This window comes from Nocardioides flavus (ex Wang et al. 2016), from assembly GCF_014653115.1.
GTDB lineage: Bacteria > Actinomycetota > Actinomycetes > Propionibacteriales > Nocardioidaceae > Nocardioides > Nocardioides flavus.
On record NZ_BNAD01000001.1, the window covers coordinates 450,745 to 507,051 of the forward strand.

Consider the following 56,307-nt stretch of genomic DNA (forward strand, 5'->3'; position numbering starts at 1 on the left):
TTCAGCGTGACCGCCGCCTACCCGACCCTCGCCCCGGCGGGCGCCGACGTGGCGGGTCTGCGCGCCAACGGCAACGTCTACATCAACGCCGGGGAGAACCTCTCGAACAACGGGATCCTGGCGGTCGTGGCGCTCCAGAACACCGTCGACCAGAACGGCGACACGATCACCAACGGCCGTGCCCCCGGCGCGGACGCCAACCCGGAGTTCTCCGGCGAGATCTCCGCCGCGATGTGCCAGCCCGGCGTCGTCAACTGCGCACCCCCCGGCACCGGCAACGCCAACCACCTGGTGGTCAGCCCGCGCAACAGCGACGGCAGCGTCACCGAGGACGGCACCCGCAAGCGCTTCTACGTCGTGGTGACCGGGGACTCCTCCGACCGTGGCTGAGGCACCGGCCGCCGGCCCCTGCGGTAGACAGGGACCGTGCGCCTGCTCGAGGACCTGACCGCCCGGCTGCGCCACGCGCTGGCCGGGCGGCCGGCCGTGCCCGAGCCAGCGCCGGTCTCGGCGCCACGGGCTCAGCCGCCCATCGGCACCCACGCCCGGCCGGTTCGCGGCTGGGTGCAGCCCGACCGGCGGTCGTGCGGCGCGGCCTGCCTCGTCGTCTCCCGCGCGCTGGGGGACCCGTCGTACGCCGCCTGGCTGGAGACCGGCGAGGTCGCCGGGCGGCCGCGGGACCGCCGTACGCCGGGGCGGCGGTTCGCCGACGAGGTCCTCGCCACCCACGTGCGCACCAACCGGTGGATCGACGCCCTCGGCCGCCCGCAGTGGGCCTGGCCGCGGGGGCTCGGCACGCCGCCGTGGTCGCTGGCCCGCGAGCTCACCGCGACCGGCGGCACCAGCCCGCCGGGCACCGGTCACCGCGTGCTCACCGTGTCGCCGCGACGGCACGGTGAGGCGTACGACGTGGTCACGCGCGCCGTCGCACACGGCCACGCGGTGCCGCTCTACGTCGGGACCCGGCTGCTGCCACGCCACGTCGTGCTCGTGGTCGGCGGGGACGCGGCCGCGCTGGAGGCGTACGACCCGAGCAGTGGGCGGACCGTACGACTGCCACGCGAGGACTTCGTCCGCGGCCACCTGGAGGTCGCGGGGTGGTCCGAGCCCTGGTTCGCGGTGCTGGCGCGCGGCGGGGCGACGCCTGGGGCAGACTGGCGCCCGTGACCACGAAGATCTCCGTCGCCGGGCTCGGCTACGTCGGACTGTCCATGGCCGTGCTCCTCGCGCGGCACAACAGCGTGGTCGGCCTCGACCTGGACGAGGAGCGCATCGAGCGGCTGCGTCGCGGCGAGAGCCCGATCCACGACGACGACATCTCGCGCTTCCTCGCCGAGGAGGACCTCGACCTCACGTTCACCACGGAGGCCGAGGCGGCGCACGCCGGCGCCGACTTCGTGATCATCGCGACCCCGACCAACTACGACCCGGTCACCAACTACTTCGACACCGGCTCGATCGAGGCGGTGATGCGCGACGTCCTGCGCATCAACCCCGACGCGACGATGGTCGTGAAGTCGACGGTGCCGGTGGGCTACATCGACGACGTACGCCGCCGCCTGGGCACCGACGCGGTGATCTTCTCCCCCGAGTTCCTGCGCGAGGGCCGCGCGCTGCACGACAACCTGCACCCCGCGCGGATCGTGGTGGGCGAGGACTCCGAGCGGGCCCGCGCCTTCGCCGGGCTGCTCCTCAAGGGCGCCGACGCCGACGACGTGCCGGTGCTCTTCACCGAGCCGACCGAGGCCGAGGCGATCAAGCTGTTCGCCAACACCTACCTCGCGATGCGGGTGGCCTACTTCAACGAGCTCGACTCCTTCGCCCTCTCGCGCGGCCTCGACAGCCGGCAGATCATCGACGGCGTCGGTCTCGACCCGCGCATCGGCACGCACTACAACAACCCGTCCTTCGGCTACGGCGGCTACTGCCTGCCCAAGGACACCAAGCAGCTGCTCGCCAACTACTCCGACGTCCCGCAGACCCTGATCTCCGCGATCGTCGAGGCCAACACGACGCGCAAGGACTTCATCGCCTTCGACATCCTCGACCGCGCCCCGCGCGTCGTCGGCATCCACCGCCTGATCATGAAGGCCGGCTCCGACAACTTCCGCGAGTCGTCGGTGCAGGGGATCATGAAGCGGCTCAAGGGCAAGGGCGTCGAGGTCGTCGTGTACGAGCCCGAGCTCGGCCTCGACGAGTGGTTCGGCTCGGAGGTCACCAGCGACCTCGCCGCCTTCAAGGAGCGCGCCGACGTCATCGTTGCCAACCGGATGGTCGAGGAGCTCGCCGACGTCCGGGACAAGGTCTACACCCGCGACCTCTTCGGCTCCGACTGACATCCGTCGCGCCCTCGACCACGGGCTGCGGACGCCCTCAGCCCGCGGGGTAGTCCAGTGGCGAGCTGTCGTGGCCGGGCGGTAGTCCAGTGGCGAACTGTCGTCAGGAGGGTCCTCGGACGACCTTTGGCCACTGGACTACCGGCGGCGCGCGCTCGGGCGACACGCCCGGGATGCACGTTGAGTCTCTGGGCGACTCAAGGGCAAGGGTCGGCGGAGACCGACCTCGGGCTCAGCGGCGGCGGCCGAACAACCCGCGCCTGTGCTCGGACTCCGCGGGCGCCTCGGCGGGGCGTACGGCGGGGCGTACGGCGGTGGTGCCGTCGGCGTTGCCGAGGGCCTTGCGCAGCCGCTTCTCCGACTTCGCGGGGTCCATCGGGGGGCGCGCGCCGAGGACGAACCGCTCGACCACGCGCTCGTCGACCGGCACCCAGCCGACCTCGGCGGCGGGATAGGTCTTCACGCCGAAGGACTCCTCGAGCAGCGCCTCGCGGTCCTCGCCCTCCTCGGCGAGCCGTGCCACGCGCGCCAGCGCCGAGGTGCGCTCGAGCCGCGCGGTCGCGCCCGAGTCGTACGTCAGCACGCGGGCGCCGTGGTGGGTGCGCTCGAGGTCGTCGAGCAGCGCCGCCAGCGCCGGGGGCAGCGGGGCCATCGACGCGTCCGGGATCCTCAGCACGAACTCGGCGTCGGAACCGTCCGGCGCCGACTCCACCAGGCGGACGCGCGGCTCGTGGACGTAGGAGCGGTGCACCAGCCGGGTCTCGAGGACCGGGTCCTCGACAGGCTGGACCCGGTCGTCGTGGACGCTCGACCACGGTCCGACCACCGTGACCCGGAGGTCGGGGACGTCGCCGTCAAGCAGCGAGTCGACGAGGTGGATCGTCTCGTCGGCGGGACCGGCCTCCAGGACGACCTCGAGGTAGGGCACCTGGTAGGTGCGCCCGCGCCGGTTGCGCTTGGGCCGCATCGTGGGCACGAGGTCGGCGAGGTAGGGGTCGTTGAAGCGGTTGACCTGCTCGGCGCGACGCAGCACCTGCGACCGGCCGAGGTGCCAGCTGCGGGCCTCCCGGTCGACGACGAAGACGCCGCCCGCCTGGGCGAGCGAATGGCCCAGGTGCATGTCCTCGCCGAGGCGCAGCGTGCGGTCGAAGCCGTCGGAGTCGAGGTAGAGCGCCTTCGTCACCGAGCCGGTCATGCCGATGTGGTAGCGCTGGGCGCGCGGGCCGGCGGTGCGCAGGTCGTCGGTCTTGGCCCAGTAGTCCTCGACCCACTGGTGCCGCTCGTGCTCCTGGTCGGGGAAGAGGTCGCCCGCCTCGCCGGCCGCGACCCGGTCGCGCACGGTCGCGGGATCCAAGTCGAGCAGCCAGGTCGGGTCGACGAACAGCTTCGAGCCGCCCGGCACGGCGTAGTCGACGAGGTGGTGCCAGCGCGCGTGCGCCTCTACCTCCTCGCGGTAGGCCAGCATGTCGGCGTCGTACCAGTGCAGGACGTCGCCGTCGGCCGCGAGCGCGCCGAGGTGGCAGGCGTTGGCGCGGCCCCAGCCCTCCTCGACCCGGATCAGCCGGGTGTTGTCGGGGCGTACGTCCGGCAGCTCCTGCGGCGGCGAGCTCTGGTCGTCGACGACCAGGACCTCGAGCAGGTGCGCGGGGTAGGACTGCGCGGCGAGGCCAGCCAGGACGTAGGGCAGGGTGCGCTGGTAGTTGAACGTCGGGACGACGACGGTCACCGACAAGGTCGGCTCCCACGCGCCGAGGGTCGCGGGAGCCAGCGACCCCCAGTCGTTGTGCCGCACCACCGGCTGCCGCGCCATGTCCTAGCTCCCCCCTGTCGAGTCCTGGTCGGGCCGGTCGACCGGGTCGACCTCCAGCGCCAGGCTGGGCCGGAAGCCCGGCCACTCCACTGCCACGATGTCAGGCCGACGGAACTCCTCGTCGTCGCGCTGCCAGGTGTGTCCGGCGCCGGTGCGCCGCAGCACGTAGCCGAGGCCGTGCGTGCGGTAGATCCGGCCGCCGGCCGCCTCGACGCCTGCGAGCAGCTGGGCGTCGACGAACTTGCGCACCCGGCGGAAGTCGCCGAGCGAGTGCAGCAGGCCGCGGTCGAGCAGGAGCGTGCCACCGGCGACGAAGCGGGCGAAGACCTCGGAGGGGTGCTTGCGACGCACCGTGAGCGCCTCGCGCTCGTCGTTGGCGTGGAGGTAGACGAACTCCGAGGGCATGCCGACCACGTCGGCGCCGGAGAACCGGCGGGCCATCAGCAGGTCGTGCACGGCGTCGGGGGCGTACCAGTCGTCGTCGTCGACCTTGAGCAGCACCTCGCTCGACGCGGCGCGCGCGGCGGCGGTGAGCACGTCGCCGAAGAACGCGGGCTGGTCGAAGGTGAGCACTTGGTGCGGTCGGTCGCCCAGCACCCGGCGTACGACCTCGCGGTCGGGTTCGAAGCCGTGGGCGGCCAGCACCAGCTCGACCTCGGCGCCGCGCTGGCGGGCCACCTGGCGCAGCGCGAACTCGAGCATCTCGGGACGCCGGGTCGCGAGCAGCGCGCTGACCGGCGGCAGGGCCACGTGGCGTACGCCCGCGCGCGAGGCCAGCGCGGAGCGCCAGGCCAGCGTCGAGTGGTGGTCGAAGGCCGCGCGCCGCACGGCGAGGCTGTGCTCCTCGCGCCGCAGCGGGTCGTCGAGGTCGACCTCGGCGTCGAGCGCCTCGGCCAGCGGCGGGGCCACGTCGAGGACGCCCTCGGTGACGAGCGGGACGCCGGAGATCGCCAGCGCGAGCAGGTCGGCGGTGCGGGTGTCGGCCGGCAGGCGTACGCCCTGGAAGGCGCGGGCCGCGGCCACGACGCCCTCGGTGACCGGCCCGCGGGTGATCCGGGCGAGGTCGACGACGGGGTGGTGCCAGTCCTTGCGGAAGCCGACCGGGTTGAACACGCGCTCGTCGACCGGCTCCGGACCCGGGTCGGTGACGACCGTCGGCGCACGGTCGATGACGTGGTGCGGCTCGACGCTCTGCTGGGAGGCGGCTCGTCGGCGGGCCACGACCACGTCCGGCGGCACGTCGCGCTCGACGGCACCGGCGCCCGCCACGTCGGGCAGCAGCACGGCGCGGGCGTCGAGGCCGGGAGCGGCGGGACGCCCGGCGTACGAGACGACGACGCCGCCGTGCGTGGTGTCGCCGGGTCCGGCGGCCTGCCGGGCCATCTCCATCACGACGAGCTGGGCGCGGGCGCCGCTGGCGAAGCGGGCCACGGTGAGCACTCCGCGGCCGCCGGCCTCGCGGGCCGCGAGGTGCACCAGCCGCGGCCACTCGGGCCGGGGCACCAGCACCCACGGGGTGGGCGCGTCGGTGAGCCAGCAGGCCACGGCCTTGCACTGCCCGAGCAGCGGCACGGCGCTCGCCATCCGGCGCAGACGTGCGCGGTCGGCCGCTACCACCAGCACCGAGCCCCAGCCCTTGCGGGGGCCGGTGAGCGCGGACAGCGGGACGATGGTCGGCTCGATCCCGGGCACGTCCTCGATCCCGTGCAGCGCGTCGAGCGCGAGGGCGTCGGAGTCGTCGACCAGGACCAGCGTGGGGCCGGGCAGCCGGACGTCGTGGAGGGGATGCGTCACGGTCGCACGCGCTCCTTCAGGGTGGCGGGCAGGGAGTGCTGCACCAGCGGGCGCGGCTGGCGCCACAGCCAGTCGCGGCTGACGTGGTCGATGATGTGGACGCCCGGGGGCGCGGTCACCTTCACGAGGCCGCCGAGCGCCTCGGGGTCGCCGTTGCGGATCGCCTCGTCGACCTCGAACTCGCGCAGCTTGCGGTAGAGCCGGGTGTTGGTGAAGTCGACGCCGTCGCGGCGCCAGTGGGCGTACTCGTCGGCGTCGAGCCACTTCACCTCGAGCACCAGGCCCTGCTGCAGCACGATCCGCTCGACGCCGGGCGGGAACTCGCGCAGCTCCCAGTCGAAGGCCTTCACGAAGGTGAAGTCGGGTCCCATGGGGTAGACCCACGGCTCGAGGAAGCGCAGCGACAGGTCGAGCCAGCCCGTGGACTCGTCCACCACCGTCAGCGGGTGGCGCGGCATCGCGACGATCGCCCGCGTCGACTGCAGCTGCCACGACAGGTCGCGCAGGATGCCGGTGCCCTCCGGGGTGAGCACCATGTCGCCGTCCCACTTCATCGAGTACGTGGTGCGGACGTGGGAGAAGCACCAGTTGTAGAAGTGGGTGAGCGAGTGGACGCTCGTGGCCGGGGTTGCGAGGTGCTCGCCCCCCGCGCGCGAGACCCGGTGGGGGTAGTCCAGGACCGTGAGGCGATCGGTCGCCCCGCACTCGTCGGCGACGCGCCGTGCCACGTCGGCCGTGCCGTCGTCGGACCCGTTGTCCACCACCAGCACGTGGTCGACCGCCGCGAAGATCGGCGGCAGCACCCACGGCAGGTTGCGCGCCTCGTTGCGCACCCGGAAGACGCACGTCAGCCCCGGCACCAGCGGCTCGCCGGACGTCCACGGCCACGTGACGTCGTACGCCGGGTCTCCCTCGAGCGACGCGATGTCGGGCATCAGGCGGGTCCCTGGGGGCGCTCCCGGCCCATCGCCCTGCGCAGCTTCTGCCGGGCCGCGGGCGGCACCATGGCCCGTACGGCGTGGGGGACGCGGTCGGCTGCGGACCGGGGGGCCTGCTGGCCCGCCTCGCGCCGCGCCTCGGCGGCAGCCGTACGCCGCTGGGCGACGACGGTGGAGTGCGCGAACGCCTCGGCCTCGGCGTACTGCCCGGCATAGGCCGTGCGGAGCTGGTCGCACCACTCCTGGTTCTTCGCGGAGTCGTCGGAGGCGATGGCGTCGAGCGCCTGCCAGGTCTCGTCGGCGAGCTCGCGCAGCCGGTCCGGCACGCCGATGTCGTCCCAGGTCATGGTCACGCGGCGCAGCGACGGGTCGATGAAGCGGTGCACCTCGGCGATGTCGACGGCCATCGCCGTCTTGACCCCGGCCAGGTCGAACGCCTCGCCGAGCGCGAAGACCGGCTGGGTCCAGTCGTCGAGGAGGTCGCCGTAGCGGACGAAGGCGCGCTGCTGGCCGCGGGTGGCGCGCTCGGTGTGGAGCATCATGTTGATCCACGCGGCGGTGCGGGTGACGGCGCCCTGGTCGGAGCCGGCACCCATCCGCCCGTAGTAGGTCTGCTTGGAGCCGACCACCTCGGTGACCGGTCGCAGCATCGTGACGTAGGACGACGTGGCGTCGCAGCGGTCGGCCGCCGCGCGCCACAGGCCGAGGAACCACGACGCCCGCGGGTCCTTGATGACGAGCTCGTCGGCGAGCGAGAACTGCTCCTCCAGGCACGCCGCGACGCGCGCGCGGGTGGCGTGGTCGCCGCTGGTGGTGCCGGTGTCGAGCCAGGCACGCGGGCGGGCGTCGGAGACCTGCACGTTGCTCACGCGCAGGAGCTCGGTGTGGAGGTCGACGACCCAGCGCGGCTCACCGAACCCCTTGGGGTTGGTGGCGTCGGCGACCACCTCGGGCTGCGGGACGTGCAGGCCCAGGGTGCGCAGGGTGCCGGCCATCGTGCTCGTGCCACTGCGACCCGAGCCGACGACGAACACGACACGTCGACTGCTGGGCTCGGTCATGCGAGAGAGCCTATCGGTGGGTCTCGGTCGCTCCGCCGCTGGTGAGCGAGCACCACCGGTTTGGCGAGCACCGCCGCTTGGGCGAGCACCGCCGGTTGAGCCGGGCGAGGAACGAGCCCGAGTCGAAACCAAGGTCATCCACAGATGTGCGGACGGACCTGTCCCGGCGCTCGCGCACCGGTTGTCATGGACGAATGCCGTGGACCTACATCGTCGAATGCGCAGACGGGAGCTTCTACGTCGGAAGCACCTGGGACCTCGAGCGCCGCATCTCCGAGCACAACGAGGGACTGGGGGCGGCGTACACCAAGCGCCGGCGGCCCGTCGTGCTCGTCTGGGCCGCCGACTTCGAGCGTGTGGACGAGGCGTACGCGTACGAGAAGCGCCTGCAAGGCTGGCGGCGAGACAAGCGGATTGCACTCATCGAGGGTTGTGAGGCGGACCTGCCGGCCCTGGCGCGCGGCTACTGGCGAACACCTCCTCGTACGACGCCGTGAGGCGCCTCGGTTTCGACACGCTCGCTGCGCTCGCTGCTCAACCAGCGGGTCCACGCCCGGTGCTCCACCGTCACCTGGCGCTCAGAGGTGCTGGGGCTGGGCCTTGATCATCTCGGCGTACCACTCGAACGAGCGCTTGGGAGTGCGCCGCTGCGTCTCGTAGTCGACGTGGACGAGCCCGAAGCGCTGGGTGTAGCCCTCGGCCCACTCGAAGTTGTCCATCAGCGACCAGCAGTAGTAGCCGCGCACGTCGACGCCACGCTGGATCGCCTCGGAGACGGCGTTGACGTGGGAGCGGAGGTAGTCGATGCGGGGCTGGTCGTCGACGACGCCGTCCTCGTCGGGGCCCATGCCATAGCTGCAGCCCGACTCGGTGATCATGATCGGCGGCAGCGCCGCGCGGAACCGGGCGCGGAACATGACCAGCCACTCGCGCAGGGCGTCGGGCACGATCGGCCAGCCGAAGTCGGTCGTCGGGTAGCCGACCACCTCGCGGAACTCGAAGGGGACGTCGGAGTCCTCGCCGGCCGCGGCGATCTTCATCGGGTTGTAGTAGTTGACGCCGTAGAAGTCGAGCGGCTGGCGGATGGTGGCGAGGTCGCCGTCGGTCATGACCTCCTCGAACAGCGGCATGAGGTCGGCCGGGTAGCGACCGAGCAGCATCGGCTCGAGGAACATGCCGTTCCAGAGGGCGTCGAAGATCTTGCTCATCCCGACGTCGGCGTCGTCCTCGCTGGCCGGCCAGATCGGGGCGTGGTTGTTGGCGCACCCGATCGAGGTGGCACCGGCACGGCGCAGCTCGATCGCCGCCCGCCCGTGGGCCAGGAGGAGGTGGTGCGCGGCGGGCAGGCAGTCGAACAGGAGCGCCTTGCCGGGGGCGTGGGTGCCCATCCCGTAGCCGAGGAGCGAGGCGACGTTGGGCTCGTTGACCGGGATCCAGTGCTCGACCCGGTCGGCGAAGCGCTCGCCGACGATCGCGGCGTACTCGGCGAAGCGGTCGACGGTGTCGCGGTTGAGCCAGCCGCCGTCGTCCTCCAGCGCCTGGGGCAGGTCCCAGTGGTAGAGCGTGACCATCGGCTGCTGGTCGTTGGCCAGCAGCGTGTCGATGAGCCGGTCGTAGAACGCCAGGCCCTTCTCGTTGGCCGGCCCGCGACCGGTCGGCTGGATCCGCGGCCAGGCGATCGAGAAGCGGTAGCCCCCCGTGCCCAGCTGCTTCATCAGCGCGACGTCCTCCTCCACCCGGTGGTAGTGGTCGCACGCGACCGCGCCGGTGCTGCCGTCGGCGACACGTCCGGGCTCGGCGGTGAAGGTGTCCCAGATGCTCGGACCGCGGCCGTCCTCGGCCACCGCGCCCTCGATCTGGTAGCTCGCGGTGCTGGTGCCGAAGCGGAATCCGGGGGGAAGCAGGGGGAAGTCGTGCGGGGGGGCCACACCCGCGAAGATATCGGCATGACAGGGGCCCTGTACGCCGGATCCCAGAGGTCGGCCGCGACGCGCCGGGTGCGGGTCGTTTGAACCGGGCACAACGGTGGAAGGTTCGTTCGTGGGAGACGGCAGCCACACCACAGGGGGACTCGTGCCAGCTCAGGGAACAGCCGTCCGCGTAGGACGGATGGCGGAGATGCGTCCGGACCACTGGTTCACGTCGACGGAGGACTCCGCCGGACGCGACGAGGCCAGCGGCCTCGCCGTGACGGTCGACGTCACCGGATGGCCGGTCGACGTCACGGTCCCGCAGCCGGTGCCGCCACAGCTGCGCTCGCCCGACGGGTTGGTGTCCGCGCTCCGCACCGCGATCGCCTCCGCTGCGCTCGAGCACCGTGCCACGGTCGGGGCCCGCCGGGTGCTCACGCCCGAGCGCCGGGAGCTCGTCGAGGACCTGATGTCGGGGCGCCGGCAGGTCGAGCCGCACCGGATGCCTCCGCTGGTGCCGGTCACCGTCCCCGACCACCCCGTCGACGGTCGGGTCGCCGCGCAGGACCAGCGCGACCTTCGGACCTGGCGTGGCCGTTCCCGCGCCGGCGAGGTCGAGGTCGCGCTGTCGCTGCGCACCGGCCTCGACCGCCTCGAGGTCGACCCCGCCTTCCTCGCCTCCACCGACGCCGCGACCCTGCGCCACGCCCTGCGCGAGGCCTTCGCCGACGCCGACTCGACGTCCACCCAGGAGCTCTCATGACCCAGTCCGGCACCCACGGCCCGCTCTACGGTCCCTTCGCCCCGCCCCAGGACCCGGAGGTCGACGTCCCGGCGGGACACGGTGAGGAGCGCCCCCCGGCGGGGGGCTACAACGTCCAGGCCCAGGACCTCGTCGCGGCGTCGCACGCCTGGGACGACCTGTCGACGGCGCTCGGCAGCGCCGTCCCCCTGGCGTCGGAGGGATGGGGCTACCCCGGGATCTTCGGCATGCACGACACCTTCTACGTCTCGGGTCGCCTGCACCTCGACATCAACAAGGTCCTCGTCAACGCCTGCCTCGACGGCCGGGCGATCACCCGACTGCTCGCCGACGGCCTCGTCGAGACGGCCAACGACTACTCCGGCACCGACTCTTCCCAGGGCGCCCCGTTCCAGCAGCTGACGGCACGGGCGGGTGAGTGACGTGGAGGCGAGCAACGACCCCGAGGTCTTCCTGACCCAGGTCAACGACCAGATCGAGGAGATCCAGGCCAAGATCGACGAGTTCCTCGACGTCTCGGCGACGATCTTCAACGAGGCGATCCGTGCGATCACCGCAGGCATCCCGGGAGCGATCAAGGGGGCCTGGGACGGCTTCTGGCAGCACGGCCCGTTCGGCGCCGGGCCCGGCGCGGTGCAGGGCATGATCGACGGGATGCTCGAGGAGTACCGCAACGGGTGCGAGCAGATCGATGTCAAGTGGCGCGAGACGCAGGAGGCCATCCGTACGACTGTCGGCAGCATCACCGGTGACCCCCTGCAGATGGCCGCGATCGGCTCGGCCTACCGCCAGGCCGCCGAGATGCTGGGCAACCAGGGCAACGAGATCCGCTCCGCCAACGCGTTCGTCGCCGAGTCGTGGACCGGTCGGGCCCACACGGCGTACACCAACACCTCGACCTACCAGCTCGAGGCGCTGAGCGCCGTCATCCTCACCCTCAACGAGGCTGCCGCGCTGATGGACGACCACGAGGTCGCGATGCTGAAGTACTGGTCGCAGCAGCTGACGAACCTGGTGAGCCTGGTGACCGCGATCACGACCGAAATCTCCGAGGTCAGCGACGCCGGCGAGTGGCTGACGGGCGGCGTGGGCGCGATCATCCGCGCGTTCTCCGCCACCATCGAGTCGTCCGCGACGATCGTGAACACCTTCGTGCAGTACTGGACCGACCTCAACGTCGGCCTCGCCGGCGACTGGGACGGCCTGCAGTCGCTGATCCCCGAGAAGGGCCTCGAGAACAACCTGTGGCCCGACTTCACGTCGGTCGACAGGGGTCCGATCAACCAGCCGTGGGAGACGGCGTAGCCCGCTCGGGCACCAGCACCCCGACGCCGGTGAGACGGTCGCCCCCGAGGGTGACCTCGAGGTCGAGCCTCGCCCGCGAAGGCTCGACGGCGGGGAAGACGTGCAGGCCGTTGAACCCGCCGTCGACCGCGCCCTGCTGCAGGGACGTCACGGCTGCGGTCCCGTCGAGGGTGACGGTGGCCGTGGCGCTCCCGCTGGCGCCGCGCGCCGAGCCCTCGGCCCGGACGACCGGCCAGAGGCGGCCCGCGGGGGCCCAGCCACCCTCGTCGGTCCACGGCAGCCAGGCCGCGTCGGCGCGGCAGATGGCTCGCAGGCGCGTCGGAGCGCAGTCGAGGGACGCGGTCGCCGCGGGCACGCCGTCGTAGAGCGGGGCCACCTGGTCGGGGACGTCACGCTCGTCGTCACCCGGCCCCACCGTCTGCGCCACGCCGTCGAACGTCACCTCCGCCGTCAGCTCGTCGGGGTCCGGGAGCGCGACCAGGCCCGACCCGGCGAGGGGGATGTCGTCCGTGGCGAGCGCGACCGTCGCCTCACCGCTGCTCAGCACCACCTCGATGTCGGCATCCGTGCCGAGGGCGGCGAGGGCGGAGACGCCGGGGCTGTCGACGGCGGTCACGTCGAGCTCCCAGGCCACGACGACGAGCTGCGTCCCGTCGGGGGCGTCGAGGTCCCCGGCCTGCTGGCGCGCGCCCTCGACCTCGTCGGCCGCGCGCCACGCGATGCGTACGACGCCGGACGGCACCTGCGCGGTCAGCGCCGGTTCCGGGTCGAGGTCGTCGACCTGCACGGGGCGGTCGAGCCCGACGACCTCGCCCGGGTCGACGGACGTCCCGCCTGCGGGTTCCTCGGGGTCCGAGCACGCTCCCACCGCCAGCACCAACGCGACCGCAGCCGCGATCGATCCACCCCGCACCCCCGAGCTCATGCCGCGATGGTCCCACACCGGTCGGCAGCGGCACCGTCACGCGGTTGCGACCACAATGGGCGCATGACCGCCGACGTCCGCGCCTCCGCGACCCGCGCCACGTCGACCGACGAAGGCCGGGTCACCCTGCACTCGTTCTCGTTCGGGCCGCACTACGACCCCGGCAACCTCGGCTTCGGGCCCCTGGTCTGCCACAACGACGACCTCGTGGACGCCGGCGCCGGCTATGCCGAGCACCCCCACACCGGGCTCGAGATCGTCACCTGGGTGCTCGAGGGGGCGTTGCTGCACCACGACTCGACCGGCTCGAGCCACGTCGTCGAGGCGGGTCGCGCGCAGGTGCTCTCGGCCGGCTCGGGCATCCGGCACAGCGAGGTCGCGGACCCGGCGTCGGGGCGGTGCCGGTTCGTCCAGGCGTGGCTGGCGCCCACCACGCCGGGCGGCCCCCCGACGTACACCAGGGGCGAGGCACCCCCGGTCGGCTCCGGGCTGGTCGAGGTGGCCGGTGGCGACGGCCTGCCGATCGGCACCGCCGGAGCGCGACTGCTCCTCGCCCGGCTCGGCCCCGGCGACGCGGTGACGCTGCCGGACGATGCGGCCCAGCACGTCTTCGCCGCCTCCGGCGCCGTCAGCCTCGGCGACCTCGACCTGCACGCCGGCGACGCCGTACGCCTCACCGACGAGCCCGGCCACGTCGTCACCGCCACCCGGGACACCGAGCTGCTGGTCTGGTCGTTCGCCGGCTGACCCTTCCAGCCGCACACCTCGGTAGTCAGGGACGTTGTGGTATGCCGATCGGCCGGTTTGCCTACCAGAACGTCCCTGACTACCGAGCTCGCGGACGCCCGACCTCAGGGGATGAGCACGCCCGGGTTGAGGATCCCCGCCGGGTCGAGCTCGGCCTTGACCGCCCGCAGCACCCGTACGCCGACCTCGCCGACCTCCTCGGCGAACCACGGCACGTGGTCGGTGCCGACGGCGTGGTGGTGGGTGATGGTCGCGCCGGCAGCGATGATCGCGTCGCTGGCAGCGGCCTTGGCGGCCTGCCACTGTGCGAGCGGGTCGTCGTCCTGGCGGACCGCGACCGTGAAGTAGAGCGAGCAGCCGGTCTCGTAGACGTGCGAGACGTGGCACAGCACGAGCGCGCCCTCGCCGAGCACGCCGGTGAGCGCCGCGCGCACCTCGGCGTACAGCCGCTCGCGGTGGGACCAGAAGGTCGCCGTCTCGAGGGTCTCGACGAGCACGCCGTGGTCAAGGAGCGCGTCGCGCAGGTAGGGCGCGTGGAACCGTCCCTCGGCCCACCGCTCCCCCGGCCCGGCGCCGAGCGGTACGCCCCCGAGGTCGGTCAGCAGCGCGGTGACGGCGTCGCGCCGCGCGGCGACCTGGGCAGACGTGCCCTCGTGGCCGGTGACCATCAGGCAGCCGGGGTCGTCGGCACCGCCGATCGAGGAGGGGTCGGCGAGGTTGATCGCCGTCTCCGACTCGTCGGACAGGCGCAGCACCGTCGGCAGCAGCCCCGACTGGGCAAGGGCGCGCATCGCCTCGGACCCGGCGTCGAACGACGGCCAGCGCCAGCCCTCGTACGCCGTGACCGCCGGCGCCGGGCGCACCCGGACCGTCACCGACGTGATCACGCCGAAGACCCCCTCCGACCCGAGCAGCAGCTGGCGCAGGTCGGGACCGGCGGCGCTCGCGGGCGCGGACCCGAGGTCGAGCGTCCCGGTCGGGGTCGCCGCGGTGAGGCCGACGACCATCGCGTCGAAGCGCCCGTAGCCGGCGCTGGACTGGCCGCTGGACCGCGTCGCGGCGAACCCGCCGATGGAGGCGTGCTCCCAGGACTGCGGGTAGTGGCCGAGCGTGAGGCCGTGGGCGGCGAGCGCGGCCTCGGCCTCCGGTCCGCGCAACCCCGGCTGGAGGGTCGCGGTCATCGAGACGGTGTCGACGGCGAGCAGCCGCTTCATCCGGACGAGGTCGAGGCTCACCAGCCCGGCGAACCCGTCGCGACGCGCGGCCAGGCCGCCGGTGACGCAGGTGCCGCCACCGAACGGCACCACCGCGACCCGGTGATTGCCGGCCCAGGCCAGGACGGCCTCGACCTCCGCGTGCCCGTCGGGCCGCACCACCGCGTCGGGGGCGTCGGACAGGTCCCCGGCCCGCGCGCGGAGGAGGTCGGGGGTGGACTTGCCGCGCGTGCGCAGGGTGCGGGTGGCGTCGTCGACCAGCACGTGCTCCGTGCCCACGAGCGCCCGCAGCTCCTGTAGCAGGGCCTCGTCGAGGTGGCTCGGGGGCGGCGTCGCACCGGCGACCGGGGGCCGGTCGCGCAGGCCGAAGGCGAGGTCGACCAGGCCCAGCGCGGACTCCGGCAGCTCGACGGCCGACGCGTGGTCGCCCCAGCGCTGCGGGTGCATCTCGGCGGTGGGCGTGTCAGGACTCATGCGTTACAGTGTGACACATGTCGTCACTTCGTCACATCGGCCAGGACCGGCCGGACCCGCCGGACCGGCTCGACACCTATCTCGACGCGGCCCGCGCCTGCATCCTCGACGTCGGGTGGCGGCGTACGACGCTCACCGAGGTCGCCCGGCGGGCCGGGGTCTCGCGGATGACGATCTACCGCGCCTGGCCCGACATGGGCTCCCTGCTCGGCGACCTGATGACGCGCGAGTGGGTGGGCATCGCGGCCGCGACCCAGGGAGCGGCCGCCGCGTCGAGCACGGGCACGACCACACCCGACGGCATCGCCACTGCGGCCCTGTCGACGGTGCGCGCGCTGCGCGACAACGAGCTGTTCGTCCGGATCGTCGAGCTCGACCCGGACCTGATGCTGCCCTACCTCCTGCACCGGCGCGGTCGCTCGCAGCAGGCCCTCATCGAGATCCTCGCGGCCGGGATCGCCGCCGGCCAGGAGCGCGGCGCGATCCGGGACGGCGACCCCGTGCTCATGGCCCGGTCCCTGACCCTGGCCGGGCACGGGTTCGTCTTCTCCGCCCTGACGATGACCGACGAGCGCATCGGCCTCGACGAGCTCGACGACGAGTACGCCCGGCTGATCAGGCGGACGCTGGAGCCCCGGTGACCGTCCCGACGACCGCCGAGCAGCGCCGCATCACCCCTGGCCTGGCCGGGGTGCCCGACGAGGTCGACGTGCTGGTGGTCGGCCTCGGCATCACCGGTGCCGGCGTCGCGCTCGACGCCGTGACCCGCGGTCTCTCGGTGCTCGCGGTCGACGCGCACGACCTCGCCTTCGGCACCTCGCGCTGGTCGTCCAAGCTGGTGCACGGCGGGCTGCGCTACCTCGCGCAGGGCCGGCTCGCGATCGCCCACGAGAGCGCGGTCGAGCGCGGCATCCTGATGGACGTCACCGCCCCGCACCTCGTCCACCCGCTGCCGATGCTCACCCCCGTCAACGACGCGATGTCCCGCGCCCGCACCGCCCTCACGTGGGGCGGGCTCCACGCCGGCGACGCGCTGCGCCGCACCGCCCGCACCACCGCGCGTACGCTCCCGCGCCCCCGGCGGCTCAACGCCACCGAGGCCCTCGGCCTCGCCCCCGCCCTGCGCCCCGACACGCTGCGCGGCGGGCTGCTCGCCTGGGACGGCCAGCTCGAGGACGACGCGCGGCTCGTCGTCACCGTCGCCCGCACCGCCGCCTCCCACGGCGCCCACGTGCGCACCCGCGCGCGCGTCGTCGCCGCGACCGGCACCACCGCACAGGTGCGCGACGAGCTCACCGGAGCGACGCGTACGGTCCGCGCCCACGCCGTCGTCAACGCGACCGGGGTCTGGGCGGGGGACCTCGACGAGCAGGTACGGCTGCGCCCGAGCCGCGGGACCCACCTGGTGCTGCGCGGGTCGGTGCTGCCGCACACCCGGGTCGCGGTGATGGTGCCGATCCCGGGATCGGGCGCACGGTTCGCGATGGTGCTGCCGCAGCCCGACGGCACGATCTACGTCGGCCTCACCGACGAGCCCGTCACCGGCCCCGTGCCGGACGTGCCGGTGCCGAGCGAGTCCGAGGTCGACTTCCTGCTCGGCGTGGTGTCGTCCGCGTTCGCGACACCGCCGGTGCGCGCGGACGTCGTCGGGGTGTACGCCGGGCTGCGACCGCTGCTGGAGGTGGCCGGCGCCGGGGACACGACCGCCGACCTCTCGCGCCGCCACGCGATCCTCACCTCGCGCACCGGCGTCACCACCGTGGTCGGCGGCAAGCTGACGACCTACCGCCGGATGGCGCAGGACACCCTCGACTCCCTCGTCGCGGAGGGACGGCTCGAGGCCGGGCCCTGCCTGACCGCGACCCTCCCGCTGCTCGGCGCGGCGTCGCCCGAGGCGCTGCGGCGGGTCGGGGCCCCGGGTCGCCTCGTGCGGCGCTTCGGCACCGACGCTCCCCTGGTGCTCGCCACCGCCCGCGAGGTGACGGGCCTGCCCGACGAGGAGCTGCTCGCACCGGCCTCCGCGGAGGTCCCGGTCACGCTCGCCGAGCTGGTCTTCGCCGTCACCCACGAGGGCGCGCACGACGTCGACGACCTGCTCGACCGGCGTACGCGGGTGGGGCTGGTGGCGGCCGACCGGGACCTCGTCGGGCCGCTCGCACGGCGCGCGCTGGACCTCGTGTCGGCCTCCCGCAGCGCCCGCACGTAGGGGGGTCCGGGACACGCGTGGTCCACCCCACAGCAAAATCCGGCGGCAGTTCCGGTGATCCCCGGACAGGACGCGGGACTGGTGGGAAGGTTCTGCTCGGCGCGCCCCTTGCCGACCCCATGCGGCAAGGGGCGCCCAGTCCATTTCCCCGGATGCCGCCCTCTCATTCGCCGCGTAGTCCAGTGGCGAGATGTCGTGAGGGAAGCTCCCGTACGACCGTTCCCCACTGGACTACCGCCTCCCGACGACAGGTCGTCACTGGACTACCGGGTGCGCGGGCTGCCGACCTACTCGACCGTGACCGACTTGGCCAGGTTGCGCGGCTTGTCGATGTCGTGGCCGAGGTGCTGCGCGGCGTGGTAGGCCAGGATCTGGAGCGGGATCGTCAGCAGGATCGGGTCGAGCTCGGGCTCGTTGCGGGGCACGACGATGCGGCGCGCGCCGATCTCGCCGAGGTCGACCTCGGCGTGGGTGACCACCACGAGGGGCCCCCGGCGCGCGGCGATCTCGTGGAGCGCGCCGACGTTGCGCTCGGCCAGCTCGTCGGCGGGCACCAGCGCCACCGTCGGCACGTCGGGGTCGATCAGCGCGAGCGGGCCGTGCTTGAGCTCGGAGGTCTGGTAGGCCTCGGCGTGGCGGTAGCTGATCTCCTTGAACTTCTGCGCGCCCTCGCGCGCCACCGGGAAGCCGCGGACCCGGCCGATGAAGAACAGGCTGTGCGCCTCGGCCAGCTCCTTCGCGACGTCCACCAGGTCGGCCTCGCCGGCGAGGATCTCCTCGATCTGGCCGGGCAGCCGCTCGAGACCGGCGACGAGCCGCTTGCCGTCGGCGATCGAGAGGTCGCGCACCCGCCCGAGCTGCAGGGCGAGGAGTGCGAAGCCGAGGAACATGTTGGTCAGCGCCTTGGTGCTCGCGACGGCGACCTCGGGACCGGCGTGGAGGTAGATCCCGCCGTCGCACTCGCGCGCGATCGCCGAGCCCACGACGTTGACCAGTCCGACGCAGCGCCCGCCCTTGCGGCGCACCTCCTGCACCGCGAGCAGGGTGTCGATGGTCTCGCCGGACTGGCTGACCGCGACGTAGAGGGTGTCGGGCTCGATCACCGGGTCGCGGTAGCGGAACTCGCTGGCCGCCTCCGCGTCGGCGGGGATGCGGGCGAGCTCCTCGATGAGCGCCGCGCCCATCTGCCCGACGTAGTACGCCGAGCCGCAGCCCAGGATCTTCACCCGGCGTACGGCGCGGAGGTCGCGCGCGTCCATGTCGAGCCCGCCGAGGTGCGCGGTGCCGAACCGCTCGTCGAGCCGCCCGCGCAGCACCGCCTGGGCGGTCGTGGGCTGCTCGAGGATCTCCTTGCGCATGTACGACTCGTGCTCGCCCGCCTCGTACACCGATGCGTCGATGTCGACCACCTCGGCGGTCTTGCCGGTGGAGGCGAGGTCGCTGTGCCGCATCGTGGTGAAGCCGGCGGCGGTCACGGTCGCCATCTCGCCGTCGTCGAGCATCGCGACGGTGGTGGTGTGGCGCACGATCGCGGCGAGGTCGGAGGCGACGTACATCTCCTTGTCGCCGACGCCCACGACGAGCGGGCTGCCGTTGCGGGCCACGACGATGCGGTCGGGGAAGTCGGCGTGCAGCACCGCCAGTCCGTACGTCCCGACGACCGCGCCGAGCGCGTCGCGGACCTTGCCCTCGAGAGTGTCGGCGTCGCTGCGGGCGACGAGGTGGGCGAGCACCTCGGTGTCGGTGTCGCTGGCCAGCTCGACGCCGGCGCCGGTGAGCTCGGCGCGCAGCCCGGCTGCGTTGTCGATGATGCCGTTGTGCACGACCGCCACGCGGCCCGCCTCGTCGGTGTGCGGGTGGGCGTTGACGTCGGTCGCCGGGCCGTGGGTGGCCCACCGGGTGTGGCCGATGCCGGTCGTGCCGGCGAAGCGCCTGGGCAGCGCGCCGGTCAGGTCACGTACGCGACCCGCCTGCTTGGCGACCCGGATCCCGCGACCGCCGAGGACCGCGACCCCCGCCGAGTCGTACCCGCGGTGCTCGAGGCGGGTGAGGCCCTCGAGGACGACCGGCGCGGCCTCCTGGCGTCCGATGTAGCCGACGATTCCACACATGCTGCTGCGTCCTATCCGTAGATGATGCGTCGCAGCTGGCGCTCGGAGAGCTCCGGTGCGGCCACGACGCGGTGGGCGAGCTCCTCGGCGATGCGCGCGAAGATCTCGGGGTTCTTGGCGCCGTACGTCCTGAGGCTCGCGTGGCGCGCGCGGACGTAGTCCTCCACCGGCTGGGCGTGGAAGGCGATCACGTCGTCGATCACCCGCGCGGCCTCGCCCGGCGACAACGAGGTCGTGGCGACGACGTGGGCGACGAGAGCAGGGTCCGGCACGACCTGATCATGCGGCTGCCTCGGGCCGTACGCCAACTTCCTGCCCGAAATCGGGCAGATTTTGATAGTTCGCGCGGCGAGGGCCCCCACCTGGCTCGTCACACGACCCCCAAGTGGGGCATGTCGGGGCTGATCGAGCCGACAAAGGGCATGCCAGTGGAGGAGATCCGATCGAGATGAGCGAAACGATGGTGCGCGAGTGGGGACGTGCTAACCTAGGTGAACAGAAAGTGAACGGGAGGTGTCACATGAGCAAGCAGACGATGACCGCGAAGCCGGTCTGCACCTGGGTGGCCGTCACCGACGCGGCGGGTCGCACCCACATGGAGGCACGCTGGTCGGTCGCCGGCGCGATCGCCGCCCAGGCCGCCTGACCGCATCCAGCTCGACGAGCCACGTCCCGCACGGGGGCGTGGCTCGCGGTCATTTCGGGGCCGTCGGGAAATTTCCTCGACGAGCGGGAATGGACCCGAGGGGTCGTCCGTTAGGTTGGTTGAAAGTTCTACCAACCCACTCGCATCCTCCAGGAGCAACCCCATGACCACCGGTTTCGACGCCCCCACCACCGCCATCGACGACATCACCGGCGACTACACCATCGACGCGAGCCACAGCCGCCTCGGCTTCGTCGCCCGCCACGCCATGGTCACCAAGGTCCGCGGCCAGTTCGGCGCCTTCGAGGGCACCGCCCGCATCGACGAGGCCAACCCCTCCGCCTCCAAGGTCGACCTCACCATCCAGGTCGCCTCGGTCGAGACCGGCAGCAAGGACCGCGACGGCCACCTCACCTCCGGCGACTTCTTCGACGCCGAGACCTACCCGACGATGACCTTCACCTCCACCGACGTGGTGCGCGACGGCTCCGACTGGACCATCACCGGCGACCTCACGATCAAGGACGTCACCAAGCCCGTCACCATCGAGTTCGAGCAGACCGGCTCGGCCCGCGACCCCTTCGGCAACCTCCGCGTCGGCTTCGAGGGCGAGACCACCATCAACCGCAAGGACTGGGGCCTCACCTGGAACGCCGCGCTCGAGACCGGCGGCGTCCTCGTCTCCGAGAAGATCAAGCTCGAGTTCGACGTCTCGGCGATCCAGAACGCCTGACCTGACCGGGCACTCCGTGCCCGTCTCCGTCGCTGACCGGGCACTCCGTGCCCGTCTGGCACGCCGACCGGGCGCTTCCTGCAGCAGGAAGCGCCCGGTCGCTGCATGTCACGGGCAGGAAGCGCCCGGTCGGCCCCTGGGACGGGCACGAAGTGCCCGGTCAGGGGTAGTGGTCAGCGGGGGTTCTTGCCCTGGTAGCCGCCGCCCTTGCGGTGGCCGCCGCCGGGGCGCCCGCGGAAGGGGCCGTTGTCGGGCTTGATCTCGATCAGCTTGCCGGAGATCCGGGTGCTGGCGAGACGGTCGAGCGTGCCGGGCGGGAGGTCCGCGGGGAGCTCGACGACGGAGAAGTCCGGCTTGATCGAGATGTAGCCGAAGTCGCCGCGCGACAGGCCGCCCTCGTTGGCCAGGGCGCCGACGATCTGGCGCGGCTCGACCTTGTGCCGCTTGCCGACCTCGATGCGGTACGCCGCCATCGGCGCGCCGGAGCGCGACTCGCGCGGGCCGGAGCGGCCGCGATCGGACTTGCCGCCGTGGGTCGCGCGCTCCTCGAACGAGCGCTGGCGGGGCTCGGGCTCGGGCTCGAGCAGCAGCGGCTGTTCGCCGTGCATGACCGCGGCGAGCGCGGCGGCGACGTCGACCTCCGCCACGTCGTGCTCGCTGACGTAGTGCGAGACCACGTCGCGGAAGAAGTCGATGCGCTCGGGCTGGGTGAGCGCCTGGGTGATCTGGTCGTCGAAGCGCGTGAGCCTCGTGGCGTTGACGTCGTCGACGGTCGGCAGCTGCATCTGGGTGAGCGGCTGCTTGGTGGCCTTCTCGATCGCGCGGAGCAGGTGGCGCTCGCGCGGGGTGACGAAGGCGATCGAGTCGCCGCTGCGCCCGGCGCGACCCGTACGGCCGATGCGGTGGACGTAGGACTCGGTGTCGGTGGGGATGTCGTAGTTGACGACGTGGCTGATCCGCTCGACGTCGAGCCCGCGGGCCGCGACGTCGGTGGCGACGAGGATGTCGAGCTTGCCGGCCTTGAGCTGGTTGACCGTGCGCTCGCGCTGCACCTGCGCCACGTCGCCGTTGATCGCCATCGCGGAGTAGCCGCGCGCCCGCAGCTTCTCGGCGAGCGTCTCGGTCTCGTTCTTGGTCCGGACGAAGACGATCATCGCCTCGAAGTTCTCGACCTCGAGGATGCGCGTGAGGGCGTCGACCTTCTGGGGGTACGACACGATCAGGTAGCGCTGCGTGATGTTGGAGGCCGTCGAGGTCTTGCCCTTGACGGAGATCTCGACCGGGTCGGAGAGGTAGTTCTCCGCGATGCGGCGGATCGCCTTGGGCATCGTGGCGGAGAACAGCGCGACGTCCTTGTCGGACGGGGTGTCGGCGAGGATCGTCTCGACGTCCTCGGCGAAGCCCATGTTGAGCATCTCGTCTGCCTCGTCGAGGACGAGGAAGCGCAGCTCGCTGAGGTCGAGCGTGCCCTTCTCGAGGTGGTCCATGACGCGGCCGGGGGTGCCGACGACGACGTGGACGCCGCGGCGCAGCGCCGAGAGCTGGACGCCGTAGCCCTGGCCGCCGTAGATCGGGAGGACGCGGACGCCCTTCAGGTGCGCGGCGTAGCGCTCGAAGGCCTCGGAGACCTGGAGCGCGAGCTCGCGGGTCGGGGCCAGCACGAGGGCCTGCGGCGTCTTCTGCGAGACGTCGAGCCGCGAGAGGAGCGGCAGCGCGAAGGCGGCCGTCTTGCCGGTGCCGGTCTGGGCGAGGCCGACGACGTCGCGGCCCTCGAGCAGCGGCGGGATGGTGCGCGCCTGGATCGGCGAGGGGGTCTCGTAGCCGACGTCCGCCAGCGCCTTGAGAACCTCGGTGGAGAGGCCGAGGTCGGAGAAGGTCTGTTCAGGTGCTGCGGGGTGCTCGTCGTTCACGCTCCCACGGTAGGGCTTCCCGGGGGATTCGGGCATTCCTCGACCCCGCGAAAACGGCGCGACAGCGCGGCACGTGAGGCAGCACACTCCCCCCATGCCCGACACGCCACAGCTCCCGGCCGGACTGACCACCCGCCCGCTCCGCCGCACCGACGCCACGGCGGTCCACCAGCTCATGGTCGCCCAGGAGCTCGAGGACATCGGCGAGGTGGCGATCGAGGAGGCCGACATCGTCAGCGACTGGGCCAAGCCGAGCCACGACCTGGCCGCCCGCTCGGTCGGCATCTGGGACGGTGACACGCTGGTGGCGTACGCCGAGCTGATGGGCGCCGACCGGGCCGACACCTCGGTGCTGCCCAGCCACCGCGGCCGCGGGATCGGCACCTGGCTCGCCCACTGGCTGCAGGACCTCGGCCGTAGCGTGGGCTCGAGCATCGTCGGCATGCCGGTGCCGCAGGGCTCGGCCGGCGACCGGCTGCTGGAGCAGCTCGGCTTCCGGGTCCGCTGGACCAGCTGGGTGCTCACGCTGCCCGAGGGGACGTCGATCCCCGAGCGGGAGCTGCCCGCGGGCTACGCCATCCGCACCGCCGCACCCGAGGACCTGCACGCCGCCCACGACGTCCTCGAGGACGCCTTCCTCGAGTGGTCGGTGCGCGAGCGGGAGCCGTACGAGGACTTCGTGGCCGCCGTGACCGGACGCCCGGGCTTCGAGCCGTGGAACCTGCGCGTGGCCGTGGACGGGGCCGGCGAGGTCGTGGGCGTCTCCCTCGTGCTCGTGTCCGACAACGGCAGGACCGGGTACGTCGACCGGCTCGCCGTACGCGCCGACCAGCGCAACCGCGGCATCGCCCAGGCGCTCCTGGTCGACTCCTTCGCGCACGCCCGAGCGCACGGCACCACCACCGCCGAGCTCAGCACCGACAGCCGTACGGGTGCGCTCGGACTCTACGAAAGGGTGGGAATGGTGACGCGGAGTGTCTGGGTCAATCGGGCCATGGATCTGACCTAGACGACGGAAACCGCGGTCGCCATCGGCGCCGACGAAAGATTCCGTCAATCCGCCCGGTCTAGACAGCCGCTTCAACCGGTGAAACTTCACTGTGTCTGATCCCTCCGGGGCGTTAGCATCAAGTGACGGCGATCGGGCGGCGCCACAGCGAGGGCGTGGGGCCCTTGCTTCGCAACTGGTGGGGGTTTGACGTGCAAGAGCTACATGCATTGGTCGTCGAGGACGACGCGGACATCTCGTCAGCGCTGGTGGAGACCTTGGAGGGGGCCGGTTTCCGGGTCACCTCGGCGCGCGACGGACGCGAGGCGGTGGGCGTGGCGGCAGCCGACCCGCCCGACCTCGTGACGCTCGACCTGACGCTGCCGCACATGGACGGCATCGAGGTGTGCCGCCGCATCCGGGAGACCAGCGACTGCTACATCGTGATCGTGTCCGCGCGCTCCGACGAGGTGGACAAGCTGATCGGCCTGGAGGTCGGCGCGGACGACTTCGTCCTCAAGCCGTTCTCGCCGCGCGAGCTGCGCGCCAGGGTGGCTGCGCTGTTCCGTCGCCCGCGGTCGGCGGCGGGGGCGGAGGACGCGTCGGCCCACCGCGGGCCGCACGTGCCGAGCCCGTCGCAGCCGGCCGACGAGCCGAGCACGATCGACGCCGGCGGCGGGCTGGTCATCAACTCCGCACGCCGCGAGGTGCAGGTCGACGGCACCATCGTCGACCTGACGCGCATCGAGTACGACGTCCTGGAGTACCTCGCCACCCACCTGTCGCGGGTCTGCACCCGCGAGGAGATGGTGCTGGCGATCTGGAGCAGCGCGCTCACCCACGACCACCACCTGGTGGACGTGCACGTGGCCAACCTGCGCGGCAAGCTGCGCCGGCACTCCGACGCGACGTGGATCCACACCATCCGCGGCATCGGCTACCGGATGGACCGTGAGGGCGGCGGCCAGCAGGACCGCCGGGCGGGCGGCGGCCCCTACCTCGTGGCCAGGATCGACTCCGAGGACTGGGCGAGGGGCCTCGACTTCTAGTCGTCCCGCTCCAGTCGTCCCTGCGCTCGTTGCCCTCCTTGCGGGGGTGCTGCCCCCAGAACGACCACGCGACCGCCCGCTGCCGCCTAGCATCGGCAGCGGGTGGGTCCCGCGTGCCTGCGACGACCCGGTGGTTTCGGACCCGGCAGGCGTGGGTAGATGAAGTCTCAACTGGGGAAGCAGGCCGAGGATGGACGCACGGAAGGCCGTGGTCGTCGAGGACGACCGCGACGTCGGTGACGCCATCTCCCGGCTCCTCGAACAGGCCGGCTTCGACGTCGTGGTCGCGCACACCGGCGCGGAGGCGATGGCCATGGTCGCCGAGGTCGAGCCCGACCTCGTCACGCTCGACCTGACGCTCCCCGACATCGACGGCGTCGAGGTCTGCCGCCGCATCCGGATGGTCAGCGACTGCTACGTCATCGTGGTGAGCGGACGCACCGCCGAGGTCGACCGGCTGGTCGGTCTCGAGGTCGGGGCCGACGACTACCTGTCCAAGCCGTTCTCCATGCGTGAGCTCCAGGCCCGGGTGGCCGCCCTGTTCCGGCGCCCCCGCAGCAGCGACGTCCTCGCCCCCGAGCCGGGGGGCTCCGAGCGGCCCCCCGACGTGCCGACGCCGGAGCCGACGAGCCAGCTCGGCTGCAGCGACCTGACCCTCGACCGCGGCGCACGCGAGGTCCTGGTCTCCGGCGCGGAGGTCGACCTGACGCGCACCGAGTTCGACCTGCTGGCCCACCTCGTCAGCAACGCGGGCGTCGTCGTGGCGCGCGAGGAGCTGATGCGCGCCGTCTGGGACAGCGAGTTCGTCCCCGACAGCACCCACGTAGTCGACGTGCACCTGGCCAACCTGCGTCGCAAGCTGCGCCGGGCGGCGTCGAGCAACGAGTGGATCCGTACGATCCGCGGCGTCGGCTTCCGGTTCGACCCCTGCTGCCCCTGACGGTCGCTGGTGACGCTCAGCGGGCCGACTCGCGCAGGGTCGCGCCCCGCGCGCCGCGTACGGTCATCGAGGCGCTGACCAGCGACACCGCCCCGAACACGGCGGCGGCGAGCAGGGCGAGCACGACGAGGCGCACCGGCGAGATCGACGCCACCAGGGCCGGGGTGGCGAGCCCCTCGGCGTACCCGAGCGTGATCGAGCGCAGCACGACCCACTGGGCCAGCGACCCGGCGAGGATGCCGGCCACCGCGGCGCCGCCGAGCACCACGGCGAGCTCGCGCACCACCGCGACCATCACCGAGGAGCGGGGCACGCCGACCACGCGCAGCGCCGCGGCGTCACGACGTCGGGCGGGCAGCTGGACCGCCGCACTGACGAACAGGCCGGCCAGCGCCATCAGCAGCACGAGCGCCGCGACCACGGCGTAGAGCCGCAGCGCCAGGGCGTACGCGCTCTGGTCCAGGACGCGCCGCTCCTGCGCGAGGGTCGTCTCGACGGTGAGCCCCGCGGCCGAGAGGGCGTCGGTGACCTCGGTGGGCGCGCCCTCGCGCTGCAGCACGCGGGTGTCGAGGTTGCTGTTGTAGACCGGGCGGTCGGTGATGAAGGAGGAGTAGTCGACCAACAGCCCCGACGGACCCGTGAACGGCATGCCCTCCACCGCCCCGACCCCGCCGACGGGGTCGACCCGGACCAGGCCGAAGCCCTCGTCGAGCTTGGCGAGCGCGGTCTGCTGCACCTTGGGGCCGGCGAGGGCCGGGCGCTGCTCGACGATGCCGCCGGCGCTCAGGCGCGCCATGCCGGTCGAGTCACCCGTGTCGACGCTCATCTCGAGGCGGCCGTCGACCTCACGGAGGTCGGTGATCGAGGAGCGCACGGCGGGGTCGGGCGTGGCGACCCAGTCGGCGCCCGCGATCGCGCCGGGCACCGGCTCGCCGTCGGCAAGAATTTCGGTGACGGCGACCTCGCCCGTCATCTCGGTGTTGGTGCCCGCGCCGCCGCCGAGGGTCATGCCCTCGATGGGACAGGGGACGTCGCGGCACCACGGCACCTTGGCGGACCTCGTCGTCGTACCAGGGTCGTAGGAGCCGAGGTAGACCTTCAGCGGGATGCCGTCGCGGCGACCGAAGCGCACCTCCAGGGCGAGCGACCGGTCGTCGACGAGGTCGTTGTCGACGGTGACGGAGATCCGGCGGCCGGAGAAGCTCGCCACCTCGCCGGGCGGAGCGATCTCGTCGACCACCTGCTCGACGTCCATCCCGGGGCTCCACGTCGGCGGCCAGGTCGCGACCCGCGCGAGCCGGCTGCTGTCGACGACGGAGAAGTGCGCGCCGGGGTTGAGCACGGATCCCGCGGCCATCACCCACTCGCCCTCGGGGTCGATGCGCCGGGTGAGCTCCAGCGTCTCGGCATAGCTGACCGGCGAGTGCCACGTGGTGTGGGCCGGGGACACGGTGGCGGCGACGCTGGTGCGCCAGGCGGCCGCCGAGTCGTAGACGCCGGCACCGAAGACCGAGACGGCGATCGCTGCGGTGATCGGCAGGATGATCAGGGTGCCCTCCTGGCGCCGCGAGATCGCGCGGGAGGAGACGAAGCCGCTGAGCGAGCGCCCGCGCGAGCGGCGGGTCCACCAGGTCGCGAGGGAGGCGGTGATCCGCGTGGCGGCGAGGCCGGCGACGACCGCCAGCAGCACGGGGAGCAGGAGGTCGGTGACGTCGGGGTCCCCGCCGCCGGCGTCGGAGAGCTTGCTGAGCAGCACCGCGCCCGCGAGGGCGACGAGGGTGAGCTGCGCGATGACCGACCAGCGGCGCGCCGCGACCGGCCGGCGTACGCCCGCGAGCTGGGAGGCCAGCGACTCGCGGACGACGAGGCCGATGGCGACGCACGCGACGGCGAGCGCGGCGAGCAGCACCAGGCCGGCCGCCATCCAGCTCGTCGTCACGAGTGGCAGCGGCAGCCCGGGCACCAGCCAGGCACGGGTCAGCAGCAGGCTGCTGCCGAGGCCGAGCAGGATGCCGACGGGAGCGGAGACGAGCAGGATCGTGACCGGCTCGGCGAGGCCGAGCGCCCAGAGCCGGCGCGCGGTGACCCCACGCAGGGACGCGAGCGCGAGCTCGGGCACCCGCAGCTCGCTGGCGGCGTTGAGCAGGCGCATCAGCAGTGCGAGCGCCACGAGAACGAGCGAGAGCACCGCCGGGGCGATCGAGCTGCGTGCGGTGTCCTGCTGGGTCCGCACCTCCTCGAGCACCGCGGCGAGGTCGTTTGTGCCGTCGTCGCGCAGCGTGCCGCCCTCGACCTCGACGGTCTCCTCGTCGGGGATGGCCGACGCGGAGCGGGCCGCCACCGTGAGCTCGGCAGGGGTCGTGTCGGCCGGCACGTCGAGGAAGGTGTCGACGCGCACCGTCCACTCGCCCATCGACTCCACCGTGCCGGGCGTGGTGAGGACGGGTCCGGGCGAGTACGGCGTGTAGCCGCCGCCCGGGGTGTCGCTGACCGCCTCGTTGGTCGACGTCAGTCGCTGCGGGACCAGCCAGTCGGTGGCGTCGGTGGGGGTGGTGTAGGTGCCGACGACCGTCACCCGCCTGAGACCGGGTCGCGGGAGCCCGAGACCGGCGAGCGCGGGCGGCTCGAAGCCGACGAGGTCCAGCGGCTCGCCCACCACGGCACCACGCTGCTCGGCGGCCTTCTGCAGCAGCAGCACCTCGCCGTCGCGCTCAGGGCACCGGCCGGTGACCTCGAGGGCCTCGCAGGCGCCGTCGCGGGCCCAGAACTCCACCGCGCCGCGCAGCGCCATGAACCGCTCGGACTGCACGATCGCGACCGTGTCGCCCCACGGTCCCTCGTTGAGCGACTCCGTGCCCGCCACCGCCTGCGCGGCCGCCTGCGAGCTCGAGGTCGGCGAGTCGGGCGTGAAGACGCGGCTGAGACCGGTCAGCGCCGGCGGCGCCTCGCGCAGGCGGGTCACCGCGTAGGAGTTGGTCACGGCGGCGGCGAAGATCGGACCGAGGACGGCCGAGGCCACGGCGAGGGCGGTGAGCAGCACCGATCCTGCGCTGAGGAGGGCGCGGGCGCGCAGGCCACGCACGATGGCGCCGAGCATGGAGGTCATCGGGAGGTCCTGGTGGTGGAGTGCGGGCCGGGGCAGCGCGCGATGGGGACGTGGGAGCTCATCGGCCCTCCTCCTCGCGCAGCAGGCTCGGCCGGGTGGTGGCGGCGCGTACGGCTCGCGCGCGTCCGCCGACCAGCACCACGGCGGCCGCACCGAGCAGCGCGGGCAGCGCCAGCGCCCAGGCGTGCGGCGCCGTGTCGAGGTCGAGCCCGGCGACCGGGATCGACAGGAGCGGCAGCCCGTCCAGGAGGAGCGTGACCGCCAGCCATCCGCCCGCGACGACGCTCGCGACGACCAGGACCGTCAGGCTCACCAGCTCGGCGCGACCGGCCCGGCGGGCGGTCCCGGTCGAGATGCCGAGCACCCGCAGGGAGGCGACGTCGCGACGGTAGTCGCGCAGGTGGCGCGCCACCCCGGCGCCCAGGGCGAGGAGCGCGACGAGTGCGCAGGCGAGGGCCGTGAGGGCGTACGCCACGGACTGGGCGCCGCCGAAGCGGTCGCCGAGCGACTCGCGGACGGCCTGCCTGGTCCGCCACTCGGTCCCGGTGGCGGCGGCGACCTCGTCGAGCACGGAGCGCGGGGTGCCGGGTGCGGCGACGACCTGCACCTCGGCCGCCGGGACCGTCGGGCCGGAGCCGACCGCGGAGGTGCGGATGTCGGCCAGGGTCCCGACGGTGCCGACCAGGGGCATCGAACGGGCCACCCCGAGCACCTCGGTGGCGCGGTCGTCGCCACCCAGGTCGAGCGCCTGCGGCGCCTCGTCCGACCCCCCGTCCGACCCGCCGTCCGCCACCAGGACGGGCACCTCGGTGGGGCCGAGGTCGGGACCGAGCTCGAGCGGGACGGCGGGCAGCAGCGCCAGCTGCAGGCCGTCGGGACGGTTGACCGCGACCACCTCCGGCGGCTCGTAGCTGCGGATGAACCGGTTGTCGACCGCCGCCTGCACCGAGGCCGGGTCGGCCCGCCAGGCCTCGGCGAGCAGGTCGTCGTCACCGACGGCGAGCTCCTCGACGAGCACGACGAAGTCGCTGGCGTCGAAGACACCGTCGCCGGCGCGCGCGACCGACAGCCCGGTGACGACGCAGCCCGCGGCGCAGGCGCGCACGCGGACCGACCGGCTGACCGACCGGCCGTCGGCCGGGACGTCGAGGTCGACCGTCGCGGCCCCGGAGGAGTTGTCCGCGCCGACGAAGCCGAGCGTGAGCTCCACCCGGCCGCCGCCGACCCGGAAGCTCTCGTCTCGACCGCGGAAGGTGCGCACCCCCGGGACCTCGAGGCCCGAGATCGTCAGCTCGACCCGGTCGCCGGTGACCTGCACGGGGGCGAGCCCGGTGTCGAGGCGGCCGACCGCGTCGGAGGCGGCGCGAGCCGCGGTGTCGTCGTAGAAGTCACCCACGACCGTGTCCCAGCGGGCCGCGTCGACGTACGCCCGGCGCTCGGCCAGACGGGACTCGTTGCGGACGATCGCCGTGGCGAGGAGGTGGCGACCCTGGGGGTCGACCTGCTCGGTCAGGTCCACCGCCCCCACCGCGCCCAGGGCGGTGGCGTCGATCGTCCGGGCGCCGGGGACCTCCACGGCCGCCTGCTCCTCGGTCCACTGGCCGACCGCGACCGCGCCGCTGAGCGCGAGGGCCCCCACGACGGCGGCCGCGACGACGAGGCGCATCGGGGTGACGAGGTCGTCGGCGCGCGCGAGGCGCCGGGTGGCGAGGAAGGCGCCGAGGCCGCGGCGCTCGGTGACCGGGGTGAGGCCGCGCGCGGCGAGGCGTACGACCCAGATCGCGACCTGCCCGAGCGCGAGGCCGACCAGCGCGGGTCCGAGCAGGACGACGAGGTCGGGCTCGCCGTCGGCCGAGCGGCTCCGGTAGGCCGCGACGCCGGCGCCGACGAGCACCAGCACGCTGAGGAACGCCGCGAGGGTCGTGGCCCGGCGGGGGCGGCGGCGGGCGGACACCTGGACGGCCAGCGGCTCGCGCAGGGCGGCCCCGGCCGACAGCCCGACGATGACCAGCCCGGCGCCGGCGATGATGCCCGAGGCCAGGAGCGCCGGCCGGCCGAGGGCGGGTGCGGCCTCGTCGAGCCAGGTGCCGGTGGCGAGCACCGTGCCGGCCGCGCCGAGCGCGAGGCCGAGGAGGGTGCCGACGACGATCGCGAGCGCCGGCTCGACCAGCAGGAAGCGCCACAGGCGGGTGCCGTGGATGCCGCGGAGCCGGGCCAGGCCGACCTCCTCGCGGCGTGCGACGGCGAGCTCGGCACCGATGCTCGGCACCGCGACCGCCCCGAGCAGGAGCAGGGGCGCGGTGAGCCACGGCGACGTGCCGGCGGCCTCGGCGAACTGCAGGACGGTGACGGCGCCGCCGACGACCACCGCGGTCATCAGGACCAGGGTCGTCAGCGCGCCCCGGCGACTCCACGCGCCGCGGAGGACACGGCTCACCGGACAACCCGACCCTCGTCGAGGGCGATGTGCAGGTCGCACGCCTCGACGACGGCGGGGTCGTGGGTCGCCACGACGACGACGGCACCACGGGCCGCCTCCTCGCGCAGCTCGGCGAGCACCACGCCGCGGTTGCCCTCGTCGAGCTCGGAGGTCGGCTCGTCGGCGAGCAGCACGTCGGCGCCGACCACGAAGCCGCGCGCACAGGCGACGCGCTGCATCTGGCCGCCGGAGAGCTCCTCGACCTGGCGCTCGCCGAGGTCGGCGATGCCGAACCGGGCCAGGGCGGCCTCGGCGGCCTCGTCGGCGTCGGTCGGGTCGACGCCGCGGGCACGCAGGGCGATCGAGACGTTCTCCCGGGCCGAGAGGATCGGGACGAGGCCGTACACCTGGAGGACGAAGGCCACCTCGGGGCGCGGGTCGCCGCTGCCGGTCCACATCTCGCGACCGTCGAGCTCGGCGGTGCCGGAGGTGGCCTGGAGCAGCCCGCCCGCGATGGACAGCAGGGTCGTCTTGCCCGAGCCGCTGGGGCCCGACAGGGCGGTGACCTTGCCGGCCGGGAAGGTCACGCTGACGTCGTCGAGCAACGTGCGGCCGTTGACGTATGTGATCGAGTCGAGCCTCAGCCCGGACGTACGCGTCACGCGGGGTTTCCTTCGCTGCTGGCGCGGGTCACGATGATGCGGCCCTGCTCGTCGTCCTCGAACCGGACGAGCGTGCCCGGCGGCCACTCCGCGGCGATGTGGCCGGGCAGGTGCAGGACGCCGTCCTCGCCGACCACGGCGTACTCGGAGCCGCCGTGGCCCTCGGCGCCGACGCGGCCGCCCTTCATGGTCACCGTGCGCGGGAAGGTCGCGGCGACCTCGGGCTGGTGGGTGACCACGACGATCGTGGTGCCGAAGTCGTCGCCGAGAGAGTGGATCAGGTGCAGGACGTGGTCGCGGTCGGCGTGGCTGAGCTGGCTGGTGGGCTCGTCGGCGAGCAGCAGGCGCGGGGAGGTCGACACCGCGCAGGCCAGCGCGAGGCGCTGGCGCTGGCCGCCGGACATGGTGGAGACCACCTGGTCGGCCTGGTCGAGCAGCCCGACGCGGTCGAGCAGCTCCACGTCGGGGAGCCCCTGCTCGCGCGCGCCGCCGGAGAGCGAGAGCCGGGCGAAGGCGATGTTCTGCCGCGCGGTGGCGTAGGGCAGGAGGTTGCGCGTGGCGCCCTGCAGCATGGTCGAGACCTGGCGCGAGCGGATCCGGGCGAGGTAACGCTCGCCCATCCGGGAGACCTCCTCGTCGCCGAGGTAGATCCGGCCCGCGCTCGGCTTCTGGATCCCGCCGAGCAGGGCCAGCAGGGTCGACTTGCCGGAGCCGCTCGGGCCCAGGAACGCCACCCGCTCGCCGGGTCGGATCGTCAGGTCGACGCCGCGCAGCGCGACGACGTCGTGCCCCCCGAAGGTCTTGTAGAGGTGCACCACCCCCTCGCAGCGGATGCCGAGCCCACCGGTGCGGGTCTCCTCGACCATGGTCGCGCTGTCCCGCACGATGCCCCCAACTCTCTCGAACAAGAGGCTCAACATACATAAGCAGCAGTACCGTGCTCGCATGGTTATCCGAGTCGCGCTCGTCAACGACGACGAGGTCGTCGTGCGGGGCCTCGACGCGATGATGCGCAACTACGGACACCGCATCGAGGTCGTGGAGCTGGTGGCGGGAAAGCCTGTCGGCCAGCCGGTCGACGTCGCCCTCTACGACACCTTCGGGATGGGCCAGGGCAACGGCCCGGCGGTGCAGCACCTCGTGCAGAACGCGCAGGTCCGATCGGTCGCGGTCTACACGTGGAACTTCCAGCCGTGGCTGACCCGCGACACCCTCAACCAGGGCGTGCGCGGCTACCTCTCCAAGAGCCTGCCGGCCTCGCGCCTGGCCGACGCGCTCTCCGCGATCGCAGCCGGCCAGCTCGTCGTCTCCCCCTCGCGCGGACGCTCCGCGCTCGTCGGGGGCGACTGGCCCGGCCGCGAGGAGGGCCTGACCGCCCGCGAGGCCGAGGTGCTGTCGCTGATCACCATGGGCCTGAGCAACCAGGCCATCGCCGAGCGCACGCTCCTCTCACTCAACTCGATCAAGTCCTACATCCGCTCCGCCTACCGCAAGATCGGCGTCGACTCCCGCTCCAAGGCGGTGCTCTGGGGCGTCGAGCACGGCATGCGCGCCGACCGGGTGCGGATCAACGGGTCGCCGGCGCGCGAGTAGGCGCGCGCCCGCTGGTCGTCGTACGGGCCTGGTTGCGATCACCGGTCAACCGGTGGTTCGTGAGGTTCCAGCCCGGGCGAACTCAACCGGTCTAAGCAACGCTGAGTGAGGAGCGTTGTGAATGGCGAAGTCGATCTCGTTCGAGGTGCTGGAGGAGTTCTTCGACCTGGTTTGTGTGGGGGTGCCGTTGATGCGCGCGGCGGACTGGTCGGGCGTGTCGGCGGACACGGCGTCGAGGCTGTGGCGTGAGCGTGGCGTCATGGGTCTTCAGATCGCGTTGGGCGCCCGCGGCGGCCTTCTCGGGTCGGCGCCGCCGCGCCACCCTGGTGATGAGCGGACGGTACGTCGACGGCGGCCGTTGACCAGCGAGGACCGGGCGGTGATCGCCGCCTTGCTTCATCGGCGGGTCTCGCTGCGAGAGATCGGCCGGATCCTCGGTCGTGATGTGTCGGTGATCAGCAGAGAAGTCGCCCGCAACCGCGGGCCGGACGGGAGCTACCACGGGCCGGTGGCACACCGGGCGGCACACGAGCGCCGGCGGCGCCCCAAAGCGTTCAAGCTCCACGACCCCACCTTGTGCCACTCGATCGAGACCTGGATGGATGACGGCTGGTCGCCCGGCCTGATCGCGGCCATGCTGCGCAACCAGCAGCCACACACGAAGATGGCTCGTGTGTCGCACGAGACGATCTACCGGGCGCTGTACGTCCAGACGCGCGGCAGCTTGCGCAAGGACCTGGCCGCCCAGTTGCTGACCAAGCGCAAGGCTCGCAAGCCCCGTGGGACTGAGGATGGACGCGGGAAGAGCCTGTACCGCGAGGCGTTCACCATCAGCGACCGTCCCGCCGAGGTCGCCGACCGGGCGGTACCCGGGCACTGGGAGGGCGACCTGATCCTCGGCACCGCCAACGGGTCCGCGGTCGGAACCCTGGTGGAGCGGTCGACCCGGTTCGTGATCCTGCTCCACCTGCCCGGACGTCATGACGCCGAGAGTGTGGCCGAGGCCATGATCCGCGAGATGGGCAAGCTGCCCGAGCACCTGCGCCAGTCACTGACCTGGGACCGCGGCAGCGAGCTGGCCAACTACCGCGACGTCGAGGCCGCGCTCGAGATGCCGGTCTACTTCTGCGACCCCCACTCGCCTTGGCAGCGTGGAACGAACGAGAACACCAACCGGCTGCTGCGGTTCTGGCTAGAGAAAGGCACCGACCTCTCCGTCCACACCGCCGACGACCTCACCCGCATCGCCGCCACGCTCAACAAGCGCCCACGCCCTACCCTCGACCTACGGACACCAGCCCAAGCGCTGGCCGAGCTGCTCGCCGACCCGGCAGCAGCATGACCGTTGCTTCCATCGATTGAGTTCGCCCCGTTGCAAAGGACTGGAACCCGAAGAACCACCGGGTAACCGGTGGTTCTCACGGATGCCCGCAGAGCGCCGCTGCGCCCGTACGATTCGCCGGTGAACCAGCAGCACCCCGCCCCGTCCTCCCCCGGCATCGACCCCGACAAGCTCGCCATCGCGCTGGAGGTCCTGCAGGAGGTCGCGACGCTGCCGCCGGAGCACGACGACGTACGGACCATGAAGCGCGCCGCGTCGTACATGTACAAGCTGATCAAGAAGCAGCGCCGCGCCGAGATCCGCCTCGAGCGCCAGCAGCACGATCTCGACATCATCGCGCGGACGGCGACGGGCTCGCCGATGCGCATCGACGACGAGACCGCCGGCATCCCGCTGGTCTCCAACGCTGCCGGCGCGTTCGCCGGCGAGCTGATCACCGCGCGCGGGTGCTACATCTGCAAGCAGGACTTCACGCTCGTCGACGCGTTCTACCACTGGCTGTGCCCGACCTGCGCGGCCATGAGCCACGCCAAGCGCGACCAGCGCACCGACCTCACCGGCAAGCGCGCGCTGCTCACCGGCGGCCGCGCCAAGATCGGGATGTACATCGCGCTGCGGCTGCTGCGCGACGGCGCGCACACCACGATCACGACGCGCTTCCCCAAGGACGCCGTACGCCGGTTCGCCGCGATGGAGGACGCGGCCGACTGGCTGCACCGGCTCAAGGTCGTCGGCATCGACCTGCGCGACCCGACCCAGGTCATCTCCCTCACCGACGACGTCGCGGCCGACGGGCCGCTCGACATCATCATCAACAACGCGTGCCAGACCGTACGCCGCCTGCCGGGCGCGTACTCCCACCTCATCGACGGCGAGGCCGCACCCCTGCCGACCGCCGAGTCCCTCGGGGTGGCCGCGCTGCCGGAGATGGTCACCTTCGACCGGATCTCCGAGGCGCACCCGGCCGCGATCGCCGGCGCGCTGTCCTCGACGGCGGTCGCCCACCACGACGGCGAGTCCCGCGAGCACGCGCTCGCCGCGCACAACGCCGCGTCGCTGACCGCCCTCGCCCTCAAGGCGGGGGGCGCCTCGCTGGAGGCGCACCTGGCGGGCACGGCGATCGACGCGGGCGGCCTGATCCCCGACGTCCAGGACAACAACTCCTGGACCCAAGTGCTCGACGAGGTCGACCCGCTGGAGCTCCTCGAGGTGCAGTTCTGCAACTCGATCGCGCCGTTCCTCATCAACTCCCGGCTGCGGCCCGCGCTGCGGGCGGCCGTGCAGAACGGCGCCCGCCGCGCCTACATCGTCAACGTCTCGGCGATGGAGGGTCAGTTCGGCGGTCGTCGCTACAAGGGCGCCGGCCACCCGCACACCAACATGGCCAAGGCCGCGCTCAACATGATGACCAGGACCTCCTCCGGCGAGCTGTTCGAGACCGACCAGATCCTGATGACGGCCGTCGACACCGGCTGGATCACCGACGAGCGGCCGCACCACGAGAAGCTGCGGATCGCCGCCGAGGGCTGGCACGCACCGCTCGACCTGGTGGACGGGGCAGCGCGGGTCTACGACCCCATCGTGCTCGGCGAGAGGGGCGAGGACCTCTACGGCTGCTTCCTGAAGGACTACCAGCCCGCCGCCTGGTGACCTGACAGACTCCGCGGCATGAGCCACCTGGAGACGCCCGAGGACTTCCACGCCCGAGTCGCCGCGGCGACCGACGACGAGGGGCGGTTGCCGGTCGCGATCGAGGCGATGCCGGGGTGGGACATCTTCCCGTTCGAGCTGGACGGGCTCCGGCTCAAGCCGATCGAGCCCCTCGCCGACGCCGAGCCGCCGCGCCGTGGTGAGGACCCGGCCGACTGCAACTGCAGCGAGCCGATGCCGCCCGACCGCGCCGCGGAGGTGGCGTGGAGCAACGAGCGGTGGCGGCTCGTGGCCCTCGACATGAAGCTGCCGGTGTCGTTCATCCTGCGGCCGGTCCAGCACTACGACCTCGCCGACCTCCCCGACGAGATGGCCGCCGAGCTCGGCGTACTGATGGTGCGCATCACGGCCGCGATCGAGGAGCTGCCCAGCGTGGGCCGGTGCCACGTCGGCCGGTACGGCGACGGGGGCGCGCACGCCCACCCGTTCTTCTTCGGCCGTCCCGCCCGGATGCTGCAGCTGCGGGGGTCGTGCCTGCTCGACTGGGAGGAGAACCTCCCGGAGGTGCCGCTGGACGTGCGCAGGGCCAACGCCGGCCACGTCGGCCGCCGGCTCGTCGAGCGCGTGGGTGGCGACGGGCCGGCCTGGGAGGTCTGACCGGCCGTCGTCGGCCGTCCCTGCGTCAGGCGGGAGTGGCGTACGCCGCGACGCCTGTGTCGATGAGCACGCAGGGCTCGTCGCCGTCGGTCCAGGCGTCGTGCCCGGGCTCGAGGTCGATGACGTCGCCGGGGCCGATGGTGATCTCCTCACCGTCGTCGGAGCGGACCGTCATGTGCCCGGAGATGCAGAACCCGGTGTGGTGGACCTGGCACGAGCTGGTGCCGGCGATCGGCTGGACATCCACGGACCAGCGCCAGCCGGGCTCGAAGACGCCGCGGCCCAGGGTGAAGTCGCCGAGCGTGACGACATCCATGTGGCCGTGGTCGCGGAAGGGACGAACCTCGTGCGGGTCGTCGATGTTGTGGGTGGTGGACATGCGGTCCACGATCCTCCGCGCGTGGCCGCCCGGCCGTCCAGCCACGACGAATCCCGCAGATGGGGGATGACCGGAAGCGAGCCGGTCGACCGGGGAGCACGCCCGCGTGCTGCCCCGACGAGGGACAGCACGCGGGCCCGGGGACCGGCGGGCCTCAGGAAGGTGTGTTCGTCGCGAGGTCGTACGCCGCGGTGCTGTCTCCCACGGTGGTCGTGATCTTGGTGAAGTTGAGCGACAGGGTCTCGCTGAACGAGGTGCCGCCTGCCGACGTCGAGAGACCGGAGATGATCACGTCCCTCAGCTCGTAGGCGAACGGCGTGCCGTCCGGGAGGGACCCGGTCAGCTCCACCTCAGGCAGGATCGCCCCCCGGGTGTTGTAGCCGAACAGGACGGGCGAGATGTCGTCGGTCGTGCGGGTCAAGGTCATCTCCGACACCGACGGCTGGGAGCTCGTCCGGGTCCCGCCGGAGGAGCTGGAGACCCCGACCCCGATCCCGTTCTGGAGCGAGTAGACGGGGGTGCTGAACGGCTGCCCGCCCTCCGGGTGGATGGTCATCGTCGCGACGGGCTGGCTGGTGGCGACGGGGGCGGGCGGCCTGGCTCTGTCGTTGCCGCTGGCGCTGCCGGCACCGGTCAGGCCGAGCGCGACGGCCCCGATCGCGGGGACGGCCAGCACGGTGGCGAGCCTGGGGCGGATGCGTGAAGTGTCGACTGTGTCCTCGTACGGTTCGCGCGGATGGACCTCCCGCCCGCTGGGGGTGACGTCGGGCGCCCGAGCCGTCATGACGGCGAGCCGAACGTAGCGACTCCCGGGACCCCGCACCAGCGGTCCCGGACCAGTGGTCCTCCACGCGTGCCGCCGCCCCGGCCGAGCGTGTCGGCCGGGGCGGCGGGGAACGTGTCGAGCCGCTGGGTCAGCGGGTCGCGTACGGGGTGTAGTAATCGGTGTGACGACCGCGTGAGTCGTCGTTCCAGTCGTCCTTGTCGTAGTCCGGCGCGGACTTGATCTGGTCCTTCGACAGGTTGACGATGACGTTCTTGCCGTCGTGGTCGACGCCGGTCACGGCGCCGGCGGGGATCAGGCGCTTCTTGCCGAAGATCCAGAAGCCGGTGTCCACGACGAGCCACTGGCCGGCCGCGTCGTTGCTGGCCTCGTCGATCTTGCCGATCGAGCCGTCGGTGGCCTCGACGTCGTAGCCGATGAGGTCGCTGTCCTGGCTCCACGCGGTGTCGCGGTAGCTCCACACTGTGTCACTCATGATTCCCTCCCAGGGGTTCTCGGTTGTTGTGCCGAACCACCGACGCAACCACCGCCGCGGACCGGCGCACACACCCGAGGGGCGGTGTCACAGCGGGTTACCGCCCCAGGGGTACGTCCGCAGGGAGGGGCTGCCTCAGGACGGCGCGGCGCTCCCTGCGATGTTGACCAGCCAGCCGATCCCGAACCGGTCGACGAACATGCCGAACTCGTCCCCCCAGGGCGCGGCCTGGAGCGGCTGGCGCACCTCGCCGCCCTCGGACAGCGCCGCGAACCACGAGCGCAGCGCGTCGCCGTCCTCGGGCCCGCCGGACAGGCTGACCGAGACGTTGTCACCGAAGGTGACCTGGACCATCTCCGGTGGCGCGTCCGCACCCATGATCGTCATGCCGCCCGGCGTCGTGAGCTGGCCGTGCATCACCTGCGCGGCCAACGGGCCCTCGGTGCCCATGTCGCCGAACGTCATGATGCTGAGGTCGCCGCCGAGCACTGTCTGGTAGTGCTCCAGCGCCTCGCGCGCCTGTGCGTCGGGGAAGTTGAGGTACGGGTTGAGCAGGACGGACATGACGGGCCCCCTGTCGTCGGGTCTGGACTCCCAATGTAGGAAGCGCCCGCGTCCGCGGGAAGGGGCCGTACGGCTCAGTCGCGGACCGGCCGCTCCCAGTGCCGCAGCGCCGCGCACTGCTCGACGAAGGCACCGACCGTGGACGCGGTGAGCTCGGGGCACCCCTCGTCCGGCGTGCCGCCCGCCGCGTCGAGCAGCGCCTCGGCGTCGGCCGCCCAGCGCAGGAACTTCTGGTGCGCGAACGCGTCGTCGACGAAGTCACAGGCCGTCTTGCGCCCGACGAGCTGCTCGGCCCCGTCGGCGGACGGCACGACCGCCACCGCGTCGAAGAGCACCGACGGCGGCCCCGGGGGTCCCGACCGGTCCGTCGGGGTGGGGCGCCGCTCAGTCGGTGCCGGAGTGCCCGCGCAGCAGGTCGCCGAAGGGCGTCACGTCGGCCTCGACCTGGGTGCCGGACGTACGCCGGGGGCGGGCGGCGAGGTCAGGGGTGAACCCGCCGACCCCGTAGTCGCCGCGGCCGACGACGAGCGCGGCGAGCTCGGCTGCGGCGCGGGTGATGCGGTCCGAGAGCCCGTGGCTGCCGAAGTCCTCGGTCGCGGCGAAGACGCCGGTGGGGACGACGACCGCCCGCAGGTAGGCGAAGAGCGGGCGCAGCGCGTGGTCGAGCACCAGCGAGTGCCGGGCGCTGCCGGCGGCCGCGGCGATGAGCACCGGCGTACCGGTCAACGAGTCCTTGTCGAGGGCGTCGAAGAACATCTTGAACAGCCCGCTGTAGCTGCCGTTGAAGACGGGCGTGACCACGACGAGCCCGTCGGCCGCGGCCACCAGCTCGCGCAGCTCGGTGAGCCGAGGCGTCGGGATGCCGCCGGTGACCATGAAGGTCGCCAGCTCCCCCGCGACCTCGCGCACCTCGACGAACTCGACGTCGGCCGACTCGCCCCGCGCGGTCACCTGCGCGACCGTGGCCTCGGCGACTTGGTCCGCGAGGAGCCGGGTGGACGACGGGACGGTCAGTCCCGCCGTCACCACGACGATCCGCCTCACGCGGTGACCTGGTCTCGTGACGGGCGCTGGGCGCCCTCGTCGACCGACGAGGCAGCGCGCTCCTCGACCAATGCCCGGGCGGGCTCGACGAGGTGGTGCGGGGCATCGGGGCCGGACGCGACCAGCGAGGCGTGGGTCGGGGGGTCGCTCGGCACGTGTGCCGGGCGACGCCGCTCGAACTCCGCGCGCAGCACGGGCACGACCTCGGAGCCGAGCATCTCGACCTGCTCCAGCACCAGCGACGTCGGCAGCCCCGCGTGGTCGATGAGGAACATCTGGCGCTGGTAGTCACCGACGTAGTCGGCGAAGCCGAGCGTGCGCTCGACGACCTGCTCGGGGGTCCCGACGGTCAGCGGCGTCATCTCGGTGAAGTCCTCCAGGGACGGGCCGTGGCCGTAGACGGGGGCGTTGTCGAAGTAGGGGCGGAACACGCGCTTGGCCTCCGCCTCGGAGCCGGCCATGAAGACCTGCCCACCCAGGCCGACGATCGCCTGGTCGGCGGAGCCGTGGCCGTAGAACTCGTAGCGCTGGCGGTAGAGACGCACCATCTGCTCGGTGTGCTCCTTGTTCCAGAAGATGTGGTTGTGGAAGAAGCCGTCACCGTAGTACGCCGCCTGCTCGGCGATCTCGGTGCTGCGGATCGAGCCGTGCCAGACGAAGGGCGGCGTGCCGTCGAGCGGCGCGGGCGTGGAGGTGTAGCCCTGCAGGGGCGTACGGAACTGGCCCTGCCAGTTGACGACCGGCTCGCGCCAGAGCTTGCGCAGCAGGTGGTAGTTCTCCACGGCGAGCCGGATGCCGTCGCGGATGTCCTTGCCGAACCACGGGTAGACCGGGCCGGTGTTGCCGCGGCCCATCATCAGGTCGACGCGGCCGCCGGAGAGGTGCTGGAGGAAGGCGTAGTCCTCCGCGATCTTCACCGGGTCGTTGGTGGTGATCAGCGTGGTGCTCGTCGAGAGCAGGAGCCGCTCGGTCTTCGCCGCGATGTAGCCGAGGTGGGTGGTCGGCGACGACACGACGAAGGGCGGGTTGTGGTGCTCGCCGGTGGCGAAGACGTCGAGCCCCACCTCCTCGGCCTTGAGGGCGATGCGCGTCATCGACTCGATGCGCTCGGCCTCGGACGCGGTGCGTCCGGTGGTCGGGTCCGTGGTGACGTCGCCGACGCTGAAGATGCCGAACTGCATGGTTCCCTCCGAATGGTGGTTGAAGTTTGTACCACTCCCAACCTGCCTGACGGCCCCAGTATTCCGCGGAATCGCCGGGCGACGTACGGCGTTGGCCCCCTGTCCGGGCGCACGCTCGGACCAGGAGAGGCGTCCGAGAGGAGCGACCATGACCGACTTCACCCCCTTCGAGCAGCTGCTGCGCGGACACGCGGGCCTGCTCGGGGACTCCACGCACGACCGTTGGCTGCGCGCCCAGGCGCTCTTCGAGGAGCGTGCCTACCGCGAGGCCGCCGTCCTGCTCGGCGAGCTGCTCGACGATCCCGGCGACGTGGGCCACGAGCTCACCGACGTACGCCTGCTGCTGGCGCGTTCGCTGTTCCACTCCGCCCAGCTCGACGGCACCATCCGGGTCGCGACCGAGCTGCTCGAGCACGACCCCAACGAGCCGTACGCCCACCTGCTGCTCGGCCGCGCGCTGCAGCGCAAGGGCCGCAGGGACGAGGCGCAGCCGCACCTGCGCCTCGCCGAGCTGCTGGGCGGCTATCGGAGCTGAGCCGTCCGGCCGGGGCGCGAAGCCTCGGTGAACACTCGCTCCACGGCCCCGTCCGGGCGCGACACCCCGGGCGGGGCCGACCCATGCTGGGTCCGTGACCAGCTACGGCGACACCACCGGACCGCTCGCCATCGCCCACCGCGGCGGCGCGGGCCTCGCCGCAGAGAACACGCTCGCGGCCTTCGCGCGGGCCACCGCACTCGGCCTGACCCACCTCGAGACCGACGTGCGCACCACCCGCGACGGGCACGTCGTGTGCTTCCACGACGCGACGCTCTCCCGGGTCACCGGGCACCCCGGGCGGGTCGCCGACCTCGACCTCGCCGACCTGCGGCGCCTGCGTGTCGACGGGACCGACCAGGTGCCCACGCTCCGCGAGGCGCTGGCGACCTTCCCCACCGCCCGGTTCGCGATCGACCTCAAGGACGAGGCGTCCATCGGAGCCATGGCCCGACTGCTGCGGGCCCACCCGGGCTGGGCCGAGCGCACCCTCGTCGCCGGCGCGTGGAGCGGCTGGCTGCGACGCCTCCGCGACGAGGCCCCGGGCGTCACCACCGCCCTCGGCTGGCGCTCGCTCACGACCTTGGTGGCCTGCTCGCGCGGGGGCGTACGTCCCCCGGGCCTGCGCCCCGGCACCGGCTCGACCGGCACCTTCGCCCACGTGCCGATCCGGCTCGGCCGGCTCCCCGTCCACTCCGGGAGGGTGATCGCGCGTGCCCACGAGCTCGGCATCCGGGTCGTCGTGTGGACCGTCGACGACCCCGTGACGATGCGCTCGCTCCTCGACATGGGCGTCGACGGCATCATCACCGACCGTCCCGACGTCCTCCGCGAGGTGCTCGTCGCCCGTGGGGAGTGGACGGGCGCTCAGACGTGCTCGAGCACCTCGGCGCCCAGACCGTGCGAGACGGCCCAGAGCACCGCCTGGCTGCGGCTGTGTACGCCCGTCTTGCGGTAGGCGCTGCGGATGTAGGACTTCACGGAGTTGAGGGAGATCTGCATCTGCTGCGCGATCTCGTCGTTGCTCTTGCCGGTGGCGATGTGGGCGAGGGTCTCGCGCTCGCGCGCGGTGAGCAGGTCGGCCTGGTCGGTGGAGCGCAGGTCCTTCGTCGGCAGCACCGGGAGCAGGGGCGCCACCACCGTCTCGCCGAGGTGGATCGCGCGCAGGGCTCGCCCGAGCTGCTGGGCGCTGAGGCTCTTGGAGAGGTAGCCGGTGACGCCGCGGCTGAAGGGCTCGTGGACCAGCCCGGGCTGGTGGTTCCAGGTGTAGATCGCGACGCGGGCGATGTGGGGGTCCGCCGCCGCGCGCTCCAGCGTCTCGTCGCTGCGAGGCGCGCCGAAGGTCTCGACGAGCGCCACGTCGACCGGCCGGCGCGCCCGGTCCTTGATCGTCCCGAGCTCGAAGCCGCCGAGCGTGCGGAGCATGCCGTCGAGGCCGCGCCTCACGAGCTCGTCGCCACCGAGAAGGGCGATGCGGATGTCCATGCCGGTCATCTGTGGTCCTCAGGTCGTCCTCTGAGGAGCAGCCGTGCGACCACCCCTCGACGACCCCCCGACCGTCACCGGCGACAGTAGACGGAGCGCGGCGCGGGGGCCGCGCACGGGCGGAGGCGGCTCGACGGATTCCACCCCCACGGGTGAACCTCGGCCTTGCCATTGATACCCCCTAGGGGTATCTTGGCCGCATGAGCGACACCGCCGCCGAGCAACACGGTCACCTCGAGCACGACGCCGAGGCCGTCCAGGCCCACCTCAAGCGCCTGCGCCGGATCGAGGGGCAGGTGCGTGGCATCCAGCGGATGGTCGAGGAGGAGAAGTACTGCATCGACATCCTCACCCAGGTGTCCGCGGTGACCAAGGCGCTGCAGTCGCTCGCCCTCGTGCTGCTCGACGACCACATGGCGCACTGCCTCGTCGACGCCGCCCGCAAGGGCGGGGCCGAGCAGGAGGAGAAGCTCAAGGAGGCCTCCGAGGCGATCGCCCGCCTCGTGAGGTCCTGACCCCACCAACCCGTCCCCGAAGGAGAGCACCATGAGCGAGACCACCACCTGGACCGTCACCGGCATGACCTGCGGCCACTGCGCCGCGTCCGTCACCGAGGAGATCTCCGAGATCGAGGGCGTCGAGAACGTCGACGTCGTCGTCGAGACCGGCGCCGTCACCGTCACCAGCGCCTCGCCCCTCGACGAGTCGGCCGTGCGTGCCGCCGTCGAGGAGGCCGGGTACGCCCTGGCGTGAGCACCCGGTGAGCACCCCCCTGCGCGTGGCCGCGTTCGTCGCCGCCCTCGCCGCCGCCTTCGCGGTGGCGTGGGGAGGCGGACGACTCGTCGGGCCTGAGATCGGTGACCTGTCCGCGAGCGCCAGCGAGCAGACAGGGCACCGAGTCGAGCGCGTGGACGGCAACCACGACTCCACGGTCGCGCCGGCGAGCGGGCTCACCGCCCGGGCCGACGGGTTCACCCTGGCGCTGGCCGACCGCACCCTCCCCGCCGGCCGCACGCGACTGGAGTTCTCGGTGCTCACCTCCAGCGGACGGCCGCTGCTCGACTACACCCGCGAGCACGAGAAGGACCTCCACCTCATCGTCGTGCGCCGCGACCTCACCGGCTTCCAGCACGTGCACCCGCGCCTGGACCGCGCGACCGGCACGTGGTCGGTCGACGTACGCCTCACGCCCGGCACGTGGCGCGTGATCGCCGACCTCGTCCCCGAGGGCTGGGACGCGATCACCCTGGCCGACGACGTCGCCGTGGGCGGCGAGCTCACCCCCGCTGAGCTCCCGGGCGACGACCGCACGGCGACGGTGGCCACCGACGAGGGCACCTATACCGTCACCCTCGAGGGCGACACCGCCCCGGGCGCCCCGACGGTGCTGACGACGCGGGTCGAGCTCGACGGCGAGCCCGTCACCGACCTCGAGCCCTACCTCGGCGCCTTCGGCCACCTCGTCGCGATCCGCGCCGGCGACCTCGGCTACCTCCACGTGCACCCGGAGGACGGCGGACCGGGCCCGGGCATCGACTTCGCGACCGCGTTCCCCGAGCCCGCGACGTACCGGCTGTTCCTGGACTTCCAGCACCGCGGCGCTGTCCGTACGGCCGGGTTCACCGTCGAGTCGGGCGGCGCGCCCTCCGGCTCCGGCTCGGGCTCGGGCTCCGGCCACGAGGAGGACGACGACCATGACCACTGACCACGCTCCCGGGCCGCTCGCCGACGTCGAGCTCGCCATCACCGGCATGACCTGCGCCTCGTGCGCCAACCGCATCGAGCGCAAGCTGAACAAGCTCGACGGCGTCACCGCCACGGTCAACTACGCCACTGAGAAGGCCAAGGTCTCCTATCCCGGCACGGTGTCCACCGACGACCTGCTGCGCACCGTCGAGGCCGCGGGCTACGCCGCGGCGCTGCCGACGCCGCCCTCCGGCGAGGTCGCCGTGGACGCGGAGCCCGAGCGCGACCCGCTGCTTCAGCGGCTGCTGGTGAGCACCGCGCTGAGCGTCCCCGTCGTCGCGATGGCGATGGTGCCGGCGTGGCAGTTCACCCACTGGCAGTGGGCGTCGCTGGCGCTGGCCGCGCCGGTGGTGGTGTGGGGCGCGCTGCCCTTCCACCGGGCCGCGTGGACCAACCTGCGCCACGGCGCGACGACGATGGACACCTTGGTGTCGATGGGTGTCCTGGCGGCCTTCGGGTGGTCGCTGTGGGCGCTGTTCCTCGGCACCGCGGGCGAGCCCGGCATGACCCACCCGTTCCGGATCGCGATCGACCGCACCGACGGCGCCGGCAACATCTACCTCGAGGCCGCCGCCGGCGTCACGACCTTCATCCTCGCCGGACGCTGGCTCGAGCACCGCTCGAAGCGCCGGGCCGGGGCCGCGCTGCGCGCCCTGCTCGAGCTCGGGGCCCGCGACGTGGGGGTGCTGCGCAATGGGGTCGAGACCCGCATCCCGGTCGACCAGCTGGTCGTCGGCGACGAGTTCGTCGTACGCCCCGGCGAGAAGGTCGCCACCGACGGCGAGGTCGTCGAGGGCACCTCGGCCGTCGACGCCTCGATGCTCACCGGCGAGTCCGTCCCGGTCGAGGTGCGCCCCGGCGACACCGTGGTCGGCGCCACCGTCAACGCCGGCGGGCGCCTCGTCGTGCGCGCCACCCGCGTCGGCGCCGACACCCAGCTCGCGCAGATGGCCCGCCTCGTCGAGGACGCCCAGAACGGCAAGGCCGAGGTGCAGCGCCTCGCCGACCGGATCTCCGGCGTCTTCGTCCCGGTGGTCATCGCCCTGGCCGTCGCCACCCTCGGCTTCTGGCTCGGTGCTGGTGGCGGGGCGACGGCGGCCTTCACCGCGGCCGTCGCCGTCCTGATCATCGCCTGCCCGTGCGCGCTGGGCCTGGCCACGCCGACCGCCCTCATGGTCGGCACCGGCCGCGGCGCCCAGCTCGGCATCCTCATCAAGGGCCCCGAGGTCCTCGAGAACACCCGCCGCGTCGACACGATCGTGCTCGACAAGACCGGCACCGTCACCACCGGCGAGATGACCGTCCACGAGGTGGTGGCGGCCGACGGTGAGTCCGTCGACGACGTACGCCGGCTCGCGGCCGCGCTCGAGGCGGCCTCCGAGCACCCGATCGGCCGGGCCATCGCCGCCTCCGCGGACTCGCTACCGGCGGTCGAGGGCTTCACCAACCGCGAGGGCCTCGGGGTCGAGGGCGTCGTCGAGGGCCACGCCGTGGTCGTCGGCCGCCCCAGCCTGCTGGCCGACTGGTCGCAGCACCTGCCGGCCTCCCTCGCGGCCGCGGTCGAGCGCGCGCAGGCGCAGGGCCGTACGGCGGTCGCGGTCGGCTGGGACGGCCGCGCACGAGGCGTGATCGTCGTCGGAGACACGGTCAAGCCCACCTCGGCGGAGGCGATCGCCCGGCTGCGCGACCTCGGGCTGACGCCGGTCCTGCTCACCGGGGACAACGAGGCAGCGGCCCGCCACGTCGCCGGCCAGGTCGGGATCGAGACGGTCGTCGCCGACGTGCTGCCGGCCGACAAGGTCGACGAGGTCAAGCGGCTGCAGGCCGCCGGCAAGGTCGTGGCGATGGTCGGCGACGGGGTCAACGACGCCGCCGCGCTCGCCCAGGCCGACCTGGGCCTCGCGATGGGCACCGGCACCGACGTGGCGATCGAGGCCAGCGACCTGACGCTGGTGCGCGGCGACCTCCTCGTCGCGGTCGACGCGATCCGGCTCTCGCGGCGCACCCTCACCACGATCAAGGGCAACCTCTTCTGGGCCTTCGCCTACAACGTCGCGGCCCTCCCGCTCGCCGCGGCCGGCCTGCTCAACCCCATGCTGGCCGGCGCTGCGATGGCCTTCTCGAGCGTCTTCGTGGTGACCAACAGCCTGCGGCTGCGGGGGTTCCGCTCGTCGGTGGCCTGACGCCGTACGCCTCGCGTCGCGCCCCGCGTCCCACCTGCGTAGTCCGGGACGTTCCGGTAGGGATATCGCCCGGAACGCCTACCGGAACGTCCCTGACTACCGGGGACGGGCAGCGAGGCAGGCACCGCCCCCGGGGTGGCCGCGCCCGTGAACACAAGGTGCACAACGGTGACCGGCGCCACAGGACGGGCGATTGTGACGGGCGACACAGCCCCCCTCGAAGGAGCCGCCATGCGCCGGCACATCCCCCTCACCTCACTCGCCTGCCTCACCATGCTCACCCTCGCCGCCTGCGGTGGCGGCGACGCCGACCCGGCCGCCTACCCGGAGGACGACATCACCATGGTCGTCCCGTTCTCGGCGGGCGGTCCGACCGACACCGTGGCCCGGCTGATCGCCGAGCCGATGGCCGAGGAGCTCGGCGCGGACATCGTCGTGCAGAACGTCGAAGGTGCCGGCGGCACCATCGCCGGCGGCCAGGTGGCCGACGCCGACGCGGACGGCTACGAGGTCCTGATCCACCACATCGGCATGTCGACCGCCCCCGGCCTCTACCCCGACCTGGCGTACGACCCGCTGGAGGACTTCAAGACCGTCGGCCTGGTCACCGACGTCCCGATGACGATCGTGGCTCGTCCCGACTTCGAGCCCGAGACGCTCGAGGACCTCGTCTCGTACGTCGAGGAGAACGCCGACACCGTGACCCTCGCCAACGCCGGCGTCGGCGCCGCGTCGCAGCTGTGCGGCCTGCTCATCGAGCAGGCGGTGGGTGTCGACCTGACCGAGGTGCCCTACGACGGCACGGGCCCGGCGATGACGGACCTGATGGGCGGCCAGGTCGACTTCATGTGCGACCAGACCACCAACACCGCCTCGCAGCTCCAGGCGGGCAAGATCAAGGGCTACGCCGTCACGACCCCGGAGCCGGTCGAGGCGCTGCCCGACCTCCCGACGACCGCCGAGGCGGGCCTGCCCGACGTCCAGGTCGGCGTCTGGCACGGCCTGTACGTCCCGGCCGACACGCCGGACGAGATCGTCGAGAAGCTGACCGCCGCGCTCGAGGTGGCCCTGGAGGACCAGAACGTCGTCGACCAGATGGCCACCCTCGGCACCACGCCGGTCCCCGCCGAGGACGTGACCCCCGAGGCCCACACGGCGAAGCTCGAGGAGCAGATCGACCTGTGGACGCCGATCATCGAGGAGTCCGGAGTCACCGGCGGATGAGCACCGACACTGGTGTCGGGAACGGCGCCGGGCACAGCCCGGCGCCGTTCCGGCCGGACCTGCTCGCGGGCGGGAGCTTCATCGCCCTCGGGCTGGCCTTCGCGATCGGCGGAGCGAGGTACGACGTCGGCTCGGCGCTGCGGATGGGCTCGGGCTACGTGCCGATCGCCCTCGGCGGAACCCTGGTCGTGCTCGGCGCGCTGGTCGTCGTGATGGCCTTCCGGGGCGGGGACCCCGCCATCCGTGACGTCGAGCGCCCGCCGGTGCCGTGGCGCCGGGCCGGACTCCTGGTGGCGGCCATCCTCTTCTTCGGGTTCACGGTCGAGGGCCTCGGCCTGGCGCCGACCCTGCTGGTCACGACGTTCCTGGCGGCCCTGGCCGCGCCCGAGGTGAAGCCCGTGCGCGCGGCCCTGACCGCGGCAGGGATCACCGCGCTGTGCCTGGTCGTCTTCGTGGCCCTGCTGCAGCTGAAGCTGCCGCTGCTCGGCGACTGGCTGGGAGGCTGACGTGGACGGCATCCTCCTCGGGCTGGAGACCGCTCTCCAGCCTGGCAACATCCTCATCTGCCTCCTCGGCGTCACCCTCGGCACCGCCGTCGGCGTGCTGCCGGGCATCGGCCCGACCGCGACGGTGGCCCTGCTGCTGCCGATCACCTTCGAGTTCGACCCGGTGGCCTCGCTCATCATGCTCGCCGGCATCTACTACGGCGCCCAGTACGGCGGCTCGACGACCGCGATCCTGCTGAACCTGCCCGGGGAGTCGTCCTCGGTGGTCACCGCCCTCGACGGGCACCAGATGGCCAAGCAGGGCAGGGCCGGTCCGGCGCTCGCGACCGCGGCGCTGGGCTCGTTCTTCGCCGGCACCGTCGCGACGGTCGTGCTCGCGATGTTCGCGCCACCCCTGGCAGACCTGGCGCTGAAGTTCGGGCCGGCGGACTTCTTCTCCATCGTGGTGCTCGGCCTCATCGCGTCCATCGCCCTGGCGAGCGGCTCGACGGTGAAGGCGTTGGCCATGATCGTGCTCGGCCTGCTGCTGGGCACGATCGGGCAGGACCAGTTCACCGGCGTCCCCCGCTTCACCTTCGGGGTGCGGGAGCTCTACGGCGGACTGGACTTCGTGTCGCTCGCGGTCGGCCTGTTCGGCCTGGCGGAGATCATCCGCAACCTCGAGTCGAGGCACTCCACCGAGCTGGTGACCCGCAAGGTGCAGGGCCTCTGGCTCACCCGGGACGACTTCCGTCGCATCCGGATGCCGGTCCTGCGCGGGACGGCGCTGGGCTCCGCGCTGGGCGTGCTGCCGGGCGGCGGCCACGTGCTGGCGAGCTTCACCTCGTACTCGCTGGAGAAGAAGCTGTCGAAGGAGCCGAAGAAGTTCGGGACCGGCGTGATCGAGGGCGTCGCGGCACCCGAGTCGGCCAACAACGCAGCGGCCCAGACCTCGTTCATCCCGCTGTTGTCGCTGGGCCTGCCGACCCACCCGGTGATGGCACTGCTCGTCGGCGCCTTCATCATCCAGGGCATCACCCCGGGCCCCAACGTCATCAACGACGAGCCCGAGCTGGTCTGGGGCCTGATCGCCTCGATGTGGGTGGGCAACCTCCTGCTGGTGCTGCTCAACCTGCCGCTCATCGGCATCTGGGTGCGCATGCTGACCGTGCCCTACAACGTGCTGTTCCCGGCGATCATCGCGTTCGCCTCGATCGGCTGCTACTCGATCGGGCTCAACGCCTGGGACGTGTTCGCGATCGCCGGGGCCGGCCTGCTCGGCTACTTCCTCATCCGGTGGGGCTGCGAGGCCGCGCCGTTGCTGCTCGGGTTCGTGCTCGGGCCGCTGCTGGAGGAGAACCTGCGCCGGGCGATGATCATCAGCCGCGGTGACCCGAGCGTCTTCGTCACCCGTCCGATCTCGGCGTCGCTGCTGCTCCTGGCGGCGATCATCATCGTGGTCGCGGTGCTCCCGTCCGTACGCAAGAAGCGCGAGGTCGTCTTCCAGGGCGAGGACGACTGAGCGCACGTCCTCGAGCGGTGCGTGAGGCAGGTTCTGATCCTCGAGAACCTGCCTCACGCACCGCTCAGCTGCGTGCCGACGTGACAGCGGTGCACGAGGCCGGTTTCTGCGCTGGAGAACCTGCCTCACTCACCGCCTCACCGGCCGGGGGTGGAGGGCTGCCAGCGGTACTCCACCTCCGGCCGTCCGCTGCCCCCGTAGCGCAGCGCCCGGGCGACGAGCCCGATGTCGGCGAGGTGCTCGAGGTAGCGCCGGGCGGTGACCCGCGAGCTGTCGAGGCGCTCGGCGAGCTCGCGCGCGGACAGCACCCCCGGCGGCGTACGGAGGTGGTCCATCGCCTCGTGCAGCCGGTCGGCGGTCAGGCCCTTGGGCAGCGCCCCGTCGGAGGTCGCGACCCGCAGCGACCCAAGCATCCGGTCGACCTCGTCCTGCAGCACCTCGTCGGGCGCGGCGCCGAGCTGGCGGCGGTAGTCGGCGTACTGCTCGAGCTTGGCGCGGAACATCGGGAATGTGAACGGCTTGATCAGGTAGAGCACGACCCCGTGCGCGACCGCGCGGCGCACCATCTCGGCGTCGCGGGCCGAGGTCACCGCGATCACGTCGCACATCGTCCCTGCCGCCCGCAGGTTGCGCAGCAGGCCGAGGCCGTGGCCGTCGGGGAGGTACATGTCGAGCAGCACGAGGTCGACCTCGTGCTCCTTGAGCAGCCGTACGGCCTCGGTCGCGGAGTGCGCGACCCCGACGACGTCGAAGCCGGCGACGCGGCGGGTGTACTCGGCGTGCGCCTCCGCGGCGAGCGGCTCGTCCTCGACGACCAGGACCCGTACGTTCACCGGGACTCGCCCCCCGGCTGCTCGCCCAGCACCACGACGAGCTCCGCGCCACCGAGCGCGGAGCGCCCGATTGTGACGCCGCCGCCGAGGCGTCGCGCCACCTGCGAGACGAGGGCCAGGCCGAGCCCGTGCCCGTCCGCCGCGTCGACCTTCGTCGTCCACCCGCGCTCCAGGGCATGGGTGGCCTCGTCGGCCGTGAGCCCGGGGCCGCTGTCCCCGACGACGACGCGGGCGTGGGTGGGCGAGCCCTCGAGGTGCACCTCGATCCGCTTCTCGGCACTGCCGGCGACCGCGTCGATGGCGTTGTCGACGAGGTTGCCCAGGACGGTGACGAGGTCGCGCGGCGAGGCGAGGTCGAAGGAGCCGGGCAGCTCCCCGGTCACGGTCAGCGAGATGCCGCGCTCGGCGGCCTCCGCGGACTTGCCGAGCAGCAGCGCGGCGACGACGGGGTCGCCGACCGCCGCGACCACCCGGTCGGTGAGCATCTGGGCGACCTTGAGCTCGTCGGTGACGAAGTCGACCGCGTCGTCGGGGCGGCCCATCTCGATGAGGGACACCACGGTGTGCAACCGGTTGGCGGCCTCGTGGGTCTGCGCGCGCAGGGACTCGGTGAGGCCGCGGACGGTGTCGAGCTCGCCGGTCACGGCCTGGAGCTCGGTGTGGTCGCGCAGCGTGACGACCGCGCCGACCTCCTTGCCGTCCCAGAACGCGGCGCTCGAGCTGGCGACCAGCACGTGGTCGCCGGTGACGTAGACCTCGTCGGCGCCCTTGTCCCCCGCCGCGGCCGCGACCAGCGCGGGCGGCAGGCCCAGGTCGTCGAGGGACCGCCCGACGACGTCGTCGGGCAGCCCGAGGAGGCGGCGCGCCTCGTCGTTGACCAGCTGCACGCGGCCCTCGAGGTCGATGAGCAGCAGGCCCTCGCGCACGGCGTGGAGGACGGCGCTGTAGTACTCGTACATCCGGGTGATCTCGCGCTCGCCCATGCCGTGGGTCTGGCGCCGCAGCCGCTGGGAGATCAGCCACGCGCCGACCACCCCGACGACGAGGACCGCCACCGCCGCGACGACGATGTCGGCGAACTCGTCGACGAGCAGGTCGTCGAGCTGGGTGAGCGTGATGCCGACCGCGACCAGCGCCACGACAGGCGGGTCCGTCCCTCCGGTGGACGCGAAGACCGGGACGATGGCGCGGATCGACGGCCCGAGCGTGCCGACGTACTCCTCGGTGTAGACCTCGCCCTCGAGCGCGCCGCCGAGGTTGCCGATGAACGTCTTGCCCAGCTGGACGGGGTTCGGGTGCGACCACCGCGTGCGGTCGCGGTCCATGATCACCACGAAGTCGACGCCGGTGTCGACGCGCACCGACTCCGCGAAGGGCTGGAGCAGCGCCGCCGGGTCCGGCGTCTCCCTCGCCTCCTGCACGATGGGTGAGCGCGCCACGGCCGTCGCGACCGAGATCGCCTCGTCCCGGGCGCTGGCGCGGATGTCGTTGCGCGCGTCGTACGTCGCGAGGGCGAGCGCCGTGACCACGAGGACCAGCACCGCGATGAGCTGCAGCACCAGCACCTGGCGCGCCACGGACTGTTCGCGGCGGCGGGGACGCGTCAGCACCGGCTCATCGTAGGTCCGGGGGTGAGGCGCGTTCGCCGTCTGCTTCGTAGGGTGGGACCCATGGGACTCAAGGACCTCATCACCTCCGGCCGCTCCGGTGCGCCGACGACGAAGTCGGCGCTCGAGGCCGCCGAGGACCCGCGTCCCGACCCGGGCGCGATCGACCGGCTGGTCGAGATGCTCCTCGACGTCGGTCTCGACGGCCGCGGCCCGCTCAGCCCGGTGCGCTCGGTCGCCGACGAGGCGCTGCGCAAGGCCGGCGGCGACCGGGAGCGGGCGATCGGCGCGCTGGCCCGCCGCAGCACCATCACGGGCGGCGTCGCCGGGTTCGTCACCGGGCTCGGCGGGTTCGTCACGATGCCGGTCTCGCTGCCGGTCAACGTCGCGGAGTTCTACCTCCAGGCCGTGCGGATGGTCGGCGGCATCGCGGTGCTGCGTGGCTACGACATCGACCAGCCGCGGGTGCGGAGCGCGATCCTGCTGACGCTGGTCGGCTCCGACGCCGACGAGGTGCTCCGGAAGGCCGGGATGACGTCGGCCGGCGGCGCGGTCACGTCGTACGCGCTGAAGGGCCTGCCGCCCGCGGCGCTGATGATGGTCAACAAGGCCGTCGGCTTCCGGTTGATGCGCGGGGTCAGCGAGAAGGTGCTGGCGCGGTTCGGTCGCGGCGTGCCGTTCGCCGGCGGACTGGTCGGTGGAGGGATCGACGGCTTCATGATGAAGAAGATCGCCGACCACGCGATGAAGGAGTTCCCGGTGTCGGCGGCCTCCGCCTGATCCTCGTGCCTGTCTGGGACAATCGACCTTCGTGGACGGATTCCTGCCCCTCGCGCTGATCGGTGCGTCGCTGCTCTTCTCGATCGTGGTGCTGGTCTACGTCGCGCTGGACCTCACGCCGGACTGGGGGTTGCTCGGCTTCGCCGCCGTCATCGAGGTCGCGACGCTGGTGCTGCTCGTGATCGCGGCGTTCCAGGTCGGTGGGGCGGACCTGTCGGGTCCGGGGCTCATCACGTTCTTCGGCTACCTGCTGGCGGGCCTGGTGCTGCTGCCGCTCGGCTTCGCCTGGTCGCTGGCCGAGCGCAGCCGAGGCGCGACCGCGGTGCTGCTGATCGCCGGGCTGGCGCAGGCCTTCGTGGTCGTACGCGCCCTGGCGGTGTGGCAGTGAGCCGCACTGCGACGTCCCCCTCCACGTCCTCGGGGCTGGGCCGCATGCTCGTCGCGGTCTACGGCGTCTTCGCGATCGCCGCGACCGCCCGCTCGCTGGTGCAGCTGCTGACCAAGGCGTCCGAGGCCCCGCTGGCCTACACGCTGTCGGCCGTCGCCGCGCTGGTCTACGTCGCCGCCACCCTCGGCCTCGCCGAGGTCGGGCCGTCCCCTCGTCGCCTCGCGTGGGCGGCCGTCGTCTTCGAGCTCGTCGGCGTGCTCACCGTCGGCACGCTGACCGTCCTCGACCCGGAGCTCTTCCCCGACGCGACCGTGTGGTCCGACTACGGCGCGGGCTACGGCTGGCTGCCGCTGGTGCTGCCGTTCGTGGGGATCGCGTGGCTGTGGCGGACGGGCGCGCGGGAGCAGCGCTAGGTCCCCGACCGGTGGGCGTGGTGCTCCCTGTACGGCCGGTAGAGCGCCGCGAGGAACGCCTCGAGCTCCGCCGCGAGCTCGTCGTCCATCGCCGGGAACGAGAACGTCGCCTTGCCGGTGCGGCACTTCCGGAACCTCTCGGAGCGGCCCTCCAACGCCTCGGGCCAGGTGTCGACGGCGATCGCGTAGAGGCTGACCTTGCCCGCGCTGCGCTTGACCGCCGCGAAGTAGTCGTGCGCGCCGGACACCGCGTAGTTCTCGTCCACGAGCGCGCGGATCTGCTGAGCCCGTCCGGGGAAGTTGCGGATGAGCTCGTTCTCGTACCGGAAGATGTCGGCGTGCGCCACCACCTCGCGGCCCCCGCCGCGCAGGACGTAGAGCGGGTCCAGGCGCTGGAGGCGCAACCGGTCCCAGATGTCCAGTGCGCGGTAGACCTCCTCCACCCCGCCACCGGGCGCCAGTCCGTTGAGCGCGTGCAAGGCAGCGTCGAAGCGGTACGGGCCGCGCTGGAAGCCGGTGGCGTAGCCACCTGCGATCGAGTGCTGCTCCAGCACCACCGTGCTCCGGCCCTCCCCGGCGAGGGCCACCCCAGCCGCCAGCCCTCCGAGGCCTGCTCCGACGACGACAGCGTCCACGTGTTCGACCATGATCGGCTCCTCTCGGGTCTCCCTCCATGCCAGCACTGGTGGACCCCGCGGAGAGGAGCACAAGGTCCCGCCTCGGGATGCATTTCGGGGGAGGAGGTCGCCGACGCAGCCACCGGAGTCGCGGTCCGTCTCGCTGGTGTCACCAACGCGGAGGAGGGTCTGGCGCCGGGGCGCACGCACTGCCTACAGTGCAACTGGGTCACGCGGTGGCCCCTTTGGGTCACGCGGTGGCCCCTTCACCCACCACGGCCATGGACTCTCGGGCCGTCGGCTTGGCGCCTGACTACAAGGAGATCTCCATGCCGCTGCAGAACGACTTCTACACACCTGAGGGCCAGGGAGCCTACGAACTCATCTCGATCGGCCGCTTCGAGCTGGAGGAGGGTGGGGTGATCGAGGATCTTCAACTGGCCGTGGCGACGTACGGCACCCTCAACGAGGACAAGTCCAACGCGATCTGCATCCCGACGTGGTTCTCAGGGACCCACGCCACCTGGGAGCAGGTCTACATCGGTTCGGGGCGGGCCCTGGACCCCGACAAGTACTTCATCGCGGTCATCAACCAGATCGGCAATGGCCTCTCGACCTCACCGCACAACACCGAGGACGCGTCGATCGCGATGTCGAAGTTCCCTCATGTGCGCATCGGCGATGACGTCCGCGCACAGGAGCAGCTGCTGCGCGAACACTTCGGCATCGAACGACTTGCACTGGTCGTGGGCGGTTCCATGGGCGCTCAGCAG

Annotated in this window: 57 protein-coding genes (2 of these 57 cut by a window edge); 32 read left to right on the forward strand and 25 right to left on the reverse strand. The window is 72.6% G+C overall.

The features are described 5' to 3' along the window. The 3 genes in view from IE200_RS02205 to IE200_RS02215 are tightly spaced (at most 38 nt apart) and all read left to right on the forward strand, a layout consistent with a single transcriptional unit that may run on beyond the window. A protein-coding gene (locus IE200_RS02205) for a hypothetical protein (RefSeq protein ID WP_191277707.1) crosses the window boundary here: on the forward strand, positions 1-390 show its 3' portion. It extends 345 nt beyond the left edge of the window; 390 of the gene's 735 nt are visible here — the last part of the coding sequence; the start codon falls outside the window, past its left edge; its stop codon occupies positions 388-390. A 36-nt stretch (positions 391-426) separates the two neighbouring features. Next, positions 427-1,167: a hypothetical protein gene (locus IE200_RS02210; RefSeq protein WP_191277708.1), complete on the forward strand. Its 741-nt coding sequence runs from the start codon at positions 427-429 to the stop codon at positions 1,165-1,167. A gap of 38 nt (positions 1,168-1,205) precedes the next feature. After that, positions 1,206-2,336 carry a nucleotide sugar dehydrogenase gene (locus IE200_RS02215; RefSeq protein ID WP_229856079.1) on the forward strand — a complete coding sequence of 377 codons (1,131 nt, stop codon included), beginning with the start codon at positions 1,206-1,208 and terminating at the stop codon, positions 2,334-2,336. 232 nt (positions 2,337-2,568) lie between these two features. Here the strand turns inward: IE200_RS02215 and IE200_RS02220 are convergent, their stop codons facing one another. Genes IE200_RS02220 through IE200_RS02235 form a run of 4 tightly spaced genes read right to left on the reverse strand, consistent with a single transcriptional unit; the run spans position 2,569 to position 7,939 of the window. Beyond that, on the reverse strand, positions 2,569-4,146 hold the full coding sequence (locus IE200_RS02220; protein WP_191277709.1) for a glycosyltransferase family A protein: 1,578 nt from the start codon (positions 4,144-4,146) through the stop codon (positions 2,569-2,571). 3 nt (positions 4,147-4,149) lie between these two features. Further along, on the reverse strand, positions 4,150-5,940 hold the full coding sequence (locus tag IE200_RS02225) for a glycosyltransferase (RefSeq protein ID WP_191277710.1): 1,791 nt from the start codon (positions 5,938-5,940) through the stop codon (positions 4,150-4,152). Beyond that, entirely contained in the window at positions 5,937-6,875 is a 939-nt protein-coding gene (locus IE200_RS02230) for a glycosyltransferase family 2 protein (RefSeq protein ID WP_191277711.1), read from the reverse strand. The genes IE200_RS02225 and IE200_RS02230 overlap by 4 nt, the downstream gene beginning before the upstream one ends. Then, positions 6,875-7,939, reverse strand: coding sequence for a sulfotransferase family protein (locus tag IE200_RS02235; protein WP_191277712.1), 1,065 nt, complete (start codon positions 7,937-7,939; stop codon positions 6,875-6,877). Before IE200_RS02235 ends, IE200_RS02230 begins: the two co-directional genes overlap by 1 nt. Positions 7,940-8,133: 194 nt before the next feature. Here IE200_RS02235 and IE200_RS02240 point away from each other — a divergent pair, with 194 nt between their 5' ends. Next, entirely contained in the window at positions 8,134-8,436 is a 303-nt protein-coding gene (locus IE200_RS02240; protein ID WP_191277713.1) for a GIY-YIG nuclease family protein, read from the forward strand. An 81-nt stretch (positions 8,437-8,517) separates the two neighbouring features. Here the strand turns inward: IE200_RS02240 and IE200_RS02245 are convergent, their stop codons facing one another. Next, positions 8,518-9,867, reverse strand: a complete 1,350-nt coding sequence (locus IE200_RS02245; RefSeq protein ID WP_191277714.1) for a GH1 family beta-glucosidase — start codon at positions 9,865-9,867, stop codon at positions 8,518-8,520. 190 nt (positions 9,868-10,057) lie between these two features. Here IE200_RS02245 and IE200_RS02250 point away from each other — a divergent pair, with 190 nt between their 5' ends. Genes IE200_RS02250 through IE200_RS02260 form a run of 3 tightly spaced genes read left to right on the forward strand, consistent with a single transcriptional unit; the run spans position 10,058 to position 11,917 of the window. Next, positions 10,058-10,612, forward strand: coding sequence for a hypothetical protein (locus IE200_RS02250; RefSeq protein WP_191277715.1), 555 nt, complete (start codon positions 10,058-10,060; stop codon positions 10,610-10,612). Beyond that, the gene (locus IE200_RS02255; protein WP_191277716.1) at positions 10,609-11,034 is read left to right on the forward strand and encodes a hypothetical protein; all 426 of its coding nucleotides are present in this window, start codon (positions 10,609-10,611) and stop codon (positions 11,032-11,034) included. Before IE200_RS02250 ends, IE200_RS02255 begins: the two co-directional genes overlap by 4 nt. Next, positions 11,027-11,917, forward strand: a complete 891-nt coding sequence (locus IE200_RS02260; protein WP_191277717.1) for a hypothetical protein — start codon at positions 11,027-11,029, stop codon at positions 11,915-11,917. The genes IE200_RS02255 and IE200_RS02260 overlap by 8 nt, the downstream gene beginning before the upstream one ends. On the opposite strand, the gene IE200_RS02265 is transcribed toward IE200_RS02260, so the two are convergent. Next, the gene (locus IE200_RS02265; protein ID WP_191277718.1) at positions 11,892-12,842 is read right to left on the reverse strand and encodes a hypothetical protein; all 951 of its coding nucleotides are present in this window, start codon (positions 12,840-12,842) and stop codon (positions 11,892-11,894) included. The genes IE200_RS02260 and IE200_RS02265 overlap by 26 nt on opposite strands. A 63-nt stretch (positions 12,843-12,905) precedes the next feature. On the opposite strand from IE200_RS02265, the gene IE200_RS02270 reads away from it, so the two are divergent. After that, positions 12,906-13,589, forward strand: coding sequence for a pirin family protein (locus IE200_RS02270; RefSeq protein WP_191277719.1), 684 nt, complete (start codon positions 12,906-12,908; stop codon positions 13,587-13,589). Between the two features lie 104 nt (positions 13,590-13,693). On the opposite strand, the gene IE200_RS02275 is transcribed toward IE200_RS02270, so the two are convergent. Further along, positions 13,694-15,277 carry an FAD-binding oxidoreductase gene (locus IE200_RS02275; protein ID WP_229855984.1) on the reverse strand — a complete coding sequence of 528 codons (1,584 nt, stop codon included), beginning with the start codon at positions 15,275-15,277 and terminating at the stop codon, positions 13,694-13,696. A gap of 17 nt (positions 15,278-15,294) precedes the next feature. Here IE200_RS02275 and IE200_RS20540 point away from each other — a divergent pair, with 17 nt between their 5' ends. Continuing rightward, the gene (locus IE200_RS20540) at positions 15,295-15,918 is read left to right on the forward strand and encodes a TetR/AcrR family transcriptional regulator (protein ID WP_229855987.1); all 624 of its coding nucleotides are present in this window, start codon (positions 15,295-15,297) and stop codon (positions 15,916-15,918) included. After that, positions 15,915-17,483 carry a glycerol-3-phosphate dehydrogenase/oxidase gene (locus tag IE200_RS02280; protein WP_229855989.1) on the forward strand — a complete coding sequence of 523 codons (1,569 nt, stop codon included), beginning with the start codon at positions 15,915-15,917 and terminating at the stop codon, positions 17,481-17,483. The genes IE200_RS20540 and IE200_RS02280 overlap by 4 nt, the downstream gene beginning before the upstream one ends. A gap of 287 nt (positions 17,484-17,770) precedes the next feature. Here the strand turns inward: IE200_RS02280 and glmS are convergent, their stop codons facing one another. Beyond that, positions 17,771-19,594, reverse strand: coding sequence for a glutamine--fructose-6-phosphate transaminase (isomerizing) (gene glmS / locus IE200_RS02285; protein WP_191277721.1), 1,824 nt, complete (start codon positions 19,592-19,594; stop codon positions 17,771-17,773). Positions 19,595-19,605: 11 nt separating this feature from the next. Next, positions 19,606-19,866: a hypothetical protein gene (locus IE200_RS02290; protein WP_191277722.1), complete on the reverse strand. Its 261-nt coding sequence runs from the start codon at positions 19,864-19,866 to the stop codon at positions 19,606-19,608. A gap of 248 nt (positions 19,867-20,114) precedes the next feature. Here IE200_RS02290 and IE200_RS20990 point away from each other — a divergent pair, with 248 nt between their 5' ends. Next, positions 20,115-20,240 (forward strand): hypothetical protein, encoded by a 126-nt coding sequence (locus IE200_RS20990; protein ID WP_268245523.1) that lies wholly within the window; start codon positions 20,115-20,117, stop codon positions 20,238-20,240. A gap of 163 nt (positions 20,241-20,403) precedes the next feature. After that, positions 20,404-20,973 (forward strand): YceI family protein, encoded by a 570-nt coding sequence (locus tag IE200_RS02295; protein WP_191277723.1) that lies wholly within the window; start codon positions 20,404-20,406, stop codon positions 20,971-20,973. Between the two features lie 173 nt (positions 20,974-21,146). On the opposite strand, the gene IE200_RS02300 is transcribed toward IE200_RS02295, so the two are convergent. Beyond that, a complete protein-coding gene (locus tag IE200_RS02300) occupies positions 21,147-22,883 on the reverse strand; it encodes a DEAD/DEAH box helicase (RefSeq protein ID WP_229855990.1) in 1,737 nt (578 codons plus the stop codon). A gap of 94 nt (positions 22,884-22,977) precedes the next feature. On the opposite strand from IE200_RS02300, the gene IE200_RS02305 reads away from it, so the two are divergent. The 3 genes from IE200_RS02305 (at position 22,978) to IE200_RS02315 (ending at position 25,860) form a co-directional block, all read left to right on the forward strand. After that, the gene (locus IE200_RS02305) at positions 22,978-23,892 is read left to right on the forward strand and encodes a GNAT family N-acetyltransferase (RefSeq protein ID WP_191277725.1); all 915 of its coding nucleotides are present in this window, start codon (positions 22,978-22,980) and stop codon (positions 23,890-23,892) included. 191 nt (positions 23,893-24,083) lie between these two features. Beyond that, positions 24,084-24,920: a response regulator transcription factor gene (locus IE200_RS02310; protein ID WP_191277726.1), complete on the forward strand. Its 837-nt coding sequence runs from the start codon at positions 24,084-24,086 to the stop codon at positions 24,918-24,920. Positions 24,921-25,110: 190 nt separating this feature from the next. Further along, complete coding sequence (locus tag IE200_RS02315; protein ID WP_191277727.1) at positions 25,111-25,860, forward strand: response regulator transcription factor; 750 nt, start codon at positions 25,111-25,113, stop codon at positions 25,858-25,860. A gap of 16 nt (positions 25,861-25,876) precedes the next feature. Here the strand turns inward: IE200_RS02315 and IE200_RS02320 are convergent, their stop codons facing one another. Genes IE200_RS02320 through IE200_RS02335 form a run of 4 tightly spaced genes read right to left on the reverse strand, consistent with a single transcriptional unit; the run spans position 25,877 to position 32,955 of the window. Further along, positions 25,877-28,966 carry an FtsX-like permease family protein gene (locus tag IE200_RS02320; protein WP_191277728.1) on the reverse strand — a complete coding sequence of 1,030 codons (3,090 nt, stop codon included), beginning with the start codon at positions 28,964-28,966 and terminating at the stop codon, positions 25,877-25,879. 58 nt (positions 28,967-29,024) lie between these two features. Next, entirely contained in the window at positions 29,025-31,403 is a 2,379-nt protein-coding gene (locus IE200_RS02325; RefSeq protein WP_191277729.1) for a hypothetical protein, read from the reverse strand. After that, complete coding sequence (locus IE200_RS02330; RefSeq protein ID WP_191277730.1) at positions 31,400-32,047, reverse strand: ATP-binding cassette domain-containing protein; 648 nt, start codon at positions 32,045-32,047, stop codon at positions 31,400-31,402. Before IE200_RS02330 ends, IE200_RS02325 begins: the two co-directional genes overlap by 4 nt. After that, positions 32,044-32,955, reverse strand: coding sequence for an ABC transporter ATP-binding protein (locus tag IE200_RS02335; protein ID WP_229855992.1), 912 nt, complete (start codon positions 32,953-32,955; stop codon positions 32,044-32,046). The genes IE200_RS02330 and IE200_RS02335 overlap by 4 nt, the downstream gene beginning before the upstream one ends. Positions 32,956-32,992: 37 nt before the next feature. On the opposite strand from IE200_RS02335, the gene IE200_RS02340 reads away from it, so the two are divergent. The 4 genes from IE200_RS02340 to IE200_RS02355 all read left to right on the forward strand — a co-directional run bounded on the left by IE200_RS02340 (position 32,993) and on the right by IE200_RS02355 (position 37,289). Then, positions 32,993-33,640 (forward strand): response regulator transcription factor, encoded by a 648-nt coding sequence (locus IE200_RS02340; RefSeq protein WP_191277731.1) that lies wholly within the window; start codon positions 32,993-32,995, stop codon positions 33,638-33,640. A gap of 121 nt (positions 33,641-33,761) precedes the next feature. Next, the gene (locus IE200_RS02345; RefSeq protein ID WP_191277732.1) at positions 33,762-34,982 is read left to right on the forward strand and encodes an IS30 family transposase; all 1,221 of its coding nucleotides are present in this window, start codon (positions 33,762-33,764) and stop codon (positions 34,980-34,982) included. 120 nt (positions 34,983-35,102) lie between these two features. Continuing rightward, positions 35,103-36,632, forward strand: coding sequence for an SDR family NAD(P)-dependent oxidoreductase (locus IE200_RS02350; protein WP_191277733.1), 1,530 nt, complete (start codon positions 35,103-35,105; stop codon positions 36,630-36,632). 18 nt (positions 36,633-36,650) lie between these two features. Further along, on the forward strand, positions 36,651-37,289 hold the full coding sequence (locus tag IE200_RS02355; RefSeq protein ID WP_191277734.1) for a hypothetical protein: 639 nt from the start codon (positions 36,651-36,653) through the stop codon (positions 37,287-37,289). Positions 37,290-37,314: 25 nt separating this feature from the next. On the opposite strand, the gene IE200_RS02360 is transcribed toward IE200_RS02355, so the two are convergent. The 7 genes from IE200_RS02360 to IE200_RS02390 all read right to left on the reverse strand — a co-directional run bounded on the left by IE200_RS02360 (position 37,315) and on the right by IE200_RS02390 (position 41,716). Continuing rightward, on the reverse strand, positions 37,315-37,668 hold the full coding sequence (locus tag IE200_RS02360) for a cupin domain-containing protein (RefSeq protein ID WP_191277735.1): 354 nt from the start codon (positions 37,666-37,668) through the stop codon (positions 37,315-37,317). Between the two features lie 154 nt (positions 37,669-37,822). Next, positions 37,823-38,344: a type VI secretion system tube protein Hcp gene (locus tag IE200_RS02365; protein WP_191277736.1), complete on the reverse strand. Its 522-nt coding sequence runs from the start codon at positions 38,342-38,344 to the stop codon at positions 37,823-37,825. 238 nt (positions 38,345-38,582) lie between these two features. Continuing rightward, positions 38,583-38,927, reverse strand: coding sequence for a PRC-barrel domain-containing protein (locus tag IE200_RS02370; RefSeq protein WP_191277737.1), 345 nt, complete (start codon positions 38,925-38,927; stop codon positions 38,583-38,585). Between the two features lie 135 nt (positions 38,928-39,062). Beyond that, a complete protein-coding gene (locus IE200_RS02375) occupies positions 39,063-39,491 on the reverse strand; it encodes a VOC family protein (protein WP_191277738.1) in 429 nt (142 codons plus the stop codon). A 74-nt stretch (positions 39,492-39,565) separates the two neighbouring features. Next, entirely contained in the window at positions 39,566-39,826 is a 261-nt protein-coding gene (locus IE200_RS02380; protein WP_191277739.1) for a type 1 glutamine amidotransferase family protein, read from the reverse strand. Between the two features lie 49 nt (positions 39,827-39,875). Continuing rightward, positions 39,876-40,535 (reverse strand): FMN reductase, encoded by a 660-nt coding sequence (locus tag IE200_RS02385; protein ID WP_191277740.1) that lies wholly within the window; start codon positions 40,533-40,535, stop codon positions 39,876-39,878. Beyond that, positions 40,532-41,716, reverse strand: a complete 1,185-nt coding sequence (locus tag IE200_RS02390; protein ID WP_191277741.1) for an LLM class flavin-dependent oxidoreductase — start codon at positions 41,714-41,716, stop codon at positions 40,532-40,534. Before IE200_RS02390 ends, IE200_RS02385 begins: the two co-directional genes overlap by 4 nt. A 148-nt stretch (positions 41,717-41,864) precedes the next feature. Here IE200_RS02390 and IE200_RS02395 point away from each other — a divergent pair, with 148 nt between their 5' ends. Together IE200_RS02395 and IE200_RS02400 are read left to right on the forward strand one after the other, a co-directional pair. After that, on the forward strand, positions 41,865-42,251 hold the full coding sequence (locus IE200_RS02395) for a tetratricopeptide repeat protein (protein WP_229855993.1): 387 nt from the start codon (positions 41,865-41,867) through the stop codon (positions 42,249-42,251). Between the two features lie 94 nt (positions 42,252-42,345). After that, positions 42,346-43,209, forward strand: a complete 864-nt coding sequence (locus tag IE200_RS02400) for a glycerophosphodiester phosphodiesterase family protein (protein WP_191277742.1) — start codon at positions 42,346-42,348, stop codon at positions 43,207-43,209. Here the strand turns inward: IE200_RS02400 and IE200_RS02405 are convergent. Next, on the reverse strand, positions 43,119-43,745 hold the full coding sequence (locus tag IE200_RS02405; RefSeq protein ID WP_191277743.1) for a response regulator transcription factor: 627 nt from the start codon (positions 43,743-43,745) through the stop codon (positions 43,119-43,121). The two genes, IE200_RS02400 and IE200_RS02405, sit on opposite strands and share 91 nt — an antisense overlap. Before the next feature lie 191 nt (positions 43,746-43,936). On the opposite strand from IE200_RS02405, the gene IE200_RS02410 reads away from it, so the two are divergent. The 7 genes from IE200_RS02410 (at position 43,937) to IE200_RS02440 (ending at position 50,896) form a co-directional block, all read left to right on the forward strand. Next, complete coding sequence (locus tag IE200_RS02410) at positions 43,937-44,251, forward strand: metal-sensitive transcriptional regulator (RefSeq protein ID WP_191277744.1); 315 nt, start codon at positions 43,937-43,939, stop codon at positions 44,249-44,251. 31 nt (positions 44,252-44,282) lie between these two features. Continuing rightward, positions 44,283-44,489, forward strand: a complete 207-nt coding sequence (locus IE200_RS02415) for a heavy-metal-associated domain-containing protein (protein ID WP_191277745.1) — start codon at positions 44,283-44,285, stop codon at positions 44,487-44,489. Positions 44,490-44,496: 7 nt separating this feature from the next. After that, positions 44,497-45,441 carry a hypothetical protein gene (locus tag IE200_RS02420; RefSeq protein WP_191277746.1) on the forward strand — a complete coding sequence of 315 codons (945 nt, stop codon included), beginning with the start codon at positions 44,497-44,499 and terminating at the stop codon, positions 45,439-45,441. Then, a complete protein-coding gene (locus IE200_RS02425) occupies positions 45,431-47,665 on the forward strand; it encodes a heavy metal translocating P-type ATPase (protein WP_191277747.1) in 2,235 nt (744 codons plus the stop codon). Before IE200_RS02420 ends, IE200_RS02425 begins: the two co-directional genes overlap by 11 nt. A 231-nt stretch (positions 47,666-47,896) precedes the next feature. Then, the gene (locus tag IE200_RS02430) at positions 47,897-48,889 is read left to right on the forward strand and encodes a tripartite tricarboxylate transporter substrate-binding protein (RefSeq protein ID WP_191277748.1); all 993 of its coding nucleotides are present in this window, start codon (positions 47,897-47,899) and stop codon (positions 48,887-48,889) included. Further along, positions 48,886-49,395 carry a tripartite tricarboxylate transporter TctB family protein gene (locus tag IE200_RS02435; RefSeq protein WP_191277749.1) on the forward strand — a complete coding sequence of 170 codons (510 nt, stop codon included), beginning with the start codon at positions 48,886-48,888 and terminating at the stop codon, positions 49,393-49,395. The genes IE200_RS02430 and IE200_RS02435 overlap by 4 nt, the downstream gene beginning before the upstream one ends. A gap of 1 nt (position 49,396) precedes the next feature. Further along, a complete protein-coding gene (locus IE200_RS02440; protein ID WP_191277750.1) occupies positions 49,397-50,896 on the forward strand; it encodes a tripartite tricarboxylate transporter permease in 1,500 nt (499 codons plus the stop codon). Between the two features lie 137 nt (positions 50,897-51,033). Here IE200_RS02440 and IE200_RS02445 read toward each other — a convergent pair whose 3' ends face one another. Next, complete coding sequence (locus IE200_RS02445; RefSeq protein WP_191277751.1) at positions 51,034-51,729, reverse strand: response regulator; 696 nt, start codon at positions 51,727-51,729, stop codon at positions 51,034-51,036. Continuing rightward, positions 51,726-53,339, reverse strand: coding sequence for a sensor histidine kinase (locus IE200_RS02450; RefSeq protein ID WP_191277752.1), 1,614 nt, complete (start codon positions 53,337-53,339; stop codon positions 51,726-51,728). The genes IE200_RS02445 and IE200_RS02450 overlap by 4 nt, the downstream gene beginning before the upstream one ends. Positions 53,340-53,399: 60 nt before the next feature. Between IE200_RS02450 and IE200_RS02455 the strand changes: the two genes are divergently transcribed. Genes IE200_RS02455 through IE200_RS02465 form a run of 3 tightly spaced genes read left to right on the forward strand, consistent with a single transcriptional unit; the run spans position 53,400 to position 54,917 of the window. Then, entirely contained in the window at positions 53,400-54,116 is a 717-nt protein-coding gene (locus IE200_RS02455; RefSeq protein ID WP_191277753.1) for an EcsC family protein, read from the forward strand. A 31-nt stretch (positions 54,117-54,147) separates the two neighbouring features. Continuing rightward, entirely contained in the window at positions 54,148-54,504 is a 357-nt protein-coding gene (locus IE200_RS02460; RefSeq protein ID WP_191277754.1) for a hypothetical protein, read from the forward strand. Next, positions 54,501-54,917: a hypothetical protein gene (locus tag IE200_RS02465; protein ID WP_229855996.1), complete on the forward strand. Its 417-nt coding sequence runs from the start codon at positions 54,501-54,503 to the stop codon at positions 54,915-54,917. Before IE200_RS02460 ends, IE200_RS02465 begins: the two co-directional genes overlap by 4 nt. Here IE200_RS02465 and IE200_RS02470 read toward each other — a convergent pair. After that, positions 54,914-55,564, reverse strand: a complete 651-nt coding sequence (locus IE200_RS02470; RefSeq protein ID WP_191277755.1) for an NAD(P)-binding protein — start codon at positions 55,562-55,564, stop codon at positions 54,914-54,916. The two genes, IE200_RS02465 and IE200_RS02470, sit on opposite strands and share 4 nt — an antisense overlap. 299 nt (positions 55,565-55,863) lie before the next feature. Here IE200_RS02470 and IE200_RS02475 point away from each other — a divergent pair, with 299 nt between their 5' ends. Continuing rightward, positions 55,864-56,307: the beginning of an alpha/beta fold hydrolase gene (locus tag IE200_RS02475; RefSeq protein WP_191277756.1), read on the forward strand. 636 nt of this gene lie beyond the right edge of the window; the window shows 444 of its 1,080 coding nt (coding positions 1-444); its start codon is at positions 55,864-55,866; its stop codon lies off the right edge, out of view.

Bases quoted from the DNA above. Each gene is read 5' to 3' on its own strand.
- IE200_RS02320 (WP_191277728.1), bottom strand. From the start codon at position 28,966: ATGACCTCCATGCTCGGCGCCATCGTGCGTGGCCTGCGCGCCCGCGCC.
- IE200_RS02360 (WP_191277735.1), bottom strand. From the start codon at position 37,668: ATGTCCACCACCCACAACATCGACGACCCGCACGAGGTTCGTCCCTTC.
- IE200_RS02265 (WP_191277718.1), bottom strand. From the start codon at position 12,842: ATGAGCTCGGGGGTGCGGGGTGGATCGATCGCGGCTGCGGTCGCGTTG.
- IE200_RS02425 (WP_191277747.1), top strand. From the start codon at position 45,431: ATGACCACTGACCACGCTCCCGGGCCGCTCGCCGACGTCGAGCTCGCC.
- IE200_RS02435 (WP_191277749.1), top strand. From the start codon at position 48,886: ATGAGCACCGACACTGGTGTCGGGAACGGCGCCGGGCACAGCCCGGCG.
- IE200_RS02410 (WP_191277744.1), top strand. From the start codon at position 43,937: ATGAGCGACACCGCCGCCGAGCAACACGGTCACCTCGAGCACGACGCC.
- IE200_RS02250 (WP_191277715.1), top strand. From the start codon at position 10,058: ATGCGTCCGGACCACTGGTTCACGTCGACGGAGGACTCCGCCGGACGC.
- IE200_RS02240 (WP_191277713.1), top strand. From the start codon at position 8,134: ATGCCGTGGACCTACATCGTCGAATGCGCAGACGGGAGCTTCTACGTC.
- IE200_RS02375 (WP_191277738.1), bottom strand. From the start codon at position 39,491: ATGTCCGTCCTGCTCAACCCGTACCTCAACTTCCCCGACGCACAGGCG.
- IE200_RS02340 (WP_191277731.1), top strand. From the start codon at position 32,993: ATGGTTATCCGAGTCGCGCTCGTCAACGACGACGAGGTCGTCGTGCGG.
- IE200_RS02230 (WP_191277711.1), bottom strand. From the start codon at position 6,875: ATGCCCGACATCGCGTCGCTCGAGGGAGACCCGGCGTACGACGTCACG.
- IE200_RS20540 (WP_229855987.1), top strand. From the start codon at position 15,295: ATGTCGTCACTTCGTCACATCGGCCAGGACCGGCCGGACCCGCCGGAC.
- IE200_RS02315 (WP_191277727.1), top strand. From the start codon at position 25,111: ATGGACGCACGGAAGGCCGTGGTCGTCGAGGACGACCGCGACGTCGGT.
- IE200_RS02405 (WP_191277743.1), bottom strand. From the start codon at position 43,745: ATGACCGGCATGGACATCCGCATCGCCCTTCTCGGTGGCGACGAGCTC.
- IE200_RS02355 (WP_191277734.1), top strand. From the start codon at position 36,651: ATGAGCCACCTGGAGACGCCCGAGGACTTCCACGCCCGAGTCGCCGCG.
- IE200_RS02295 (WP_191277723.1), top strand. From the start codon at position 20,404: ATGACCACCGGTTTCGACGCCCCCACCACCGCCATCGACGACATCACC.
- IE200_RS20990 (WP_268245523.1), top strand. From the start codon at position 20,115: ATGAGCAAGCAGACGATGACCGCGAAGCCGGTCTGCACCTGGGTGGCC.
- IE200_RS02305 (WP_191277725.1), top strand. From the start codon at position 22,978: ATGCCCGACACGCCACAGCTCCCGGCCGGACTGACCACCCGCCCGCTC.
- IE200_RS02390 (WP_191277741.1), bottom strand. From the start codon at position 41,716: ATGCAGTTCGGCATCTTCAGCGTCGGCGACGTCACCACGGACCCGACC.
- IE200_RS02275 (WP_229855984.1), bottom strand. From the start codon at position 15,277: ATGAGTCCTGACACGCCCACCGCCGAGATGCACCCGCAGCGCTGGGGC.
- IE200_RS02455 (WP_191277753.1), top strand. From the start codon at position 53,400: ATGGGACTCAAGGACCTCATCACCTCCGGCCGCTCCGGTGCGCCGACG.
- glmS (WP_191277721.1), bottom strand. From the start codon at position 19,594: ATGTGTGGAATCGTCGGCTACATCGGACGCCAGGAGGCCGCGCCGGTC.
- IE200_RS02255 (WP_191277716.1), top strand. From the start codon at position 10,609: ATGACCCAGTCCGGCACCCACGGCCCGCTCTACGGTCCCTTCGCCCCG.
- IE200_RS02430 (WP_191277748.1), top strand. From the start codon at position 47,897: ATGCGCCGGCACATCCCCCTCACCTCACTCGCCTGCCTCACCATGCTC.
- IE200_RS02270 (WP_191277719.1), top strand. From the start codon at position 12,906: ATGACCGCCGACGTCCGCGCCTCCGCGACCCGCGCCACGTCGACCGAC.
- IE200_RS02370 (WP_191277737.1), bottom strand. From the start codon at position 38,927: ATGAGTGACACAGTGTGGAGCTACCGCGACACCGCGTGGAGCCAGGAC.
- IE200_RS02470 (WP_191277755.1), bottom strand. From the start codon at position 55,564: ATGGTCGAACACGTGGACGCTGTCGTCGTCGGAGCAGGCCTCGGAGGG.
- IE200_RS02395 (WP_229855993.1), top strand. From the start codon at position 41,865: ATGACCGACTTCACCCCCTTCGAGCAGCTGCTGCGCGGACACGCGGGC.
- IE200_RS02345 (WP_191277732.1), top strand. From the start codon at position 33,762: ATGGCGAAGTCGATCTCGTTCGAGGTGCTGGAGGAGTTCTTCGACCTG.
- IE200_RS02220 (WP_191277709.1), bottom strand. From the start codon at position 4,146: ATGGCGCGGCAGCCGGTGGTGCGGCACAACGACTGGGGGTCGCTGGCT.
- IE200_RS02235 (WP_191277712.1), bottom strand. From the start codon at position 7,939: ATGACCGAGCCCAGCAGTCGACGTGTCGTGTTCGTCGTCGGCTCGGGT.
- IE200_RS02415 (WP_191277745.1), top strand. From the start codon at position 44,283: ATGAGCGAGACCACCACCTGGACCGTCACCGGCATGACCTGCGGCCAC.